Below are 56,182 nucleotides of genomic sequence, written 5' to 3'. Positions count from 1 at the left end.
ATGCCGACCTGCGTCACGGCTTCGCCGCGCGCGACATCTGGGGCGTGGTCGCCGGCATCGGCCGGCTTTCGCGGCAGCCGCCGGCCCAGCCTGCCGCCTATGTCCGGCGCGGCAAAGCCGGGATGACCGTGATCGCATGGCTGGCGGACGTCGCGGATGCGCTGGGCGGCGCGTCGCCGCTGCTGCGCACCGACAATCCGGTGATCGCCTCCGCCGCCGACTGGATCGAGGCGACGCTCAGCCTTGGCGAGAAACCCGACGGCCAGGTGTCTTCCGTCCCGGACGACGGCCGCGCCGTGCCGCCGGCCGCGCGCCCGGCCGCGCCGTCGAACCCGTGGGCGGCGCTCGGAAGCTGACATGGAACCGCGTCGCTCAGGCCGTCGCGAGACGGGCGGCAGAACCCGGGTGCCGACGGCGGCGGACGTGCCGTCGCCCGTCTGGCCGTGCTTCACGTGTTGCGGGACGCGGAATGCGCGATGCGCGGCGGAGCCGCCGAGATGATGGCAACCGCCCACCTCGTGCGTTCGCCGGTGCCGCGGCCCGACGTTCGCCACCGTGTCCGTGAACTGCTGTCCGCGCAGCAGGGCTTCGGCGCACTCGATCCGGCCATGCGCCGCGATCTCGCGTCCGGACTGGCACGGATCGGCTCGCTCGCGGTCGATCATGACGAACGCGCGGCGCGTCCCGATACCGCACTGGCCGTCGCGCAGGACGCGGGCTCGGCGTATTCGGGCACCGCCATCGACCGGATGGCCGGCACCACCCGGGCGGTGCTCAACGCGGTGTCGTTCCCGCGCTTCGTGACCGAGCTGATCACGGGTGTCTTCAAGGCGATGAACGATTCGAACCAGCAGCAGCTGACCGCGTTCGTCGACCTGATCCGCAATGTCGCGCAGACCACCGAAGGCTTCGCGGACAGCAACGTCGGCATCGCCGGCGCGCGGCAGTGGCTGGCCGAGCATTTTCCCACCGCCTACGAGGTCACCGGCGACGACGAGGCCGCTGACGACGCCGACGAACTGGCGGGCCTGCCGCCGGACGAGCGCCGCCAGCGCCAGCAGGAATTGCAGGCCGAGCGCGATGCGTCGACCCGGCTGGCGTTGCGCGCGGGCGCGACCCCGCCGGCGGAAGCGGCGCTGCGCACCGCGCTGGGATTGGGGCCGGGCGATGCGGTGACGGCCGCCGATCCCGAGCGTCTGGTGCCGCTCGCCCAGCAGGTGCTGGCCCGCAACCGCCAGCAGTTGCTCGCGACGATGGTGCAGATGGGTTTGCAGCGCATCGTCATCGAGAGCGGGCGGCTCAACGCCGCGATGAATTTCCATATCGACGCGAGCAGTGTCGCCGCCAACGACCGCGGCTCGCAGTTCGACACGCGCAACACGGTGGGCGTGAGCGGGGGCGCGCGCTTCGGGCCGTGGGGCGCGGAGGCCAATGTGCAGAGCACGATCGGCTACGTGTCGACCGACCGGACCCAGACGACCGAGAGCTCGCACGCCGACCTCAACCTGAGCAGCGGCGTCGAACTGGTGTTTCGGACGGATTACGTGCCGTTGAACCGGCTGGCGGGCGTGGGCGACGTCGAACGCATCCGCGTCAACACGATCAATCCGGATGCCGAAGCGGCGCGCCTGTCCACCGATCGCGCTGCCCAGCGCAGCGCCGAACAGGCCGACATGGCCGCTCGCCGGACCGCGCTGGACGGCGGGCTGCGCACGCCGCCGGCTGTTGGTCCGGCGGGTTCGGGGGCGGTGGGTTCGGGGTCGGCGGGTTCGGGAGCGGCGGGTTCGGGGTCGGCGGGATCGGGGTCGGCGGGATCGGGGTCGGCGGGTTCGGGGTCGGCGGGTTCGGGATCGGTGGGTTCGGGATCGGCGGGTTCGGGGTCGGCAGCTTCGGGATCAGCGGCGTCAGGCTCGGCAGGGCGTGCCCACGCGAGCCAACCCGCCTCGTCGCCGCCGAATCCGGCGCCTGCTTCTGCTTCTGCTTCCGCACCGCAGCCGCCTGCCGGGCCGGGCGCCGCGGCGTCCCCGTCGCCCGCGCACCCCGCGACGGCCGCACCTCGATCGCCCGCCGGCGCAACAGCAGCGGGACATCGCGCCGCATCATGAACGTGCGTACCGGCGGCCGTTCGCGAAACCCCGTGCCGCGCCGAATCCCGCCGATGACGACGTTCAGCCGCGCGAGCGAAGTGTCGAGTGCCAGGTGGCGCCGGGTGGTCGACAGGCCGTGCGAACCTGACGCGACGGCGTCGTCGGAAACACTTGACGGGTGTGCGAATCAGGCCAGCGGTGCGACCGACGCCCCGACGATGCCATGCCGCCGCAGTGACTCCGCGACGAAGCCGGACGCCTTCATTGCCTCGACGAATTCGCCGAGCACCGCCGCGGCCGCTTCGCCGCGGCTCTTCGGCACGCCCATCGCCTGGCGGATCACCATGAAGCGCTCGCCGAGCAGGCGCAGGCCCGGCGTCTTCGCCGCATCGGCTTCAAGCTGCAGCTTCACGCCGGCCGCGACTTCGAGCTGCTGCTCGACGAAGGTCGGCACGACGGCCGGCGACGTCGGCGCACGCACGATCTGTGCGGCCTTCAGCTCACGCGTGAGGAACAGGTCGTACGCGCTGCCCTTGCCGACTGCCACGCGGTTGTGCGGCTGGTCGACGTCCGCGTTGCCGCGGATCGGCGAAGCGTCGCGCACGAGATAGAAGCCTTCGATCAGCACATAGGGCTCGGTGAACGCGACCGTTTCGCCGCGCAGCGGATCGACCGCGAAGAAGCCGAAATCGGCGCGCTCCTCGGTCAGCGCCTGCACCGACTTGGCGGCCGTATCGAACACGACGAGTTCGAGCTCGGCCGACAGCCGCTCGGCGAACGCGCGCGCGAGGTCGATCGACACGCCGAACGGCTCGCCCGTCGCCGGGTCGCGGTTCGCGAGGATCGGGTTGCCGAGATTGATCGACGCGCGCAGCTTGCCGGTCGGCGTGAACGCGGAGAGGACGGAAGGGTCGACGGTCATGAAAGGGCTCGTTGGGAAGGCGGGTGCGCTGGCGCGGCGGACGGTCAGGGCGCCAACGCAGCGTCATCCGCGATGGATCGGTTGGCTCGTTGCGGCGGTTGCTTCACCGCGCTTACTTCACCGCAACTTCCGTATGCACGACTTGCGGCGGGCTCTTGAAGAACGGCCCGGCGAGCTGGCGCCACGCCTGGAAGTCGTCCGATTGCCGGAAATGCACCATGTGATCGTCGACGCTGTCCCATTTGACGACGAGCAGGTAGCCGCCGCTGCGCTCGATCACGCGATGCAGCTCGGCGCCGCCGCAGCCGCGCGCGCGGGCGAACAGCGGGAGGGCCTGGCGGACCGCCGCCTCGAATGGCTCGGCCTGCGACGGATCGATTTCGAGCGATGCCATTTCCAGAATCATGAATGCTCCTGTGGGGTGACTGAGGTGAACGGATCGCGATGCGACGGGGCGCCGCGATCGACGCGTCCCGCAACGATACCGGAAGTCGTGGTCGCGCGTTCCGGATGACCGGCTCGCGCGCTGCCGGTCGTGCGTCGCATGCCGCTTCGGTTCATACGAATCAGCGTTTTCCCCAATACGGAATACGCGGCACGCGCCGATGTCACAGAGGTGGTGAAGATAAACAATCCGAGGCCTGCCATGACGACATCCGCGACAAACGGAACGAACGTTACACCACCCGAATCGATCGCCGACGCCGCATCCGACACCCCCGCCGCCGCCCCATCGATCCTGCTGGTCGACGACGAGCCGAGCGTGCTGTCCGCGCTGCGGCGCGTGCTGCGGCCCGCGCGCTACCAAATCCTGACCGCCGAAAGCGGCGAAGCCGCGCTCGAGATCCTCGCGTCGACCGAAGTCGACCTGATCGTGTCCGACATGCGCATGCCGAACATGAGCGGCGCGGCGTTTCTCGCCCGCGCCCGCGCGCTGTATCCGGACACGATGCGCATCCTGCTGACCGGCTATTCCGACATCGCATCGATCGTGGCGGCCGTCAACGAAGGCGGCGTGTATCGCTACCTGAACAAGCCGTGGGACGATCACGATCTGCTGATGACCCTCGAGCAGGCGCTCGAGCAGCGGCGCCTGCGCGGCGAAGCCGCGCGGCTGGCCGCGCTGACCGAAGCGCAGAACGAAGCGCTGCGCCGCTTCAATACGGAACTCGAAACGCAGGTGCGCGCGCGCACCGAGGAACTCGGCCAAACCGTGCTGTTCCTCGAAGCCGCGCAGCACGACCTGAAAAGCAGTTTCACCGCGATGGTCCAGGTCTGCGCGAGCATGATCGAGATGCGCTGCGGATCGGCGAGCGGGCATGCGATGCGCGTCGGCGAAATCGCGCGCCGTCTCGCGCTGTCGGCCGGGATGAGCAGCCTGCACGCGCAGGACGTGTATTTCGCGGGACTGCTGCACGGCATCGGCAAGCTGTCGCTGCCCGACGAACTGCTGCACAAGCCGCTCGTCAAGATGACGACGGACGAACACAGCCTGTTCCAGCAGCATCCGCTGCGCGCGCAGATGGTGCTCACGCCGGTCGCGCAACTGCACAAGGTCGCATCGATCGTGCTGCACCAGTACGAGCGCTTCAACGGCCGCGGCACGCCCGACGGCCTGGCGGGCGACGCGATCCCGCCCGGCTCGCGGATCGTCGCGATCGCGCGCGATTTCGAGGGGTTGCGCAACGGCGAGATCGGTTCGCCGCATTCGGTCGAACAGGCGATCGACGTGCTGCATTCTCAGGCCGGCGTGCGTTACGACCCGCTGCTCGTCGCGCGCTTCATCGAGCTGATGCGGGATCCGGCGAGCCTGCGCATCGCCGCGTCCGTCGCGGAGATCCGGTCCGAACAACTGCGCGAAGGCATGCAGCTCGCCGACGATCTGCGCACGCATCGCGGCGTGCTGCTGATGACCAGGGGCAGCGTGATGTCGGCGCACCAGATCGAGCTCGTGCGGCGCTTCGAAGCACGCGAGGGCACGTCGTTCGACATTCTCGTGCTGACTGGCGCGGCCGCGTCGACGCAGGCGCCGGCCGGCACGCCGCCTGCCTGACATCACGCACGACCGCACGGCCGTGGCGCGCGACCGACCGCGCGCCGCGGCACCGCGTTCATTTCGACCGGGACGCCGATCATGCATGGCACCTATAACCTGCTGCTGGTCCTGCTGTCGCTCGTCATCGCGACACTGGCCTCCTATACGGCCCTCGACCTGGCCGCGTTCATTTCGCTGCTCGACAATGCGCGGCTCAAGCGCGCGTGGCTGGCCGGCGGCGCGGCCGCGATGGGCACCGGAATCTGGTCGATGCACTTTGTCGGGATGCTGGCGCTGTCGCTGCCGATTCCGCTCGGTTATGCGCTGTCGGATACCGGCGCGTCGCTCGCGATCGCGGTGCTCGTGTCGTATTTCGCGCTGAACGTCGTCACGCGCGCGCGGCTGAGCCGCCGGCGCCTGCTCGCGGGCGGCGCGTTGATGGGCGCCGGGATCGTCGGAATGCATTACACGGGGATGGCCGCGATGCGCATGGCGCCGGGCATTCGCTACGAGCCCGGGCTGTTCGCGGCATCGATCGGCGTGGCCGTGATCGCGTCGACCGCCGCGCTCCGGATGGCGCAGACGTTGCGCGCGCAACAGGCCCGCCACGCGACCGCGCAACGCATCGGCGCCGCGCTGATCATGGGCATCGCGATCACGGGCATGCACTACACGGCGATGGCGGCCGCGCATTTCGCGCCGGACGCGCGCTGCGGTGCCGCGAACGGCATCGATGCGCCGTGGCTCGCGACGACCATCGCGCTGTTCACGACGGCGACGCTGATCGTCACGCTGCTCGTCTGCCGCTTCGATGCACGCACGACCTTTCTGCGCGGCATGACGGACACGCTCGAACGGCTGGTGCGATTGCGCACCGCCGAACTCGAAACGGCGTTGCGGCGCTACGAGCAGACGACGGCGATGCTGCAACGCACGCGCGAGAACATGGCGAACGAGATCGACGAGCGCCGCGTGGCGCAGAGTCGGCTCGAGCAGGAGAAGGACGAACAGCGGCGCCTGCTGCGGGCGCTCGAAGAAACCCATGTGCAGCTGCTGCAATCGGAAAAACTCGCATCGATCGGCCAGCTCGCGGCCGGCGTCGCACACGAAATCAACAATCCGATCGGCTTCATCAGCGCGAACCTCAATACGCTGAGGACATGGGTGCGCAGCCTGCTGGACGTGATCGCCGCGCACGAAGCCGCGCTGCCGCAGCTGGAACCCGCGGCGCGCGACGCGCTGACGGCGCTGCGCGGCGCGGCCGACTTGGACTACGTGCGCGACGAGATCGTGACGCTGATCGACGAATCGATCGACGGCGCGGTGCGCGTGCGCCGGATCGTGCAGGACTTGCGCGATTTCTCGCGGCCGGGCAGCGGCGAGTGGAGCGTGGCCGATATCCACGCGGGCCTCGAGAGCACGCTCAACGTCGTCCACAACGAACTCAAGTACAAGGCCGACATCGTGCGCGAGTACGGCGACCTGCCGCAGGTCGAATGTCTTCCGTCGCAGCTGAACCAGGTGTTCATGAACCTGCTCGTCAACGCGGCGCATGCGATGCCGACGCGCGGCGTGATCACGATCCGCACGTCGAGCGACGGCGAGCAGGTGTCGATCGCGATCAGCGACACCGGAACCGGCATGACACCCGATATCGTCCGGCGGATCTTCGATCCGTTCTTCACGACGAAGCCGGTCGGGCAGGGAACGGGGCTGGGATTGTCGGTGTCGCACGGGATCGTCGAGCGTCATCGCGGCGCAATCGACGTGACGAGCGAGCCGGGGCGCGGCACGACGTTCTGCGTTCGACTGCCGATCCGGCGCGCGCAGGGCCACGCGGGCGCGGTGGTGGCGGCAGTCGGGCAACGCGCGTGAGCATGACGTGCGGGGGCGTCGTCGCGACCGCGTGCGCCGCCGCCTTTGCAGGCAGGTGCGGAACATCGCGGCAGCGTCGGGCCGCGCCGCGCGTTGCGGCGGTCAATCGTGCTTGATCGCGATGGTCTTGAGGGCGGTGAAGCCGAGCAACGCTTCAAAGCCCTTCTCGCGGCCGTATCCGCTGGCCTTCACGCCGCCGAACGGCAGTTCCACCCCGCCGCCGGCGCCATAGTTGTTGATGAACACCTGGCCGGCCTGCAACTTGCGCGCGAGCCGCAACCCGCGTGCGCCGTCCCGGGTCCACACGCCCGCGACGAGCCCGTACTGCGTGCCGTTCGCGAGCGCGACGGCCTCGGCTTCGTCCTCGAACGGCATGGCCGCGAGCACGGGGCCGAATACCTCTTCCTGCGCGAGTTGGCTGTCGGGCGGGACGTCGCGGAACAGGACCGCTTCCTGGTAGTAGCCGGCACGCGATGCGCCGGCCGCGATCGTGCCGCGCGCCGCCACGCGAATGCCGTCGGCTTCCGCATGCGCGACGATGGACCGAACCCGCGCATGCTGCTTCGCGTTGACGAGCGGCCCCATCTCGAGGTTCATCGACGGCGGCCCCGAACGCAGCGACGCAAACTGCTCGCCGAGACGATCCAGCACACGTTCGTAGATGCTGCGCTGGACGAGCAGGCGGCTGCCGGCCGAGCAGGTCTGGCCGGCATTCTGCACGATCGCGTTGACGATCACGGGCAGCGCCTGTTCGAGGTCGGCATCCTCGAACAGCAGTTGAGGCGACTTGCCGCCCAGCTCGAGTACCGCCGGACAGTGACGCTCGGCGGCGGCGCGGCCGACCAGCGCGCCGGTTCCGCTCGATCCGGTAAACGAGATGTGGCGAATGCCGGCATGGGCCGACAGGGCCGCGCCCGCTTCGGCGCCCAGCCCCGTGACGACGTTGACGGTGCCGGCCGGCAGCCCGGCTTCGGCCGCGATCTCCGCCAGGCGGAGGATCGACAGGCTCGCGTCCTCCGCCGGCTTGACCACGCACGCGTTGCCGGCAGCGAGCGACGCGCCGACGCTGCGGCCGTAGATCTGCATCGGGTAGTTCCACGGGATGATGTGCCCCGTCACGCCGATGGGCTCGCGCACCGTCAATACCGTGAACCCCGCGGTGTACGGCAGGGTGTCGCCATGCAGCTTGTCCACGCATCCGGCGTAGTACTGGAGATAGCGGGCCAGCACGGCGGCATCGGTGCGGGCCGTATTGAGCGCCTTGCCGGTGTCGCGTGCCTCGAGTCGTGCGAGTTCGTCCCCGTGCTTCAGGACGGCCGCGGCGTACGCGAACAGCAGGTTGCTGCGCTCAACCGGCGACAGCCTGGCCCACGGACCGTCGAGGGTCTCGCCCATCGCCCGCCGGGCAGCGGCAACGGCCTGCTGCACGTCCGTCGCGTCGCCGCGCGCGATCGTCGCGAACGGTTCGCCGGTGCTCGGGTCGATGACGTCGAGGTATGCGCCGCTGTTCGGCGCGACACGGGTGTTGTCGATGTAGTGTCCGGATTGCATGTCTCATTCCTCGATCGATGCGGGATTGGCGATGGTTTCGGCTATCGCGGCGCCCAGTTCCACGGTGGTTGCCGTGCCGCCCATGTCGGGGGTACGCGGGCCGGAAACGAGAACGGCTTCGATCGCGGTGACGATTTCGGCGGCCGCCGCTTCGTAGCGCGCGTCGCCGCGGCCGAGGTGCTGGAGCAGCAGCGCGGCCGACCAGATCTGCCCGATCGGATTGGCGATGCCGCGGCCGGCGATGTCGGGCGCCGAGCCATGCACCGGCTCGAACAGCGACGGAAACCGGCGCTCCGGATTCAGGTTGGCCGACGGGGCGATGCCGATCGTGCCGGTGCAGGCGGGCCCCAGGTCGGAGAGGATGTCGCCGAACAGGTTCGAGGCGACCACGACGTCGAAGCGATCCGGGTTCTGGACGAAGTGCGCGCAGAGAATGTCGATGTGATATTTGCGCGTTTCGATGTCCGGGAAGTGCGCGGCCATTTCGGCGAAGCGCTCGTCCCAGAACGGCATGGTGATCGAGATGCCGTTGGATTTCGTCGCGGCCGTCAACTGCTTGCGCGGGCGCGAACGCGCGAGCTCGAACGCGAACTTCAGCACCCGGTCGACGCCGACGCGCGAGAACACCGACTCCTGCACGGCGATCTCGCGCTCGGTGCCGGCGAACATCCGGCCGCCCACCGACGAATACTCGCCTTCCGTGTTCTCCCGAACGACGATGAAGTCGATGTCGCCGGGGTGGCGTCCGGCGAGCGGGGCGGGCACGCCCGGCATCAGGCGGACCGGGCGCAGGTTGACGTACTGGTCGAACTCGCGCCGGATCCTGATCAGCGATTCCCACACGGCGACGTGGTCCTGCACGATATCCGGCGCGCCGACCGCACCGAAGAAGATCGCGTCGTGCGCGCCGATCTGCCGCGCCCAGTCGACCGGCATCATCGTGCCGTGGCGAACGTAGTGATCGGTGCACCAGTCGCCGAACTCGTCGAATGCCAACGGAATGTCGAAGCGATGCGCGGCCGTGCGCAGCACGCGCATGCCTTCGGGCATCACCTCCTTGCCGATGCCGTCGCCGGCGATGACGGCGATGCGATGTGGGTTCTTCATGTGCGGGAAGCCTCCGTGACGAAGATGGCGCGCCGCAGGGAAGGGGGCATGGAGGAGGCGGACGGGCACGCGCCGGGCAGCGCGCGCGGAACGGCGACCCGGCCGCACGCGTGGCGCGATGCCTCGTACCCGACGCGCCACCCGATCGGAGCGAATGGCGCCGGTGCGTCTCCTGCGTCTCTTCCGTTGCGGTAACGGGCGGACGGTTGAATCTGTCCGTCGAATCTACCGTGTCGCAAACGCAGGAAGGAAGTGCGGATTCGTGAACGGGACCTTCGAAAATCTGCAAGATGCCGGCGCACCCGGCGCGTGGCGGCGGCGTCAGTCGTTCGACGGCTCGGCATCGCCCGCGACGAGCGAAGCCGGCGCGAAGGACGCCAGGAACTCGAACAGCTTGCGCGTCGGCTGCGGCACGGCCCCCGTGCGGATGCCGACCGACATGACCCGGTTCGCCCACGGATCGTTGAGGCGGATGAAGCGCAGGCGCATGGGTTCGCGAAAGAGCGCGACGGCGCGCTCCGGCAGGATGCCGATGCCCTGTCCCGCGGCAATCAGCCGGCACATGGCTTCGAAGCTCTGCACCTGGACGCGGAAGCGGACCGCCTTCCCGAGCAGCGCGGCTTCCCTGACGAGCGAACGCGTGAGCTCCGAGCGGTCGTCCAGCGCGACCAGGTCGTGCTCGAGCAACGCGCTGAAGTCGATCGAGTCGCCGGTCAGGCAGTAGTCTTCGGGCACGACCACGCTCGCCCGGTCCATGCAGTAGGGCGCGAGGTGAATCCCTTCGGTCGCGGTCCGGGACGTGACGATCCCGACGTCTGCCCGGCCTTCACGCAGCGCCTGCAGGATGTCGGCGCTTCTCAGCTCGCTGATCTGCAGCTTGATGTCGCGGTAGCGCTGCGAGAATTCGCGCAATTGATCGGGAAGGTCCTGGCTGATCGCCGAGATGTTCGCAAAGACCCGGACCCGGCCGATGGAGCCTTTCGTGTAGTCGGACAGCTCGCTGTAGATCGCATCCGTGCGCAGCAACAGGTCGGTCGCATGGCGCAACAGCGCCTCGCCGGCGGGGGTCGGCTCCACGCCGGCTACCGTGCGGTTCAGGAGCACCACGCGAAAGTGATGCTCGAGCAGCGCGATCCGGCGGCTGGCGGTGGACAGTGACATGTGAGACTGCTGTGCGGCGCGGGACAGGCTGCCCAGCTCGGATGCACGGACGAACAGGGCGAGTGACGTGAGATCGAACAAGCGCGGACTCCCATTGAAGCTGGGGGAAGTATGTCACTCCTCCAGGCCCGCCATGGCATCCGGCGCTTTGGGGCTAACCCTGACCGGCAGCCGATGCTGCGCCGCACACCGCGATGCGCGCGTCATGCCGGAACGAAAACGTCGGGCGCGCGGGCGGCGGCTAGAATGCTGCGTTTCGATGCTTGTGCATCGCACCGTGCCCCGGCCGGACGACGCGTGCATTCGAGATATTCGAAGTGCCGCTTGAAGGATTTCGCATATCGGCCGAATCCGGCAGCCGGTAGATTCGAACGGTCCCCGCTCGCACCCATCTATTTCAACAGCGAGCGCACGCGCCGCGAGGCGAGCATGCAGCGCCGGCGAGCGGGGCCAGCCATGAACATTCGGAGACAAACGTGGAAATCGACGCGACCTGCAATCCGGGCGGCATCGCTGCACCGGTATCGGTTCACAGCCCGGCGCACGAGGACCGGCTGTTTCGTCGGCTGGCGCTGCAAATCCTGCCGATCCTGATGTTCGCCTATGTCACTTCGTACATCGACCGCGTCAACGTCAGCTTCGCGAAACTGCAGATGAGCCAGCATCTGGGCTTCTCCGACGCCGTGTTCGGCTTCGGTGCCGGGATCTTCTTTCTCGGCTACGTGATCTTCGAGGTGCCCGGCAACATGCTGCTGGTGCGGGTCGGGCCGCGGCGCTGGATCACGCGGATCGTCGTGTCCTGGGGCATCGTGTCGGGGCTGACCGCTTTCGTCGCCACGCCGCTGCAGTTCTATGTGATGCGTTTCCTGCTCGGCGTCGCCGAGGCCGGATTCATCCCGGCCATCGTCCTTTACATGACCCGCTCGTTCCCGCGCCATCGCCGCGCGCGCATCCTGTCGCTGTTCTATGCCGCCCTCGCGCTGGCCGGATTGATCGGATCGCCGCTGACCGGTTTCATTCTGCAGTATTTCGACGGCGCGCTGCAGATTCCGGGCTGGAAGTGGATCTTCATCCTCGAGTCGCTGCCGGCATTCGTGGCCGCCCTTTACGTGTGGAACGGGCTCGACGACGACGTGACGCTCAGCGACCGCTATTCCGCGGCAGACCGCGCGATCCTGGCACGCGTGCTGTCGGACGATCGTGCGGCGACCGGGGCGGCGAATCACACGGGCCTCTTCTCGAACGGGCTGGTCTGGGCGTTCTGCGTGATCTACTTTCTCGATGTCTTCGCCATTTACGGTTACACGTTCTGGGCGCCGACGATGATCAAGCAGATGGGCATCGGGAGCGACTTCGTCATCGGCCTCTTGGCCGCGCTGCCCAATGCCGTGTCCGTGCTCGTGATGGTGCTGTTCGGCCGCAGCGCGGACCGTCGCGGCCACCGGCGCCTGCACGTTGCGGCGCTCCTCCTGATGGGCGCAACCGGGCTCGGGCTGTCGGTCATCTGGCGCGACCACCTGTGGCTCGGCATGTTCGCGCTCTGCATCGCGAACGCCGGACTCATCTCGTTTCCGCCGCTGTTCTGGAGCATGCCTACCACCGCACTCGGTACCGCATCGGTGTCGATGGGCATCGCCGTGATCAGTTCGTTCGGCAACCTCGGCGGCTTCTTCGGACCCTATGCGGTCGGCTATCTGAAGCAGGTGTCGGGCGGTCTTGCCGCGCCGCTGTTCCTGATGGTCGGCTGCCTGTTGCTCGGCCTGATTCTCACGATGTTCCTGCCGGCACGCCTGGTCGATCGATAAGGGCGGTCCGTTTCGCCGCGGCCGCTGCGCCGCGGTGCCATTCCTTTTTGACGGAAATCACATGAAACAACAGATTGGCCTGATCGGCGTCGGCTTGATGGGGCACGGCATCGCGCGCAACGTGCTGAAACACGGTTATCCGCTCACGGTCGTCGAGCATCCCGGCAACCAGCCGCTCGACGAGCTGCTGCGCGGCGGCGTGCGGACCGCGAGGACGGCGCGCGAGCTGGCGCTGGAAGCGGACGTCATCATTCTCTGCGTGACGGGTTCGCCGGAGGTGGAGGCGGTCCTCACCGGTGAGCAGGGCGTGTTGGCCGGGTTGAAGGACAACGCGATCGTCATCGATTGCTCGACTGCCGTGCCGGATTCGACCGTCAGGATGGCGCGGCTCGTCGAAGCAGCCGGCGGCCGGCTCGTCGACGCGCCGATGACGCGCGGCGCGAAAGAAGCGCACGAGGGGCGGCTCAATCTGCTGATCGGCGCGACGCCCGAGTTGTTCGCCGAGGTGCGTCCGGTGCTCGCGTGTTTCGCGGAAAACATCACGCGTGTCGGCGATCTCGGCGCCGGCCACAGCATGAAGCTGCTGCACAACTATGTGTCGCTCGGGACCATTGCATTGCTGTCGGAAGCCGTTGCCTGTGCGAAGCGATCGGGCGTGGACACGGCGGTGCTCGCCGACGTGCTCGCAAACGGCGGTGGCGGCGGGGCGGCATTGAACCGGCTACTGCCGTTCCTGCAGAGCGGCGACACGTCGAGCCTGCCGTTTCATATGGCGAACGCGTTCAAGGATCTGTCCTACTACTCGGCGATGGCGGAGGGCGTCGACGCGGCACATGCCATTGCGAGCGCGGTCACGGACACCTACCGGGACGCCGTTGCCAGCGCCGGTGCGCATTGCCCGGTTCTCAAACTGTCCGACGTGCTCGCGGCGACGGACGCGCGCGAGGAGGACGGCGCGCGGTAGCGCGGCGTCAGCCGTGTTGATGCAACGGTTGGGGCCTGCGCTCGAGCGTGGCTGTCGTCGCGGTTCGGCCAGGTGATGCAGCGCACGTCGGCTGGGCATCGGCGGGAGCATTTGTCTCGTCGTTCGCATCGATGCTGCGCATCGGCATCGACATCGGGATCGGCATCGATGCACCGATGCACCGATGCACCGATGCACCGATGCACCGATGCACCGATGCACCGATGCACCGATGCGTCTCGCGCAGAGGGTCGCGTCGAATGCGCATCTCCGCTACCGCTTGCGCCGCCGCCTTCGAAAGAAATTCCAGAACATCGCGGTTGCGTCCGGCCCGGTCGCGGAGTGGAATGCTTCGCGCGGATCGCCGCCGCTCCACGCGTGCGCCAGGCGGCGCACGATGCAGACCCGCACGATCAGCGTGCCGCCGCGCAGATAGTCGGTGTAATCCGCATCGTCGTGCGCGTACGTATGTTGCTTGCCGACGCGCAGCGCACCCTGTGCGTCGACGAGCCGATTGATCCGCGCGAACGCGACACCCAGCTGCAGCGCATTTTGCTCGGCGACGACCGTATCGAGTCCGCCGTGCACGACGAGTGCCGGCATGCCCGGATAAGCGTGCCCGTCGACGCAGGCATCGACGACGCGTATCGGATCGTCGCGCAGACCGCGGCGCATCAGGCTCATCGCGGCCATCGTCGACAACGGCGGTGCGATGGCCGGACCGGAGTGCAGGCCGACGGCCGCGAAGCGATCGGGAAATTCGAGCGCCAGACGCGCGGCCAGCCCGGCGCCGGCCGAGATGCCGGCCAGATAGACGCGGTCGCGATCGAACCCGCGCTCCCGCACGATCGCGTCGACGAGCGATGCGATCGCCGGGGCCTCCGACTGCGACGCATCGCCATGCCAGTTCCAGCAGCGATGGGCGTGGGCGGTCTTCGCCTGTTCGGGAAACAGCACGGCAAATCCGGCGCGCTCCGCGACACGGCAAATACGGGTGCCCGCGGCGAACGACTCGGCGGTCTGCTTGCAGCCGTGCAGCATGACGACGACGGGCAGGCCGTCGGTCGTCGCCGGTGCGGCGGGCAGGTACAGCGCGTACGCAAGATGGTTGACGAGCTGGCCGGCGGCGGGGCGCGCGGAATGAAACGAGCGTAGCCACGTGCCGGGTGCCTGGCGCGGCGCCGTGCGGGCGGCGGGCGCGGGCGCGGGCGCGCGGGCGTGACGCGTGGTGCGTGCGGTGGCGGGGCGCTTTGCCGATGGCGCCGGCTTGGCGGTCTTCCTTTTGGGCCGCGCGCGCGTCGCGGCGGTCAACAGGTCGAAAGGCCGTAGCCAGAGGCTGGATTTTTTCCTGGGCATGGACGGATCTCGTGCCGGCGGCGCGCGCGACAGCATGCGGCGAAGCCGGCCGTCGGGTGGAGGGCGAATGACGGCAGCGCACGATGCGTGCCGCGGGACGCGTCCGCGTCGACGTCCTCCTGCATGACCGGCACGGAGGCGACGGCGCGACCCGCGCCGCGCGACATGTTGCCGGTGGCATCGCGATTCGGACAGGCCACGCGCCATGCTAGCAGGCATCGCTCGCCTCGAGTGCGATGGTTCCGTGACGGATCGATGAATGCTTCGACCCTACCGCGGGCCGTCCCGAACGCCATGCTCGACATCGTCCATGCGCATCCGGCGACCGGCTTCGCGATGAACCGGGCCTTCTCCCCGACGACGCAATCCGATGCGGATGCGTTCGTCGCGATGCGTGGAATGGGGCGGCGATGCGACGACGGCATGCAGCCGGCCGCGCCGGCGGACCTTGTATCGATTGCTTGTATGCAATCGCCGCAATCGCATGTCGCAATGCCGGCGTGAAGGATTTACCGATACGTCCACACCCGGTGCAGCACGAACATCGTCGGCGGGATCAGCAGCGCGATCGCGACGATGGCCCAGCCGCGCGGTACGTCGAGCAGTTCGGCAGCGCGCGCGAGCCCCATCGTTTCGGCGAAGCCGGCCAGCGCCACGGTCAGATAGCGCACCAGGTTGCGCGAATGTACCGTCGACGAGAAGCTCCACAGCGTATTCGCGAGATACGAGAACACCGTCGCGCCGATGAACGCGACGGCGTTCGCGATCACTTGCGTCGCATCGAAGAGCGCGTACAGCGCGGACGCGATCAGCACGTGCAGCGCGGTCGAGCAGAGCCCGGACAGGCCGAAGCGCGCCAGCCGCACGCGCTCGGCGTAGAGCAGTGCGAACATCGCCGGCTCCGCCGCTCAGCGGGCGCCGACCCGCACGCGGGCCGGCTGGACGCGGCGGCGTGCGGTCGCGCGGCGCGCATCGCGCACGACCGGCAGCTCGATCACCTTGCCGTGTGCCTGGTAGCGGCGGCGAATCAGGTAGACGGGACGTTGCTTCGACTCGTCGTAGATGCGCCCGATGTACTCGCCGACCACGCCGATGCCGATGAGCTCGATGCCGCCGATGAACAGTATGACCGACAGCAGCGACGCGTAGCCGTGCACCGGATTGCCGAACAGCAGCGTGCGGCCCACGATGAACGCGCCGTACAGGAATGCGAGCGCGGCGATGCCGAGGCCGATGTAGGTCCAGCTACGCAGCGGCACGGTGCTGAAGCTCGTGATCCCTTCGATCGCGAAATTCCACAGCTTCCATCCGGAGAACTTCGAATGCCCGGCGCTGCGCGGATCGCGCTGGTACTCGACGATCACGGTCCGGTAGCCGACCCATGCGAACAGCCCCTTCATGAAGCGATGGCGCTCGGGCAGGCTGCGCAGCGCGTTCACGACCTTGCGGTCCATCAGCCGGAAGTCGCCGACGTTCTCCGGCAGCTTCACGTCCGACAGCACGTTGTGCACGCGATAGTAGATCGCGGCGGCGGTGCGCTTCGCGAACGAATCGCACGCGCGGTTGCTGCGCTTCGCGGCGACGACTTCCGCGCCGTCGCGCCAGTGCTCGAGCATCACCGGAATCAGGCTCGGCGGATCCTGCAGGTCGGCGTCGAGCGGGATCACCGCGTCGCCGTCGGCTTCGTCGAGGCCGGCGGTCAGCGCCGCTTCCTTGCCGAAGTTGCGGGTGAGATCGATGACGCGCACGCGGCGGTCGCCCATGCTGACCCGGATCAGGCGGTCGAGCGTGTCGTCGCGGCTGCCGTCGTTCACGCAGACGATCTCGAAGCGGATCGCGTCGAGGCCGGCCATCAGCGGGATCACGACGTCGAAGAAGCGTTCGACGGCTTCGCCTTCGTTGTAGAACGGTACGACCAGCGAGACGAGCGGTGTGTAGAGCGGTTCGCGCATGATGGGTTCCCCTGTGATGACGTGTCAGCGGCCGACGTCGAAGGTCGGGCGGCCGCTGCGGCGCAGTCCGTGCGCCGGGCGGTGGTGCGAGCGGACCGGATGCGGGAATCCGGTCTCGGTCGAGTTGTCGCGTGCGTCGGGCATCGACGGCACGTCGTGCCTTTCTTGTGCAATCCGGCTGACGAGCAGTGCCAGCGAGGCCAGCGTGACCAGCGGCATGAACTGGAACGACAGATGCGGGACCAGCACGAGGCCGGCGAGCGGTATCACCCACATCAGCAGCAGCCATTCGCGATCGAAGCGCCGCCAGCCGTGCGTCCACGCATAGCGTGCGTACCATGCGATCACGAGCCCGTACCAGGTCAGGTCGTAGTCGTACAGATAGGGGCTGACGATCAGGCAGGCGCAGGCGAGCGTCGCGGCACGCAGCGCGTACGAACACGCGCCGCGCCATGCGTACACGACGGCGATCGCGGCGGCCGCGGCCGACAGCAGCTGCAGGCCGCGCGCGACGTAGGCGGGCCAGCCGGCGAGGGTGGCGAGCGCGAAGACGGTCGGCATGCGCGCGAGCCGCGCGTGGCCGGCGCCGACGAGCTGCGCTGCGTCGTGAATTCCGTGTGCGAATGCGAACCACGCGCCGAGGCCGAACGCGAGCGTCGACAGCGCGAAGCCGCCGGCGATCGTTGCCGCCCACGCGGCCAGCGCGCGCCATTGAGCGGCGCACAGCAGCGCGATCGGGAACAGGATCGCCATTTGCGGCTTCATCGTCAGCAACCCGAAGCAGATGCCGGCGATGACGGGACGACGATTCAGCATCAGCATCCCGCAGCCGGCGAGTGTCGCGGTCAGGAGGCTCGTCTGCCCGACGATCACCGTGAGAAACGCGCCGGGGAAGGCGAGCGCGCAGAGCAGCGCCGCATCGCGCTGCACGGTCGCGCGGATCGTCACTGCGAACAGCATGTAGGTGACGCCGATCCACAGCACGAGCGCAAACATGTACGGCAGCCAGCCGAGCGGCAGCACGAACAGCAGCATGGTCGGCGGATAGAGCCACGGCAGCGAGCCGTCCGCGGCGTTCATCGTCGGAATCGCGAGTTTCTCGATCGCGAAGAGCGACGAGAAATGCCACGCGTCGATCGCATGGCCGTGCGCGGCGAGCCGTGCCGCGCTCCAGATCGGCGCGAGATCCTGCGCGAGCGGCCCGGGCACGGACGTATGCGACCCGTGCACGCGTGCGAGGTAGATGCAGAGGAACAGCAACTCGGTCAGCAGTACCGCTGCCGCATAGAGGCGTACCCGATCACGATTGAGCCAATGCGGGAACCGGCGCGGGCCGGCGATCGGCAGTTCAGGATGTGCGTCGAGCACCGAATCGACGTGCAAAAGGGAGCGCGGCGATCTCATCACGCATTCCCCGATGCAAGGGTCGAGCGCCGCACGACGACGAACAGGACGGCGAGCAGCACGACCGGGCCGATCTGCGGCAGCTTCGTGATCCGGTTGAATATCTCGAATATCGGCAGAAGCCATGCGAGCACGATCACGATCTGGTCTCCCGGCAGCCAGCCTTCGTCGAGCCCGTGGGCCATCACGCAGAAGAACGCGATGCCGAGCCACGCGAGTTCGTAATGCCACAGATAGGGGGTCGTCAACAGCGTGGCGATCACCAGCGCCGCGCCGCGCAGCCGAATGTCGGCCGTGCGACGCCAGACCTGGACGGCGGCGGCGATTGCGAGCAGCCCCACGGCGGCCTGGGCGGCGAGCGAGACCGGAATCGATGCGCCCGCGAGCCGCAGCGCCGCGAACGTCGTGGGCGAAACGAACCAGTAGGCAGGAAGGGTGAAATGCATGCCGCGCACGATCGACATCGCCTGAGCCAGGCCGTGCAGGGAGCTGGTGCCGGTCAGCGCAATGCCGGCCACGGTGAACAGCACCGTGGTGATCGCTGCCGACGCGAAGGTGCGCCACGAGCGGGTCGCGACCAGCACGAACGGAAACACTACCGCCAGTTGCGGCTTGATGGCGAGCAGCCCGATCAGCACGCCGGCGACGATCGGGCGTCGGCCGAGGAAATGCAGCGCGAATGCGGCGATGCCGGCGGTCAGGATGCTGTTCTGCCCGTACAGGACGGACGCGAACACGCCCGAGTAGGCGAGCACGACGAGCGCGGCGGCGCGCGGAACGGGCAGGTGCGCACGCAGACCCGACAGTCGCAGGACCGCGTACGCATAGCATAAAAGACTGCCCGCAAAAAAGAGGAAATACGCGGGCAGGAAAGGCACGAGGGCGACCGGCGCGATGAGCAGCAGCATCGTCGGCGGATATAGCCAGGGCAGCGACTGGTGACCTATATAGGCACCGAATTGCGCTACCTCGGCATGGGAGAAGAAGACCGGATCGTAGATCGCGGCGGCATGGCCTTGCAGCACGAGCTGCGACGCGGTCCAGAAGACGGAGAAGTCGACACCCGGTCGTGCGGTGGTCTGTGACGTGAAGGCATCCGTCACGAAGCCCCAGGTGATCAGGAATCCAACACACAGCATCAGCATGATGCAGCTGTACGGAATGATCCGGTCGGCTGTCAGCCATTGAGCACAGCGTTTGGCGCGATAGCGCACTCCACGATTGGCTGTGTACATGATGCCCCGTTTGCGGTGAAGGCTGCTTCTCTGCCGCAGCCTTTTTGTGTTGTCGTGTATCCGGATCGAATCGCATTCGATGGCGCTGTCCGGTGAATGCATTGTTGGAGAAAAAATCGCGTGACGCAAACCGCGGGCTGAATCGTGAGATATCGATTCGACAGCGACAGCGCGGAAAACCGGGTTTTCACGTCTGAGAAAACCGTACCGGCGCAAATGATGTTTCTCACTTGAAACATTCCGTGTTTTTCGCCGGTCCGGCGGTGTGCCGAATTCGCGTCGGGCGACGGGCTACATGGATTCGGGAAAATCCCGAGAAAATTTTTGGGTGCCCTTGCACAGCACGGCGGCGCCCCGCCGGCACCTCGGGCCGGCCTGCATGCGTATATCAAATCTGAAACATTTTGTGCAGCGCGCCGAAACCCGACTCACGGGTGACTCGCCGGAACCCTTGCTGCGTCTGGATTTTCCTCCGGCTGGCCTGCTCTTTGCGTCAAGGTCCGCACGACAGTCGACGACGTGATGAACGACCGGTTGAAGCAACAGGCTGACAAGACCGGACTCAATCACCTGCGGAAAGCAACGGATCGAGGGCGCGTCGGGGAATATGCCGCCCAGGCCATGAAAACCGCCGGAAACGTCGACCGAGCGAATAGACGACGGCATCGTCCGCGCAACAAGAATCACATGACAGCATTTGGGGAATAAAAATGAAAGACCAGAGCACGTCGCGGCTTGCATGCCGCGAAGCATATCCGCAGCAGCATCGACGCGCTTGCGTCATCCGTTCAATCCGTATTCATGCCCGGTACGGTCGTTACGCCGTTCTGCTCGATCGCGTCATTCGCCAGATCGCAGCGCGCATGCATATCGCACGCATCAGCCCACCGACAATCGTTCGCCCGGCCAGGCTCGTACCCTGCCGTGTCCGTCGCTGAGCGCCGCATCCGATTCCTTTTGTTGTGCCGTTGTGCCGGTAGTACCCGCTCCCCGCGTCGATTCCCGACAACGGGATTCCAATAGTAATGCGAAAGGAGAGTAGCCATGTCCACGTTCATCCAGAAAGTCCGCGGTTTCGTCCAAGACGAGCAAGGTGTGACGGCCATCGAATACGGCCTGATCGCCGCGCTGATCGCAGTCGGCCTCGTTGCAGCACTGACGCTGGTCGGAAACGATCTCAAGACCGTGTTCAACACGATCGCAGACGACCTCAACGCGGCGATCTGAATGGCGGGGCGGCGAACGGCGGGTCCGGCCCGTTCGTCGTCATCCCGTCGCTCGAGCGGGGCCGGACACCCAACCCACAGATGTCGAATGGATCGAACGGCGGATGACTCGGCCGGTGCACTGCTCGAGTCTCCCCCGCTCTCTTGATCAACCGAATCGGAGGCCGTCATGCGGACCAGGGGATGTGCGGTAGCGGTATCGCGATGGATCGCCGACGAGCAGGGGGTGACGTCGATCGAATATGCGCTGATCGCGGCAGTGTTCGCCACCATCGTGCTGGGAAGCGTGGTCGTACTGAAGGGTTCGCTTGAAGACATGTACAACGCGATCGCGTCGATCGTGACCGCGGCGGTCAATACCGCACTCGGTCAGTGATCCTGACCATTAAATCCCGTCGAGGTTCGCCATGTTGCCTGCCGCGCTGCCTTACCCGGTTCCGTTGTGCGTGACGCTGCTAGTCGTCGTCGCGGCCAGCACGGACATCACGAGCCGGCGCATCCCGAACCGGCTCGTCGCGGTCGGGCTGGCCGGTGCGCTGATTGCCCAGTGCGCGCTGCACGGCATCGAGGCGGGCGCGCTCGCATGGCTTGCCGGCGCTGCGACCGGCTTCGGCCTGCTGCTGCCGTTCTATCTGTTGCGCGGGATGGCTGCAGGCGACGTGAAGCTGATGCTCGCGATCGGCGCGTGGGTCGGCGCACAGATGACGTTCTACATCGTGCTGGCCGCCTTTCTGGCCGGCGGGATCGGCGCGATCGGTTTCGCGCTGCTGCGCGGACGCATGCGCCAGATGTGGGCGAACGTCGCGGCGCTGATCGCGCGTCGCGCGTCCGGGGCGCGTGCAGGGGCAACCGACGGCCCCGTGGAGTTCGCGTCGGTCGGTGCGTTGCCGTATGGCGTGGCGATTGCCGCCGGCACGCTGGGCATGCTGTTCGTATCGTGCGCGTAGCGCGCCGAACCTGCAACGAGGATGGACCGAACATGAACACGAACTCCACCGAACCGAGACGCGACGCGCAGGTTGCACACCTGCCGCTTCCGTCGCCCATGCGGGAGGCGCACGCGAAGCCGGGCGCGCAACTGCCGGCGGCACCGCGCTCGCTCGAGGAAACCGGACTGAGCCAGGCGTTCATCGCCGGGCTCGTGCTGAAGTCGACGCTGGTGCTCGGCCGCCCGTCCTACGGCGACCTGATCGAGCGTCACTGCCTGCCGCTCGCCGTGCTCGACGACATCTTCGCGTTCCTGGTGCGCGAGCATCTGGTCGAACTGACCCATCGCGGCAAGACGGACCTCGACGTGACGTTCCGTCTGACCGAGGCGGGCCGCGTGGCCGCGCTCGAAGAGCGCACGCGCAACAGCTACAGCGGGCCAGCGCCGGTGACGCTCGACGCGTATCTCGACTGCGTGTCCGCCCATTCGGTGCGCAAGTTGCGCGTGGCCCAGAACGACGTGTGGGCCATCTTCGAAGGCGTCGTCATGGATACGGCGATCCTCGATTCGGCGGCCGCCTCGCTGAACTCCGGCCGTCCGCTTCTGATCTACGGCCCGGCCGGCAGCGGCAAGACTTTCCTCGCGGAGCGGCTCGGCGCGCTGATGGGCGGCCACGTGCCGGTTCCCTATGCCATTTGCGCTGCCGGCGAAGTGATCCAGATCTACGACCCGCTCGTGCATGTCGATGCGGCAGCGCAGGCGGACGGCCAATCGGTCGATCGCCGCTGGCGCCTGTGCGAGCGGCCGGTCGTGATGTCCGGCGGCGAGCTGACGCTCGACGAGCTCGACCTGCGCCGCGATGACGCGGCGGGCTTCTACCAGGCGCCGCCGCACATGAAGGCGAACATGGGCATGTACATCATCGACGATCTCGGCCGCCAGCGTGTCGAGCCGCGCGACCTGCTCAACCGCTGGCTGCGCCCGCTGGATCGCGGCGTCGATTTCCTGACGCTCGAGTCCGGCAACCGCTTCGTGCTGCCGTTCGACGTCTGGCCGGTGTTCTCGAGCAACCTGGCCCCGGAGCAGTTCGCCGACGACGCGTTCCTGCGCCGGCTCGGTTCCAAGCTTCACGTCGGCGCGTTGTCGATCGACCACTATCGCGCGGTGTTCGACGCCGCATGCGCGTCGCTCGGCCTGGTATCGACGCAGGACGCATTCGACTATCTGCTGCACCGGCTGCACCTGCCGACCGGCAAGGCCTATCTCGCATGCTTCCCGATGGATCTGCTGCGCCTCGTCGCCGCCGGCGCGCGGTATCGCGGCGATCCGCTCGAAGTGACGCACGACGCGCTGCACGACGCATGGGCCAGCTATTTCGGCACGGCGCCCGAGCGCGACGGCGTGTATCTGCCGCCTGTCGACCACGGCGGTCGCACGCACGTAACCGGTTGAGCCGTTTCTTTCACGATTCGTTGAGGAGCATTGCCATGAAAAACAGTCGAGCGCTCATGATGCTGATCGTCGCGATGGTCGCGGGGCTTGCCGCGGTCGTGTTCGCGTCCCGCTGGTTGATGAATACCTCCACCAGCTCGATCACGTCGGTCGCGGTGGCGACCACCGACCTGAACCTGGGCGAGCCGCTCGGGCCGAACCAGATCCACATGGTGAGCTGGCCGTCGGGCAGCGTGCCGACCGGCGCGTTCACCGACACGAAGGAACTCGAAGGGCGCGTCGTGCGAACGAGCCTCGCCCGCGGCGAGCCGGTGATCGAGTCGAAGCTCGCGCCGGTCGGCACGAAGGGCGGGCTGTCCGCGGTGATCGCCGACGGCAGCCGCGCGATTACCGTGCGGGTGAACGACGTGGTCGGCGTCGCGGGCTTCGCGCTGCCGGGCAACTACGTCGACGTGATCGTCAACACGCAGGAACAGCAAGGCAAGACCGACGGGCAGAGCATCTCCAAGATCGTGCTCGAGCACATCCTCGTGCTGGCCGTCGCGCAGCAGGTCAGCCGCGACGACACCGCACCGAAGGTCGTCAACGCGGTGACGCTCGAAGTCACGCCCGACCAGGCCGAACGTCTCGACCTCGCACGCAGCGTCGGCACGCTGTCACTCGTGCTGCGCAACCAGGTCGACCAGAAGACGCTGACCACCGACGGCGCGACCAAGATCACGCTGCTCGGCAAGGCGCCGGTACCCGAAGTGCCCGCCCCCGCGCCGGTGAAGACCGTGCGCGTGCGTGTCGCATCCCATGCGGCACCGGGAGCACGCCGCGATTGCGTCGGCGTGCTGACCGGGGTACACGGCAGCGTCGAATGTTTCTGAAACGGCAGAACACACATCCAGATAAACAGATTAACCAGATCGGCCGCCGTCAGGGCACGGCGGCCTTGAAAGTCGACAACCGGCGTCTCGCCGGTCACTCGGGGGATCAGACGAAATGAAGATCAATCCGCAAGATTCAGGTACCGGCCCGGTGCGCACGCGTATCGCACGGGGCGCGATGATGGCCGCGATCCTCTGTGCCGGAACGCTGACCGTATACAGCGCACTGGCCCAGGAAGGCGCCGAATCGGCCGCGCTGATGAAGGGCGGCGCCGCCGCGCCGGCGGCCGCCGCCAAGGGGCCGATGCAGATGACGATCAGCATGACGCCGACACCGGCTGCCGCGCCCGCGGCGGCGGCGGGGCCGCTGCGCGGGCCGAACTGCGTGGGCGCGGTACGCGAGTCGACCAGCGTCAGCGTGCCGCTCGGCAAGTCGCTGCTGGTGCCGATGCCGGAGCCGGTCCGCAACCGGACCATCGGCAACCCGGCCGTCGCGCAGGCGACGATGGTGTCGCCGCAGACGCTGTACATCCTCGGGCTGTCGGTCGGCACGACCAACATGATCGTGCAGGGTCGCAGCGGTGCGTGCCGCGTGATCGACGTGGCGGTCGGCGCGGACGCCGGCGGCCTGCAGGCGTCGCTGATGCAGCTGATGCCGAACGAGCACGACATTCACGTATCGACCGCCGCCGGCACGATCGTGCTGGCGGGCAACGTATCGAACTCGCAGGCCGCGCAGCAGGCGGTGCAGATCGCCCGTGCGTACAGCGACAGCGCCGGCGACGGCAGCGGCAAGGGCGCCGGCGTGCTGAACATGCTGGCCGTCACGTCGCCGCAGCAGGTGATGCTCGAGGTGAAGGTCGCCGAAGTGTCGAAGACGCTGATCAACCAGATGGGCAGCGCGTTCAACATCCAGGGCGGCTTCGGCTCGTGGAGCGGCGCGCTCGTCAGCAACCTGCTCGCGGGCGTCGCAAGCGGCGCGGTGTTCAACAAGGCGAACAACAGGCCGTTCAGCATCGCGGCCGACGTGCAGAACACCGACAACCTCGTCAAGATCCTCGCGGAGCCGAATCTCGTGACGATCAGCGGCCAGGAGGCGACGTTCCTCGCCGGCGGCAAGATCTTCATCCCGGTGCCGCAGAGCAGCGGCAACGGCACGTCGTCGATCACGCTGCAGGAAGAGGAGTTCGGCGTCGCGCTGAAGTTCACGCCGACGGTGCTCGGGAACGGCCGGATCAGCCTGAAGGTCGCGCCGGAAGTGTCGGAACTGTCGCAGACGGGCGTGACGCTGAGCGCGTCCAACATCGGCGGCACGTCGATCCTGCCGCTGATCACGACGCGGCGCGCGTCGACGACGGTCCAGATGGGAGACGGCGAGTCGTTCGCGATCGGCGGGCTGATCAAGGACAACGCGAGCGGCGCACTGAAGGCGATCCCCGGCGTCGGCGAGGTGCCGGTGCTCGGCGCGCTGTTCCGCAGCACGTCGTTCCAGCAGGACCGCACCGAGCTGATCTTCGTGATCACGCCGCACCTGGTGAGGCCGCTGCAGACGGCCGACGTGCCGCTGCCGACCGACAGCTTCTCGAAGCCGAACGAAGCCGACGTGTATGCGACCGGCAACATGGAAGGCCGCAAGGGTGTCCGCCGGGCGGGCGCACAACCGGCGAGCGGCTCGATGGATGCACCGCAGACGCCGGCTCCCGCACCTGCTCCGGCGCCGCAATCGGCTGAGCCGGCCGCACCGGCCGCCGCATTGCCCGCACCGCGTGCGCCGCAGCCCGCCGATGCACCGGCGCCGGTGCCGGCGGAGCCGGAGAAGGCCGCGGCGGCCGACGCGGCAGGGGCGGTGAGCGCCGAACCGACGCCGGCCGCGCAGCCGCAAGAGCAACCGCAGTCGCAGCCGCAACAGCAGTCGCAGCCGCAGGCCGATGCGGCCGCCGCGGTCACCGCGGCGCGGATCGCGCGCATCGAAGCGGCTGCCGCGCGTCTCGCGGCCGCCGGCTCCGCCGCGCCGGCAAAACCTGCGCCGCGTTCGAAGCACAGCTTGCCGGCCGCCGCGCACGCGCAGATCGCGCGGGCGGGCACGGAACCCCAGTCCACCGATCATTGAAGCCAGTCAAGGGGAAGCTCATGAAATCCGCCTACCTCGTATTCGTGCGCCGCGCGGCGCTCGCCGTCCCGCTCGCGTTCGCGCTCGCCGGCTGCATGTCGTCGACGCCGGTGTGGGACACCCGCTTCGGCGACTCGGTCCGCGCCGTCACGCAAGCCCAGATCATCGATCCGCATGCCGCCGAACACGCGGCATCGAACCCGGGGGTCAACGGCAGCGCCGCCGCGTCCGCGCTCGACAACTACGACAAGTCGTTCAAGCAGCCCGAACCGAAAGCCAATGCATTCGTGATCGGGATCGGCAAGTCGGCGCAGTAACACACAGGCAAGCTCAGGGAGAACGCCATGTCCAGCGCAGCTCGTCATCCGAAGCTCACGCGTCGCGGTATGCATCGCCAGCGAGGCGCCGTCGCGATCATCGTCGGTCTCGCACTGGCGGTGATGATCGGGTTCGTCGGTCTCGCGCTGGACCTCGGCAAGCTGTACGTCACGCGCAGCGAACTGCAGAACAGCGCCGACGCATGCGCGCTGTCCGCTGCGCGCGACCTTACGTCGGCCATCAGCCTGCAGGTCTCGGAAGCGGACGGCATCGCCGCCGGCCACTCGAATTACGCGTTCTTTCAGCAGAACGCGGTGCAGATGCAGACGGATTCGAACGTCACGTTCAGCGATTCGCTGACCAATCCGTTCCTGACCAAGACGGCGGTCGCCACGCCGGCGAACATCAAGTACGTGAAGTGCACCGCGCAGTTGAGCAACATCGCGCACTGGTTCATCGAGGTGCTCAACACGATTCCCGGCGTGCAGGTCGCGAATGCGGCCCAGGTCGCGGCGAGCGCGATCGCGACGGTCGGCGCCGGGCAGACGGCCTGCGCGATTCCGGTGTTCGTGTGTCGTGCGTCTGCCGCCGCGCCGTACAAGGTCGGCGACTGGATTGCGTCGCCGTCCGGCTCGTCGTCGACTTACGGGCCCGGCAACTTCGGCTGGGCGGCGCTCGACGGTTCGACGAACGAGACGACCATCGCCAGCGAACTGTCCGGCAATAGCTGCAACATCACGTCGCCGCCCGACCTCGGGTCGACGGGCCTGAAGTCCGCGTCGCTGCGTGCCTGGAACACCCGCTTCGGCATCTACACGAACGGCGCCAACGGCTCGAGCGGCCAGCCGGACTTTACCGGCTACGCGTACGTCGGCCCCAACTACGGGCCGCCGGGAACCGCGGGCATCGTCGGCGACGCATACACGCAGTTCGTGCTCGACCGCGCCAGCTTCAAGTCCTACCAGGGCGACGGCGCAGCGCCCACCGGCAGCGGCATCGCGACCAACGGGACGGCAACGGCAAGCAACTACCAGACGTTCGGCGGCGACCGCCGGCTCGCGCTCGCACCGGAAGGCGACTGCTCGACGTTGTCGGGCAGCAGCAGCAAGCTTCACGTCACGCAGTGGGACTGCGTGCTGATGCTCGATCCGCTGCCGTTCAGCCCGGGCGCCGGCGGGGTGACGGCGCACCTCGAATACCTCGGCACGACGGCATCCGGCACGACGCCCTGCGCGACGCACGGCTTGCCGGGTACCGGAAGTTCGGCCGGCATCAAGGTTCCGATGCTCGTTCAATAGTGGAGACGCGATCATGAAAAGGCTCCCGATTCGCCGGTCACGCATGCGCGGTGTCGCCGCGGTCGAATTCGCGCTCGTACTGATGCCGATGATCGTGCTCGCGACCGGCGTGGCCGAGTTCGGCCGCGCGATCTATCAGTACGAGACCCTCACCAAGGCGACGCGCAACGCGGCGCGCTACCTGTCGGTCTTTCTGCCGACCGACAGCGCGTATCCGCTCGCGGAGGCGCAGTGCCTCGTCGTGTACGGCAGCACCACGTGCGGCTCCGCCGGCACCGAGCTGGTGCCGGGGCTCACGACGTCGATGGTGATCGTCTGCGACGCCGCGCATTCGACCGATTGCGCCGATGCATCCGACCCGCCGCAGTTCGCGAACCTGCCGACGTACGACTCGACCAACAATGCGGCAAGCGGCACGGCGACCGGCAGCATCAACGTCGTCGAGGTGAAGGTGAAGGGCTACCAGTACCAGCCGATTCCGGCCTACCCGGGGCTGTCCTCGATCACCTTCGGCAACATCGTCACCGTGATGAGGCAAGTGTCATGAACGCGCGTCCCTTTCCGCTGTTGCGCCGGCGCGCCCAACGCGGCGCGACGATCGTCGAGTTCGCGCTGATCGCATCGATCCTGATCATGCTGCTGATCGGCGTCTTCGAATTCGGGCGCGTGCTGTTCTACTGGAACACCGCGACCGAGGCGATCCGGCTCGGCGCACGCACGGCGATCGTCTGCGACGTGAACGCCGCCGGCGTCGTGAAGCGCGTGAAGTCGCTGATGCCGATGCTGTCGAACGCGAACGTGTCGGTGAGCTACACGCCGTCGGGCTGCGACGTGAGCTCCTGTTCGTTCGTGACGGTCAGCATCACCAACGTGACGGTCAGGACGATGATTCCGATCGCGAACGTCGCGATCACGATGCCGTCGTTCACCACGACGCTGTCGCGGGAAAGCCTGAATTCGTCGACGGGCGGCACCGCCTGTCAATAATCGAACCGACGAGGCACAGTCATGATCAATATCCTCGTAGCTGCCGACGATACCGCCCGGCTCACGCAGATCGCGCGCCTGGTCACCGAGAGCGGACACTATCGCGTGACGCGCGCGCACGGACGGCCGTCCCAGATCGAGCATCGAACCGACGGGCTCGATTCGTTCGACATCCTGTTGATCGACGGCGCGACGTCCGACGCGGCCGAGCTGTCGGCGATCGAGCGGATCTGCCGGCTGCACCCGGGCCTGACCGGCATCCTGGTGACCGCGGATGCGGCGCCGCACGTGCTGCTGGACGCGATGCGCGCCGGCGCGCGCGACGTGCTGCAGTGGCCGATCGACCCCGCGGCGCTCGCCCGCGCGCTCGAACGCGCGGCCGCGCAAAGCACGCGGCGCGACAGCGACGATACGCGCTTCGTGTCGTTCATGTCGTGCAAGGGCGGCGCGGGCACGAGCTTCGCCGCGAGCAACGTCGCGTACGAAATCGCCGAAGGCCACAAGCGCCGCGTGCTGCTGGTCGATCTGAACCAGCAGTTCGCGGATGCCGCGTTCCTCGTCAGCGACGAGACGCCGCCGTCGACGCTGCCGCAGCTGTGCGCGCAGATCGAACGGCTCGACGGCGCGTTTCTCGACGCGAGCGTCGCGCACGTGACGTCGACGTTTCACGTGCTCGCCGGCGCGGGCGACCCGGTCAAGGCCGCGGAGATGCGCGAGGATGCGCTCGAATGGATCCTCGGCGTCGCGGCGCCGCGTTACGACTTCGTGATCTTCGACATCGGCGTCAGCATCAATCCGCTGTCGATGATCGCGCTGGATCGCAGCGACCAGATCCAGCTCGTTCTGCAGCCCGCGATGCCACACGTGCGCGCGGGCCGCCGGCTGCTGGAGATTCTCGTGTCGCTGGGCTATCCGACGGACCAGTTGCGGCTGGTGGTGAACCGGATGACGCGCGCGAGCGAGCGGTCTCGCGCCGCGCTCGAGGAAGTGCTCGGCCTGCACGCCAGCAGCACGATACCCGACGACGCCGACACCGTGCGCGAAGCACTCGACCAGGGGCATCCGGCCTCGCGCGTCGCACGCGGCGCGGCGGTCACGCGTGCGTTGCAGGCCTGTGCGAAGCAGATCGTCGAAGGGGACGTGCGCACCAGGCACGGCACGTCCAGCAGCGAACCGTTGATGTCCCGGCTGTTCGGCCGCAAGGCCACGCCGAAGCTCAAGTCCATGTGAATCTTTCGGGGAAACCATCATGTCATTGCGCGAACAGATGTCCTTGTACCGGACGCAGCCGCAGGCGGCGGGCACCGAACCGGCAGGTGCGCCGCATTCGTCGGTACGCAACGCCTACCAGAAGATGCGCCGCGAAATTCACATGGCAGTGCTCGAACGCGTCGAGCTGGAGCGTCTGTCGCGCCTGCCGCAGGAACAGGTCCGGCAGGAGATCTCGGCGCTGATCTCGCGCATCCTCGACGAGGAGCGCCTGCCCGCGAACGACATCGAGCGGCGCCAGCTCGCGATCGACGTGTACGACGAGATGTTTGGTTTCGGCCCGCTCGAGGCGCTGCTGCGCGACCCCGGCATTTCCGACATCCTCGTGAATACGTACCGGCAGGTCTACGTCGAGCGAGCCGGCCAGCTCGAGCTGACCGACGTGACCTTCTACGACGACGCGCACCTGATGAAGGTGATCGAGAAGATCGTGTCGCGGGTCGGACGCCGCATCGACGAATCGACCCCGATGGTCGATGCGCGTCTGCCGGACGGTTCGCGCGTGAACGCGATCATTCCGCCGTCGGCGATCGACGGGCCGCTGATGTCGATCCGGCGCTTCGCGGTCAACCCGCTGAAGATGGACGACCTCGTGAGTTACCAGAGCCTCACGCCGCCGATGGCGGAACTGCTCGATGCGCTGGCCCAGGCGAAAGTGAACGTGCTCGTGTCGGGCGGCACCGGCAGCGGCAAGACGACGCTGCTCAACATCCTGTCGGGCTTCATTCCGCGATTCGAACGGATCGTGACGATCGAGGATGCGGCCGAGCTGCAACTGCAGCAGCCGCACGTGCTGCGGCTCGAAACGCGGCCGCCGAACATCGAGGGCAAGGGCGAGATCACGCAACGCACGCTCGTGCGCAACGCGCTGCGGATGCGGCCGGACCGGATCATTCTCGGCGAAGTGCGCGGCGCGGAAGCGCTCGACATGCTCAATGCGATGAACACCGGCCACGAAGGCTCGCTCGCGACGATCCACGCCAACACGCCGCGCGATGCACTCACCCGGCTCGAGAACATGATCAGCGTCGGCGGCCTGACGCTGCCGCCGAAGACGATGCGCCAGCAGATCGCGTCGGCGATCTCGGTGGTGGTTCAGGCCACGCGGCTCACCGACGGCAAGCGGAAGATCGTCAGCATCCAGGAGCTGACCGGGATGGAGGGCGACATCATCAACATGCAGGAGATCTTCACGTTCAAGCGCACCGGCATGGATCGCGACGGCACGGTGCGCGGACACTTCTGCGCGACCGGCGTGCGGCCGAAGTTCGCCGAGCGGCTGCAGGCGTTCGGCATCAACCTGCCGGATTCGCTGTACGACCCGGCGCAGCGTTACGAGACGAAGTGACGACGCGCGCTCGTCTGATTCCGGGGAGGCCTCATGGACTCGATCTTTTACGGTTTTGTGATTCTCACCTTCGTCGCGGTCGTGCTCGCGATCGAGGGCGTCTATCAATGGTGGAACACGCGCCACGGTGCCGCGGCGCGCCGGATCGAGTCGCGCCTGCGCGCGATGTCGGCCGGCGGCGGCGTGCAGCAGGAGCGGCTGTCGATTCTCAAGAAGCGGATGCTCGACGAGTCGAAACCGTTCGACCGGCTGTTGTTGCGCATGCCGCGCGTGCAGTCGCTGGACCTCCTGCTGCAGCAGTCCGGGCTCGACTGGACGGTCGCGAAACTGGTCACGCTCTGCGCCGTATTCCCGGTGGCGACGATACTGGCCCTGGCCCTGACCGCGTTGCCGCTGATCATCGTGGTGCCGATTGCGCTGCTGACCGCATGCATACCGGCAATGTACGTGATGCGGCATCGCAACCGGCGGATGCTCAAGCTCGAGCGCCAGCTGCCGGATGTCTGCGACATGATCGCGCGCGCGCTACGCTCCGGCCACTCGTTTACGAGCGCGCTCGGGATGGTCGGCGAGGAGTTTCCCGATCCGATGGGCGGTGAATTCCGGATCACGTTCGACGAGATCAACTACGGCGTATCGCTGCACGATGCGCTGGTGAACCTCGCCACGCGCGTGCCGGCCCACGACCTGCGCTACTTCGTGATCGCGGTGCTGATCCAGCGCGAGACCGGCGGCAACCTGGCCGAACTGCTCGACAGCATCGCATCGCTGGTGCGCGAACGCTTCAAGCTGTTCGACAAGGTCCGCGTGCTGTCCGCGGAAGGGCGGCTGTCGGCCTGGATCCTCGGCCTGTTGCCGTTCGGTACCGCGGGCATGATGGCGGTGTTGAACCGGGAGTTCCTGTCGGTGCTATGGCAGGATCCGGCCGGCATCAAGATGGTTGGCGTGATGCTCGGGTCGATGGCGTTCGGCCTGCTGTGGATTCGCCGCATCATCCGCATTCGCGTCTGACGCGTGTCCCGGGCTTCACGAACCGAATCGAGGCTGTCATGCAAAACCTGAGCGTAGTACATACCGTGATGCTGGCCGGCTTGTTCCTTTTCGTCGCCGGCGGCGTGCTGGTCGCGATGCTGCTGTTTGCGCCGCGCAACATGGAGCGCCGGATCCAGCAGGCGAGCGGAGCAAGCGTGGGCATCGGCACCGGTGCGAACGACGGCGGCGGGCAAACATCGCACTGGGTCGCGAAACTCGTCGAGCTGTCGAAACCGATTTCCCGGCTGTCGCTACCGCAGGAGGGCTGGGAGAACTCGCCGCTGCGGATCCGGCTGATGAATGCCGGCTGGCGCGATGCGAACGCGGGCGCGCTTTACTTCGCGGCGAAGACGGTACTCGCGCTGGCGCTGCCGGGCGCTGCGCTGCTGGCGCTCGCCACGACCCGCCTCGCGGGTCAACGCATGCTGCTGTCGTTCATCCTCGTGGCGCTCGCCGGGATCGGCTACTACGTGCCGAACGTGATCCTCCGGCGCCGGATCGCGAAGCGTCAGCAGGTGATCTTCGAGGACTTCCCGGATGCGCTCGACTTGTTGACCGTATGCGTCGAAGCAGGGCTCGGACTCGATGCGGCGCTGATGAGGGTGAGCGAGGAGCTGCGCTTTCGCAGCGAAGTGGTCGCGGGCGAACTCGACTTGCTGCTGCTCGAGATGCGTTCCGGGTTCACGAAGGATACCGCGCTGCGCAATCTGGCGCTGCGGACCGGCGTCGAGGATATCGAATCGTTCTGCGCGATGCTGATCCAGGCCGATCGCTTCGGCACGAGCATCGCGGAATCGCTGCGCGTGCTCTCGGACATGCTGCGCACGCGGCGGCGGATGCGCGCCGAGGAGCGGGCTGCGAAGATTGCGTTGAAGCTGTTGTTCCCGCTGATCTTCTGCATCTTCCCGGCACTGATGTGCGTGTTGCTTGGGCCGGCGATGATTCACGTGTATCGCGTGCTGCTGCCGACCTTCACCAGCATCGGGCAGTAAGCGGCGGCGGGGGTGCCGCGCGAATCGGATGTGCGTGCCGGCCCGGCATCGCCGGCCGGCACGGTCACCGTCTTCATGGGAGGCTCCTTCTCCCCCGGGCGGCGCCGCGAGACAGGTCGATCATAGCGGTGTCAACGCAACCCGGACCCATGGTCGACCCTGGACGCAGCCGTAGTCCACTGCCCGCGCGGGTGGCCCCCTACGGCTGACCCTCAAGGCCGCCCCTCGCTCGGCACGTCCGCTGCCTTGCTGAGTTCGGCCATGATGATCCGTGCGATCTCGTTGGCCGGTGCGCGTCCGTCCGGGCCGGACGCCGTGTTCGCCCACGTGACGATCGTCGTCTTCGTGACCGGATCGTAGCCCGCGAACGTATTGAAACCCGGTATTTCCCCGGTGTGCCCGTAGAACGTGCCGAACTTCGCGAGCCCCATGCAGTAGCTCGCCGACGCCGGATTCGACGGATCGATCGGCGTGCAGCTCGCGAGGCGTTGCGCCTGCAGGTCCGCATTCAGGTAGCCACCGCCGACCATCCGCTGCACGTACGCACCCAGTTCGGCCGCGGTCGAGATGCCGGAGCCGGCCGTCCATGCCCACGACGTATTGACCGTCGTCACGTCGGTTGGCTGCAGCGTGCCGTTCTTCGCGGCGGCCTGGCGCGCGGGAGACAGCGCGTCGCCGTCGATCGTCTCCACGTTGGTGCCCCATTGATAACCGCGCGGCGCCGGCGCGGGCAGCGCCGTGTTGTTCTGCGGCGGCAGCGAGGTCCCGGTCAGCCCGAGCGGCGCGAACAGCCGCGTCCGGATCGCATCGGCGGCGCTCATGCCGGTGCGCTGCTCGATGATCAGGCCGAGCAGCACCGTATTGGTGTTCGAGTAGCGAAAATCCGCGCCCGGCGCGAAATAGACGGGCTGGTTCTCCGCGATGCCCAACAGTTCGTCGATGGTCCACACCTTGTCCGGCTGCGCGTCGAGCGAGTGGTTGAACGCAAGGCTGGTCGAGTAGTTGTAGAGACCGCTGCGCATCGTCAGCAACTGCTCGATCGTGATCGTGTCGCCGTTCGGCACGTTCGCGACGTACTGGCTGACATGATCGGTCAGGCGCAGGCTGCCTTCCTGCACGAGTTGCAGGATCACGGTGCCCGTCCACGTCTTCGTCACGCTGCCGATGCGAAAGTGCGCGTTCGTCGGGATCGGCGAGTTCGCGCCGCGCACGGCCGTGCCGAACGACGCGAGCCAGTTGCCTTGCGGCGACTGCACGTAGACGACCGCGCCGGGCGTCATCGTGCTCGCGAGCAGCGCATTGATCTGCGGGCGCGCCTGGGTGGCGTAGGCAGGCTCGTCGCTGTTCAGCGAGCTGTCGCCGCCGCAGGCGGAAACGGCGATGCCGACGGCCAGCGCCGGTGCGACCGCCGCCAGGTGACGCAGCAGTCGCTTCGCGGCGCGCGGGAAAAGCCGGGGAGGAGCAGAGGTCGCCATCGCGTGTTCCCTTCCTTGTTGTGTTTCAGTGGTCTCCTTGCCATCCCCGAAACTATAGGACACGCATCCGGGCACCGAAGGTGCGCGATGCATTCGTCATACGATATCGGCCGGCAAGGCCGGCCGGGTTTTGCGCGTCACTGAAAATGATGCACGTACCTCAACACCATCCGCGAACCCTGCGGCCGGTTGCGCGCATGCACCGCGAAGTACGCGTTGAACAGCAGGTGATCCTGCGGCGAGAAACTGACGATCGAACGGCTCGCCGAACTCGCAGGCGTCAGCCCGAGCACGCTGTTCGCCGGTTCCGCAATCGTCACGGCATCACGCCGATGGCATTCGTGCGCCAGTTGCGGATGCAACATGTGCGCGACGAACTGCTCGACGATGCGACACCGGGGCTCGCGTCGGTGACGGACATCGCGCTGAAATGGGGCTTCGCGCACCTCGGACGGTTCGCGATCGAGTACAAGCGCGCGTTCGGGGAATCGCCGTCGGCCACGCTCCGGATGCGGCGCGTGCGGTGCTGACGGGGCAGCCGCGACACCGGCTCGAGGTCGAAGCCGAGTCGCGCGCCGGGCGACGGATCACGCAACGGTGATCGTCACCGGCTGGACAGAGGATGGGGTTCGGAGCATGCGTCGTGCCGGCCAAGCGTCGCGGCTTGCCGGCGCCCTCGCGCAACGGGCCGGTTGCGGCAACCGGCCTCCTCGCGCGTGGTTCAGAAATGCACGACGGTCCGGATGGACTTGCCTTCGTGCATCAGGTCGAACGCTTCGTTGATGCCGGTGAGCGGCTTCGTGTGCGTGACGAACGGTGCCAGCTGGATCGTGCCGGCCATCGCTTCCTCGACCATGCCCGGCAGTTCGGAGCGGCCCTTGACGCCGCCGAATGCGGTGCCCAGCCAGCGGCGACCGGTGACAAGCTGGAACGGGCGCGTCGAGATTTCCTGGCCGGCGCCGGCGACGCCGATGACCACCGACTGGCCCCAGCCGCGGTGCGCGCATTCGAGCGCGGCGCGCATCACGTTGACGTTGCCGATGCACTCGAAGCTGTGGTCGACGCCCCAGCCGGTCATTTCGACGATTACCTGCTGGATGGGCTTTTCGTGATCCTTCGGGTTCACGCAGTCGGTGGCGCCGAACACGCGCGCGAGGTCGAACTTGCCGGGGTTGGTGTCGATCGCGATGATGCGGCCGGCCTTCGCGAGCTTGGCGCCCTGGATCACCGCGAGGCCGATGCCGCCGAGGCCGAACACGGCCACGGTGTCGCCTTCCTGCACCTTGGCCGTGTTCTTCACCGCGCCGAGGCCCGTCGTGACGCCGCAGCCCAGCAGGCAGACCTGCTCGGGGTTCGCGTCCGGGTTGATCTTCGCGAGCGACACTTCGGCGACGACGGTGTATTCGCTGAACGTCGAGCAGCCCATGTAGTGATAGATCGGCTGGCCGTTGTAGCTGAACCGCGTGGTGCCGTCGGGCATCACGCCCTTGCCCTGGGTGGCGCGCACCGACACGCACAGGTTGGTCTTGCCGCTCTTGCAGAACAGGCACTCGCCGCATTCGGCGGTGTAGAGCGGAATGACGTGGTCGCCGGGTTTGACGCTCGTCACGCCTTCGCCGACTTCCACCACGATGCCGGCGCCTTCATGACCCAGCACGGCGGGGAAGAGGCCTTCGGGATCATCGCCCGACAGCGTGAAGGCGTCGGTGTGACAGACACCGGTATGGGTGATCTTGACGAGCACTTCGCCCTTGCGGGGCGGTTCGACGTCGATTTCGACGATCTGGAGCGGCTTACCCGCTTCAAACGCAACTGCGGCACGTGATTTCATGACAATCCTGTTGAAAAAATCATCGAATGGAGCGGGGCGTCGACGATCCTGCACCGGTCAGCGCAGGTAGGACCGGACGAGGGTCACGATATCGTCGATCGATTCGGAAGCAGGCCGCGGGGCATCCGCGAGCTGGGTAAATTCCTCGCGCAGATGGCTTTCGAGCACGCCGGCCATCACGCCGTTGATCGCGCCGCGGATCGCCGCCAGCTGCTGCAGTACCGGACCACAGTCGGCGCCTTCCTCGAGCGCCTGCTCGAGCGCATTCAGCTGCCCGCGAACACGGCGCACGCGGGTCAGGACGCGTTTCTTTTCTTCGGGGGAATGCGGCATGGGATCGTGGTTTCCTGATACTGGGGGGCAGTATAGAACATGCGGTGCCGGAGGTATACCCGGTCGTGCCCGGATGCCGCAGGGCCGGCGGCGCCGGCTGGGTTCCCGATGCAGGTGCGCAATCGGCGTCAGATCAACAGCGAAAGCGTGCGGAACAGCGCGAGATCGTCCTTGCGCGCCGAGCGCGCATGCCGCCGGATCACCTGCAGCAGGCAGTCGATGAAGCAGCGCGCGGCGTCGCTCAGCGTGCTGCTGCGGCGCGTGACGACGCCGAGTTCGCTCGGCTCGAAGGTCTCCTTCAGCGACAGCACGCGCATCCGCTCGCCGAACGGCGGCACCGCCGCGAGGATCGTCGGGCACCACGTGCACATGCCGGCCTGCTCGAGCATCGTCTGCAGCATCGCGACCGACTGCGCGCGCACGATGCGCCGTTCGTCGATCTGCGCGCCGTGCCGCGTGAACAGGTAGTCGACGAGCGCGGCCTGGCCGTCGGCCGACGAATTCAGCACCCAGTCGCAATCGAGCAGGTCGTGCACCGATTTCGCGCGTTCGTGCGGATGCCCGGCGCGCACCATCACCGACGTCTCGTAGCGCAGCAGCGGCTCGAATGCGAACTCCTGCGCGCCGCTGCCGGCCTGCACGTGGCCGAGCGCGAAATCCATGCTGCCGTCGCGCAGCAGCGGTTGCGCGACGGCCATCAGCGCTTCGTACAGTTCGAGGCGCACGTCGGGCATCCGCTCGCGAAACTGCAGCACGGTTTCCGCGAGGAAGGTCATCGTCAGCCACGGCGTGACGCCGACGCTCAGCCGCCCCTCGACACGCCCGCGCATCCGTTCGAGATCGCTCTGCGCATGCTCGAGCTGCTTGAGCACGAGCTTCGCGTGCGTGAGCAGGGTCTTCCCGTATTCGGTGAAGCCGATGCCTTCCGGCGCGCGCACCAGCAGCGGCAGGCGCTCGCTGGCCTCCAGCTCGCGCAACGCACGCGTGACGGCCGCCTGCGACAGCCCGAGCGTGCGCGCCGCGCCGCGGATGCTCCCGGCCTCCGCGCTCGCGACGAGCGCCTGCAACTGATGTAGCTTGATCGTGCTCATGGTGCGAAAGGGTGCGAGAGGGTGTGATAGCCGACAACGAAAGGTTGTCATCATAACGAAACTGCGACTGTTCGCCGACTTTTTCGCTGCCTACGATCTCGCCCACGACCTGCCATTCCGGCAGTCGCCACGCGGCACCTTGAGAGGAGTAACGGGGTTGGATCGAGCACGCATTCCGCCTGAAATGGCGGCCATCGAGACGGAGATGATCGCGCTGCGCCACCGGCTGCACGCCCATCCGGAACTCGGTTTCGAGGAACACGCGACGAGCGGGCTCGTCGCCGATTGCCTGACAACATGGGGTTATCGGGTCACGCGCGGCCTCGGCTGCACCGGCGTGGTCGGCACGCTCACGCGCGGCGCCGGGAAGCGGCTCGGGCTGCGCGCCGACATGGATGCGCTGCCAATCCGCGAGACGACCGGGCTGCCGCATGCGAGCCGGCACGACGGCGTGATGCACGCGTGCGGCCACGACGGCCATACGGCGATGCTGCTCGCGGCCGCCCGTTGCATCGCGCAGCGCGGGCGCTTCAGCGGCACGCTGAACCTGATTTTCCAGCCGGCGGAGGAAGGGCTCGGCGGTGCGAAGCGGATGCTCGACGACGGGCTGTTTACGCAGTTCCCGTGCGACGCCGTGTTCGCGATGCATAACGTGCCGGGCCTGCCGGCCGGCGTGCTCGGCTTCTGCGACGGCCCGGCGATGGCGTCGGCCGACGAGGTGCGCGTGCGCGTGACCGGGCGCGGCGGCCACGGCGCGGCGCCGCACACGACGATCGATCCGGTGGTCGTCTGCGCGTCGATCGTGATGGCGCTGCAGACGGTCGTGTCGCGCAACGTGAATCCGCAGGAACTGGCGATCGTCACGACCGGCTCGATCCACGCGGGCACCGCATCGAACGTGATTCCGCCGCATGCGGATCTCGAGCTGAGCGTGCGGGCGCTGTCACCGGACGTGCGCGCGCTGCTCGAACGGCGCATTCGCGCGATCGTGCACGGCCAGGCCGACAGCTATGGCGCGACGGCCGAGATCGACTATCGCCGCGGCTATCCCGTGCTAGTCAATCATGCGGCGCAAACCGCGTTTGCCCGCGATGTCGCGCGCGAATGGGGCGGTGATGACGCGCTGATTCCGCATCTGCGGCCGATCGCGGCGAGCGAGGATTTCGCGTTCATGCTCGACGCGTGCCCGGGCAGCTACCTGTCGATCGGCAACGGCGACGGCGCGGCCGGCTGCGGCCTGCACAACCCCGGCTACGATTTCAACGATGCGTGCCTCGCGACGGGCGCGAGCTACTGGATCGCGCTCGCCGAGCGCTACCTCGCGTGATGCGGCCGGACCGATTCGATTCACCTTCAACGACGGCAACAAGGAGACTGGCAATGAAACAATGGATGGCGGCGCTCGCGGTGGCGCTGACGGCAACGACGGTGGCAGGCGCCGCGCATGCCGGCGACTGGACCGGCAAGGAGATCCGCCTCGCGGTCGATCCCACCTATCCGCCGCTCGAATACAAGCAGCCCGACGGCACGCTGACCGGCTTCGGGATCGACATCACGAACGCGTTGTGCGCGGAGCTGCATGCGCGCTGCGTGTGGGTCGAGTCGAGTTTCGACGGGATGATTCCGGGGTTGCTCGCGCGCAAGTTCGACGTGATCGCGTCGTCGATGACGATCACGCCGAAGCGGATGCAGCAGATCGCGTTCACGAACCGGATCTCGAACGCGCCGGCGCGGCTGGTCGCGCGCAAGGGTTCGCCGCTGCTGCCGACGGCCGCGTCGCTGAAGGGCAAGCGGGTCGGCGTCGAGCAGGGTTCCGCGCAGGCCGACTATGCGATCGCGAACTGGCAGCCGGCCGGCGTGCAGATCGAGTCGTACCAGAACCAGGACCAGGTCTATGCCGATCTCGTGACCGGGCGGCTCGACGCGGCGTTCCAGGCGTCGATCGCGGCGAGCGACGGCTTCCTGAAGAAGCCGCAGGGCAAGGACTTCATGTTCGTCGGCGCGGCGATCGACGACGCGAAGTACTTCGGGCAGGGCGACGGCCTTGGGCTGCGCAAGCAGGACACCGAGCTGCGCGACGCGTTCAACCGCGCGCTGGCGACGATCCTCGCGAACGGCACGTATCAGCGGATCAATCGCAAGTACTTCGACTTCGACATCTACGGCACGAAGTAAGCGGAACCGCAGCGTAGCGAGCGAGTGGGAATCATCAAATCAATAAGGAAAACGAATGAACTGGAGATTGTTTTTCGTCGCGATGCCGGCACTGTGCGCGGCACCGGCGTTTGCGCAAAGCAGCGTCACGTTGTATGGGTTGATCGATGCGGGCATCGACTATACGAACAACGTCGGCGGCCACAGTGATTGGCAGATGGCGAGCGGCTTCGCGCAGGGCAGCCGCTGGGGGCTGAAGGGCACCGAGGATCTCGGCGGCGGCTACAGCGCGCTGTTCCAGATCGAGAGCGGCTTCAACGTGAACAGCGGCACGCTCGCACAGGGCGGCCGCATGTTCGGGCGGCAGGCTTACGTCGGGCTCGGCAGCACGCGCTTCGGCACGCTCACGCTCGGCCGGCAATACGACTCGGTCGTCGACTATCTCGCGCCGACGACCGCGAACGGCAGCTGGGGCACCTATCCGTTCTCGCATCCGCTCGACAACGACAACACCGGCAACACTTTCCGCGTGAACAACACGGTCAAGTATGCGAGCCCGGATTTTGCCGGCTTCTCGTTCGGCGGCACGTACAGCTTCAGCAACGACACCGGGTTCGCAAACAACCGGCAGTGGAGCGTCGGTGCGCAGTACGAGCAGGGCGGCCTGCTCGTCGGCGCGGCGTTCCTGAATGCGGACAACCCGGGCGCGACGGCCGGCGGCGCGATCGCGGGTTCGGGGTCGGTCGGCGCGGATGCGAACTTCGCGTCGGCGCGGCTGCGGATTTTCGGGGCGGGCGTCAATTACACGGCAGGGCCCGCGACGGTCGGGTTCGCGTATACCAACAGCAACGTCACGCGGCCGACCGCGAACGTCGGCTACCTGTTCGGCGACGAGACGATCGAACCCGTCACCGGGCCGCTCGCGGGCGGCACGGTCACGGCGATCAAGTACCAGAACTTTGAAGTGAACGGTAAATACCAGTTCACGCCGGCGTTCTTCGTGGGCGCGCAGTATGTGTATACGACCGTGCGTTACGAAGCGACCACCGGCAGCGCGAAACCGAAGATCCATTCGATCGGGCTGATGGCCGACTACAACCTGTCGAAGCGCACCGACGTCTATCTGATGGGCGCGTACCAGCGGGTTGCCGGCGACGCGACCGGCTCGTCGCTCGATCAGGCGGTGATCCCGGGGGCGGCCGATTTGTCGTCGACGTCGAAGCAGTTGATGGTGCATGCGGGGATCCGGCACAAGTTCTGACTGGATCGGGATCGAGGGATCGAAGGGCGGGAAGGGCGGGAAGGGCGGCCGGCCGGCCTGGCGTCGCCCGCCCTCACAATCGGCGCGTTCCGGCAAGGACCCGCCGCGCCATTCGTGAACCGGCCGGGGGGCATCCCCGTCTCATCGCCCACGTCACCGTTCCGTTTTTTCAGCTTATCGATACACGGAATCCTTGCGCGTCGTTTCGGCCGCTTGCGACGCGGTATTCGTGAGCGGCCGCCGCTGGCCTGCTTCGCCGAGATCCCAGAACAGTCCCGCCATGATTTGCAGGCCCTCGCGGGCGACGCTGCCGAGCAGATGTTCGTTCGGCGCGTGCTGCGAACAGGCCGGGTACGAGTGCGGCACCCACAGCGTCGGCAGGCCCAGAATGTCGGCGAACACGTCGTTGGGCAGCGAGCCGCCGAGATTCGGCAGTAGCGCAGGCGCCACGCCGAGCGTCGCGGCGATCGAGCGCACGCCCCATTCGACCCACGGGTCGTCCGGATCGAGGCGCGTCGCCGCCATGAAGCTCGTGTACGGTGACACCTGCACGTCGGTAAAGCCGTTCGCATCCAGATGGGCGCGCAAGTGAGCGAGAAAATGGGCGGCATCGCTGCCGACCACGAAACGCAACTGGCAATGCGCGTATGCGTGTCCGGGGATCGCGTTGGCTGGACTTTCCGGGTTGCCGGTCTTGAACGCCAATACCTCGAAGCTGTTCCAGCCGAATACCCGCTCGACCGGCGTGAGGCTTTCCTCGCCCCAGTCGGGGTCGATGGTCGGATCGTTTGAACCGCCGCCGACGGACAGCGACGCGAGTGCGGCGCGCACGCTCGGCGGAATCGGCGGTGGACGCAGGCCGTCGACACGAATCTGCCCACGCGCGTCGACGATCGACGCCAGCGCGTTCGCGAGTCGGATCCCGGGACTGCGCAGCAGCCCGCCCCAGTTGCCGGAGTGATGTGCTCCGTCGCGCAATTCCACCGACAGCGTGAAGTTCGCGCTGCCGCGCGAACCCATGAAGAGCGTCGGGCGCGCGGCGCTGACGCGCGGCCCGTCGGACGCGATGAACAGGTCGGCGCGTAACGCATCGCGATTGATTTCGCACATCCGGGCCAAGCCCGGCGATCCAGCTTCCTCGCCCATCTCGATGATCGCCTTCACGTTGTAGCCGAGTTTGCCGCCACGCGCGCGCAACACCTGCGCCAGCGCGGCAAGATTGATCGTGTGCTGTCCCTTGTTGTCGGCAGTCCCCCGGCCATACCAGCGATCGCCATCGACGCTCAGTCGCCACGGCGCGAGGCCGGCCTGCCACTGGGCGTCGTAGCCGTGGACGACGTCGCCGTGCCCATACGTGAGCAGCGTGAGGGCGGTCGGATCCTCGATTCGCTCGGCAAGCAGGAACGGGCCGCATCCCGGCACCGGGTTGGCGACGCAGCGGCACGTGAAACCAAGCGCTTCGAATGCGGGAATCAGATTCTCGTCAAGATAGGCCTGCAGCGCGGGCAGGCTGTTTTTCGACTGGCTTTCGGTTCGGTGCGCGACGCGTTCGCTCAAAACTTGCCGGAAACTGCCGTCGTCGAAATACCCCGTTGCGTATGCAATGGCTTGCTCGCGGCTCATGAAGAAAATCCTCGGTCAGTTCGTGGGAAGAAGGGGCGCAAAGTTCGGAATCCCGAGGCCGGGCTCGGGCGTGAGCGCCGACGACAACAGTCGGCGCGTGTACGGGTGAGCGGGGCGTTCGAAAATCGTCTCCCGATCTGAGAGCTCGACGATTTGTCCGCGATACATCACCGCGACGCGGTCCGCGAGATGCTCGACGACGCCGAGGTCGTGGCTGATGAACAGATAGCTGAGCCCGAATTCCGCCTTCAGGTCGAGCAGTAGATTCAGGATCTGCGCCTGGACCGACACGTCCAGCGCGGAAGTCGGTTCGTCGCAGATCAGGATGTCCGGGCGCAGGATCAGTGCGCGCGCAATCGCCACGCGCTGCCGCTGGCCACCGGACAACTGGCTTGGATACTGGCCGTGCGTGCGCTCCGGCATCCCGACGAGATCGAGCATCCTGCGGACTTCGGCGTGCTGCGTGGCGGCATCGCCTTCGCCGTGCAGCTTCAGCGGCAGGCCGACGATTTGCTCGACCGTCTTGCGCGGGTTCAATGACGAGTACGGATCCTGGAAGATCGGCTGGATCCGGCGAGCCATCGCGCGCCGTTCGCGCGGATCGATTTCCCTGCCGCCGATCAACACGTTGCCGCCCGTCGGCTCGAGCAGGCCGAGCAGCATCTTGGCGAGCGTGCTCTTGCCGCAACCCGATTCGCCGACCAGTCCGAGCGTTTCACCGCGATATAGCCGCAGCGACACGTCGTCGACCGCACGCAACTCGGTGGCCGGGCCGAACCAGCCGCGCCGCAGCGTGAACGTGCGCGCGAGCGAGCAGAGTTCGAGGGCGATTTCGTCGTTCATTGCGGCACCTCCGCCGGCATCGGCGCGGGCTCGGCGGCGAGCAGGCAGCGCACTCGATGGCCGGCCCCGGTTTCGAGGTAAGGGGGCGTTTGCGAGCACGCATCGCATGCATGTGCGCAGCGGTTCGCAAACGCGCAGCCCGCCAGCTCGCCGAGCAGCGAAGGCACGACGCCCGGGATCGCGCTCAGGTGCGTGCCCGGCTGCTGCCGGCCGCGCACCGGAATGCAGTTCAGCAGTCCGCGCGTATACGGATGAGCCGGCCGCGCGAACAAGGTTCCGACCGGCGCGGTCTCGACGATCTGCCCCGCGTACATCACGGCGACCCGGTCGGCGATGCGCGCGACGACGCCGAGGTCGTGCGTGATGAACAGCACGGCGGTGCCGAACTCTTGCTGCAATTCGCGCAGCATGATGAGTATCTGCGCCTGGATCGTCACGTCGAGCGCGGTGGTCGGCTCGTCAGCGATGATCAGATCGGGCTCGCACATCAGCGCCATCGCAATCATCACGCGCTGCCGCAGGCCGCCGGAAAGCTGGTGGGGATATTGGCCGAGCCGTTGCGCGGCGTGCGTCATGCCGGTCCGTTCGAGCAGATAGACAGCGCGGTCGCGGGCCTCGCCGGCCGTTACCCGGTGATGTTGGCGCAGCGCCTCGACGAGCTGGCTGCCGAGCGTATGCGACGGGTTCAGCGAGGTCATCGGCTCCTGGAAGATCATGGCGATCCGGTTGCCGCGCAGCCTGGCCATGTCGCGGTCCGAAAGCGCGCCCAGATCCTCGCCGGCAAGCCGCAGCCGCTGCGCGGTGCGGCGAGCGCGGCGCGGCAGCAGTCCCATCAGCGCGAGCGAGGTCATCGACTTGCCGCAGCCGGATTCGCCGACCAGGCACAGCATCTCGCCGCGCGCGATCTCGAGGTCGATACCGCGCACCGCGCGCAGCGGACCGTTCGGCGTGGGCAGTTCCACCTGTAGCTGTTGCACTTCGAGCAGCGCACTCATCGCCCGTTTCCTCCATGATGGCGGCCGTCGGGGGCGTTCAGATCGCGCAGGCCGTCGCCGACGAGATTGATCGCGAGCACGAGCACCGCGAGCGCGACGCCCGGAATGACGATGACCCACGGCTGGAAAAACATGTACGTCTTGCCCTCCGAGATCATCAGCCCCCACGATGGAAGCGGCGGCGGCACGCCGAGACCGAGAAACGACAGCGCGGCCTCGAGCAGGATCGCGTGGGCCATTTCGAGTGTCAGCACGACGATCAGTGCGTTCGCGATGTTGGGCAGCAGCTCGCGCAGCAGGATGTACGGCGTCGACGCGCCGACGGCCTTCGCAGCCGCGATGAATTCAGCGTCGCGCAGTTGCTGGGTGACCGAGCGCGATACGACCGCGAAGCGATCCCAGATCAGAAAACCGAGCAGGAGGATCACGGTTCTCAGCGACGTGCCGAGCAGCGACGACAGCGCGAGCGCCACCAGGATCACCGGCATCGCGAGGCGCGTCGTGAGCACGTAGCTGATCACGCTGTCGACGCGGCCGCCAAAGTAGCCGGCGAGTACGCCGAGCGTCGTACCGATCAGGCCGGACAGCGCGGCGGCCGCGACACCGATCGTCAGCGACACGCGCGCGCCGTACAGTAGTCGACTCAGGTAATCGCGCCCGAGCTTGTCGGTGCCGAGCGGGTGCTGCCAATCGCCGTTCGTGTGCCAGACCGGTGGAATCAGCCGGCTGCCGAGGTCCTGCGCATACGGATCGTGCGGCGCCAGCCACGGCGCCAGCAGCGCGGCGAGCACGATCACGCCGAGCAGCGCCGCGCCGATCGAGAGGCCGCGATGGCCGACGATGCGCTGCAGCACCCGATGCCATGCGGGTGCCGGCATGCACAGGTTGACAGCGGTTGCGTCACTGCGTGACGGAGAGTGTCCTGTCATCATCAGTTGGGTCCTCGGGTTAGCCCGCGCGCAGGCGCGGATCGAGCGCGGCGTTCGCGACGTCGGCGAGAAAGGTGAGGCCGATATAGAACATCGCGATCAGCAGCACCACTGCCTGCACGACCGGGAAGTCGCTGCGCGCGATCGCGTCCCACGCGAGCTGACCAAGGCCTTGCAGCGAGAACACCGATTCGATCACGACCGAGCCGCCGAGCATGAAGCCCAACTCGACGGCCGCGAGCGCGACCACCGGGATCAGTGCGTTGCGCAGCGCGTGGCGGAAGATCACGCGCGCGGGAGAGAGCCCTTTTGCGCGCGCGGTGCGGATGTAGTCGGCGCCGAGCACGTCGAGCATCCCGGCGCGCGTGAGGCGCATCATCGATGGCGTCGCGTAATAGCCGAGCGCGATCGCGGGCAGCACGAAGTTCTGCCACTGTGCGTTGCCCGCGACCGGCAGCCAGCGCAGCCAGATCGAGAACACGAGAATCAGCGCGAGGCCGAACCAGAAGCTCGGCATCGCCTGCCCGACGACCGCGACGAACAGCGACAGGCGATCGATCCACGTGTCGCGGAAGATCGCCGCGAGCACGCCCAGCGGAATCGCGATCGCCACCGCCAGCGCGAGCGACACCGCGCCGAGCTTCAGCGTGATCGGCAGGCGTTGTCCGATCAGGTCCATCACCGTGTCCTGAAAGAAGAACGAGCGGCCGAAATCCAGGTGAACCGCCCGCCACAACCAGTCGAGATATTGCGCCGGGAGCGGTCGGTTGAGCCCGTACTGCGCGCGGATTTCCGCGACTTGCTGCGCGGACGCCTCGGGCCCCGCGATCGAGGTGGCCAGATCGCCGGACAAGTGCAGCAGCGCGAAGCTGACGAGCGACACCGTGAAGGCCACCGCGAGCGCGAGCGCGAAGCGGCGTGCGACGTAGGAGAGCATGACGGGCTCCGTGACGTGAAGGGGCGGGGCCCGGTTATTTCCAGCTCGCCTGCGAGAAACGCGGCAGTTCGTCGGGCCAAGGCTGGAATTTCAGGTCCGACGTGAATGCGTAATTCGTCGAGTACGAGAACAGCGGCGCCCAGTACGCCTGCTCGCTGATGCGCTTGAGCGCGGTGGCGTAGCGGGCCTTGCGCTCGGCCGGATCGTTCGATGCGTCCGCGATGCCGATGTCCTTCATCACGCCCGGATCCTTCGCGGAGTCGTCGGGGCCACCCTTGAAGAACGCGCCGAGCGACGCGGACGCGTCGTTGACCGAATACGACCCCCAAGCCTGGAAGGTCATCGGTGTCTTGCCGGCGCGATACGCGGTGCGCAGCGCCGCATATTGGAGGTAGTGCAGGTGAGCGACGATCCCGACCTTGCGAAGGTCGCCGATGAGGGCTTCCGCGTAGTCGCGCTCGCGATATGCATACAAGTCGGTCTCGAAGCCATTCGGGTAGCCGGCATCCTTCAACAGCGCACGCGCCTTCGCCGGATCGTAGTTATATTTGACCGCGACGCTCGCGTCGCAGCCGAACTGTGTGCGAAAGCACGGCGCATGGATTGGCTGACTGCCGCCGCGCACGAGGTCCTTCGCGAGTGCGGCGCGGTTGACCGCGTGGTTGACGGCTTCGCGTACGCGCACGTCCTTGAACGGCGAGTTCGGCGCCGAGCTTCCCTGGGCGTCCATCGTCAGGAAGCCAATGCGCATCGTTTCGCCGCCGACCACCGTCAGATTCGGTATGGCCTTCAACGACTGGGCCTGATCGGCCGGCACGCGCCAGATCCAGTCGACCGCGCCGGTCATCAGTTGCGCGGCACGGGTTTCCGGATCAGGGATTACGACGAAGCGCAGCGTGCCGATCTTCGGCTGGCCGAGCGGACTGCCGCTGAAATAGGCCGCATTCTTCGCGAGTGTCACACCGACGCCGGGCTGGATCGACGTGACGCGATACGGTCCGGTGCCGATCGGCGCCTTGCTGAAGCCTTCCAGGCCGACCCTGTTGAAATAGGCTTCCGGGTAGATCGGCAGTGGGCCGGCCAGATATTCGAGCGCGGCGGGGAAGGGCGCCTTCAGCACAATGCGCACCTGATAATCGCCAACCTTCTCGGCACGCTTGATCCAGTCGACGTTTTGCCGGGTCACGACCTTCGAGTTCGGCGAACTCATGTAGTTGAAGGTGAATGCGACGTCGGCGGCGCTGAAAGGATCGCCGTTCTGAAACTTCACATCGTGGCGCAAATCGACCAGCAGCGAGGTCGGCGATTCCCATTTCCACGACGTGGCCAGCTCGGGCTTGAGTTGGCCGGTAGTGGGATCCTCGTAGATCAGGTTGTCCCAGATCAGGTGAGCGAGAATCACGCCTTCGCGTAAATTGTTGTGATACGCGGAAATATTTTCAACTTCGCTATCCGACGCATACACGAGTGTATCGTTCGCTTTGCCCGCAACCGCGTGCGCGGCACAGAGCAGTGCGGACACGCATACGAATGCACGCCTTGCGTTGCGGATCAGACCAGCATGAAGCTTCATGAATCGCCCCCCGGAACAGGACTTCGCTGTTGAACATCGGATGCTGGTAGCGAGACTATCGGGAGATTTTTGCCGAGACTATTATTGAATAAATAACTTCGCGTTGCCGAATCGGCAAAACGGCGGTTCGAGCCCCCGGTACGTGGCGCGCAGCGAGGTGGTCGTCGCACGAGTTCGGCCGACGCCGAAAGTGCCATGCCGGCAAGGATCGGGAATGAAACAGCATCATCTGCAGGAAACCGCGTTGCGCTACTTCCTCGACGTCGTGCGTACCGGGTCGATCAGCGAGTCGTCGGTGCGGCTGAACGTGGCGGCGTCGGCGATCAGCCGGCAGATCGCCGGACTCGAGAGCGCGCTGGACACGCCGCTGTTCGAGCGCCGGCCGCGCGGGATGGTCGCGACCGCGGCGGGCGAATTGCTCGCCGCCTATGCATCGCGGCTGGCGCTGGAGGCGGATCGGATCGTGCAGGACATCGACGCGTTGCAGGGCGTGCGCCGCGGCAAGATCCGGATCGCGTCGTCGGACGGCGGCGCGATCGAGTTCCTGCCACAGGCGATGGCGGCATTCCGGACGGACTATCCCGGCATTCACTTTCACCTCATGGTCAGCGCTCCGGCGGAGGTGATGCGGCGCGTGCGCGAAGGGGAAGTCGACATCGGGCTGACCTTCAGCCGGACCACGCACGGCGACATCAAGGTCGTGCATCGCAGCCCGGCACCGGTCGTGGCGGTGATGCGCCGCGCGCATCCGCTTGCGCGTTTCGAGCGCGTGAGCCTCGCGCAGCTGCGCGAGTATCCGCTGGCGCTGTCGGATACGCACACGACGATCAGGCAATTGTTCGACATCGTCGCGAGCCAGCAGCGTCTCGTGTTCGAACCAGTGATGGTCAGCAATTATGCGGAGTCGCTGCACAATTTCGTCGCGGCGTCGGACGCGGTGTCGATCGCGGCCGAGGTCACGATCCGGCATCGCGCCGCGCGTGGCGAGATTGCCGCGGTGCCGATCCGCGATCCCGGGCTCGGCGAGCGCCATATCGAGGTGCAGACGCTCGTCGGGCGCACGCTGCCAAAAAACGTGCAACTGTTCGTGGAGTTCCTCTGCAGGCTCCTGTGACTTCCGGTCGATTCTTTTCCGGGGCCCCGCGCGGCGCCGCTCTTGCATTCAGACCGGCAGTTCGGTGGCCGTCAGGATTTCTCGCAGCACGATAAAGGTTCGGATTTGCCGCACGCCCGGCAGATACAGCAGCTTTTCCGCGTGCAGCCGGTTGAAGCTGTCGCTGTCGCGCGTGCGGATCAGCATGAAATAGTCGAATTCGCCGGTCACCACATGGCACTCCATGCAGCCGGGCACTTTCTGCGCAGCTTTTTCGAACGCGGTGAACGACTCCGGCGTCGAGCGGTCGAGCATCACGCCGATCAGCACCAACATGCCCGCGTCGATCTTCTTCGGATCGAGCAGTGCGACCGTCGAGCGGATCAGGACGGCCTCCTTGAGCCGCTCGACGCGGCGCAGGCACGCCGGTGCGCTCAAGTTGACCTTCGCCGCCAGCGCGACGTTCGTGATCGATGCATCGCGTTGCAGTTGCCGCAGGATCGCGCGATCCACGCGGTCGGTCTGGACGTCCGGCTGGTGTGGATTCGTGGCAGCAGTGGTTTTTTTCATTGCGTCGGAGTGCGATCAGAAGAAATATGAATGGCTTGAAGCGGAGCTTCGTTTCATGACGTTATGCGTAAGCATTTTTTTTCGCAATCCGTCCGAGTGAGGGATTCTCTATGATGGTTCAGACCTGATGCGACGAGCGCGTAGCGATGTCCGACCACATATCGAGAAGAATCTCCACCATGACCCTGCAACGCTTCGCCCGCTATCCGCTCACGTTTGGCCCGACGCCGATCCAGCCGATGAAGCGTTTGAGCGCCCATCTCGGCAGCAAGGTCGATCTGTACGCGAAACGGGAGGACTGCAACAGCGGGCTCGCGATCGGCGGCAACAAGACCCGCAAGCTCGAATACCTGATTCCCGAAGCGCTCGCGCAAGGGTGTGACACGCTCGTGTCGATCGGCGGCATCCAGTCGAACCAGACGCGCCAGGTGGCCGCCGTTGCCGCGCATCTCGGGATGAAGTGCGTGCTGGTGCAAGAGAACTGGGTCAACTATTCGGATGCTGTGTATGACCGCGTCGGAAATATCCAGTTATCCAGAATGATGGGTGCCGACGTGCGGCTCGTGGCCGACGGCTTCGCTAGCGATGCTCGTCGTGTTTATCGGGCCGGTGGCCACCTGCATCTGCTTTGTGATTTCGGCAGAAGTCGGGCGGCGCATTCCGCCAGTCACGATGTCGCTGGCAACGCTCGGCGTGCCGATCACGGGGCTCGTCGGAACGGTCGTGCTGCTTGATGAGATGCCGAGCGCGGACCTGCTGGCCGGCTTCGTGCTGATCGTCGGCAGTCTGGCCTGCGTGCTGACCGGAAGCCGACGCGAGCGGAGCGGGCAATGAGCAACGCCGGTCGCGCGCGGGCATTCTACGACTGGTTGTCGAGCGGTGCCGGATCGACGCATGTCTGTGTCGTCGTCGACGGGCACATACCGCCGAAGGCCGTCGAGATGCTGGCGCAGCGGATCGGCGGCATACCCGAGGTGGCGGTCCTGCGGATCGCGGATCCGATAGCCGCGCATCGCGCGTGGTGCGAATCGATGGCGAGCGACATGCCGGGCAGCCCGCATGTTTTACCGGCACTTCGGCTCATGCCGCGTAGCGCGCGCCTGCTGATATGGTCCGGGAACGTCGAGGAATTGGACTGGCTCGGCGGCGTGGAAGGACAACGGGTTCTCTCGCTGCGCTACTGGAATGACGTGAACCCGGCAATCCAGGCCGGACGCGTGGTCGAGCGGGTGTTCGCGGTGCTTCGTCTGGTCGTCCACGAAAATCTGGTGGCGGGTTATTAAGGGTTGGCTAGACTAAACAGCGCGCGCTCACCAGTTGATCATAGCGGGTGAACTGCACCGGATTGTGTGGAGGCTCGAACTCTTGAGAGAATCGAGCCGTGAACAAGAAGCCAAGCAAGTTTTCCCCGGAAGTCCGGGAGCACGCAGTGCGTCTGGTACGCGAGCAACGTAGCGAACACCCGTCGATGTGGGCAGTAGTCGAATCAATTGCACCGATGATCGGCTGCACGCCGCAGACGTTGCAGGATTGGATCAAGCGCGACGAGGTCGAGCGTGGAGAGCGCGATAGTGTGAGCACGGTCGAGCGTGAACGCATCAAGGCTCTGGAGCGCGAGGTCAAGGAGCTGTGCCGGACCAACGAGATTCTCAAGCTGGTGAGTGCGTTTTTCGCCCGGGCGGAGCTCGACCGCCGATTCAAGTCCTGAAGGCCTTCGTCGATCAGCATCGCGACCCCTTCGGGGGCGAGCCGATCTGCAAGGTTTTGCGGATTGCCCCGTCGGGCTACCGACGCCATGCTGCGCAGCTTCGCGATCCGTCCAAACGCTGCGTCCGCGCCAAACGCGACGAGACTCTGCAACCGGAGACCAGGCGTGTCTGGCGGGCCAACATGCGGGTCTACGGCGTGCCGAAGGTCTGGAAGCAGATGAACCGGGAGGGCATTGCAGTGGCACGCTGCACGGTCGAACGGTTGACGAAGCTGCAGGGCTTGCACGGCGCAGTTCGCGGCAAGCGAGTCCGCACAACCATTCCCGATGTGACTGCGCCGCGCCCGTCGGACCGAGTCAACCGGCAGTTCAAGGCCGGCCGACCGAATCAGATCTGGGTGTCGGATTTTACGTATGTCTCGACATGGCAAGGCTGGCTGTACGTGGCATTCATGATCGACGTGTTCGCCCGTTACATCGTTGGCTGGCGCGTCAGTTCGTCGATGACCACGGACTTTGTACTCGATGCACTTGAACAGGCGTTGTACGCTCGCAAACCGGGTGACGACGGGAGCTTGATACATCACTCCGGTAGGGGGTCCCAATACGTCAGCATTCTGTACAGCGAACGATTGGCCGAGGCGGGTATCGAGCCGTCCGTCGGCAGCCGTGGCGACAGCTACGATAACGCGCTGGCTGAAACGATCAACGGTTTGTAAGACGGAACTGATTCATCGGCGCGCCCCGTGGAAAACGCGAGAATCCGTTGAACTGGCGACGCGGGAATGGGTGGCCTGGTACAACCATCATCGGCTGATGGAACCGCTCGGCTATATTCCGCCCGCTGAAGCTGAGGCAAACTACTACAGGCAACTCAGAAATGCTGCTGACGTGCCTGCATTGACTTAAACCAACCGGCCTCCACGATTTCCGGTGCGGTTCAGTCGACCTGTGCGGCGAGCGCACGGGCGCGTCGGGCCGCTTGAGCGATCTGTCCGCGTATCGGCTGCCGGATGAAGCCTTGCTCGACCGGTAATCATGTCATCCTCCTATCCCGAACATCTCGCGGGATTTCGCTTAATGAGAGAACCTTCAAATGACCGGTTTCAAGGAGCCTGAATTCAATGTGGTGACCTGCACCTCCGGTGCGCGCACCTTTCTCACCAACGCGTTCCTGGTCGAACTGCCGAACGGTGTCGTGGCCATCGACGCCATGATGACCGTATCGGATGCGCGCCAGGTGCGTGACCGGCTAGATGCGCTGCGCAAACCCTTGCTCGCGGTGCTGATCACGCACGGGCATCCCGATCACTACAACGGTGTTGGCGAGCTGATCCGTGGTCTCGACGACGTGCCGATCATCGCCACGCAGGGCGTCGACGAGGCGATGCGCCGTACCGACGATGCCAAGGCCGTCAAGTGGCAGCCGGTATTCGGCGACGATTGGCCGGCACGACGCACGTTCCCGAATCGCCTCGTGCACGATGGCGACGTGCTGCATTTCGATGGCGTGCCGTTCGAGGTCAGGGAGTTCGGCCCGGGCGAATCGAACTGGGATCTCGTCTGGACCGTGGGACGCCACCCGCGTGTCGCCTTCGTTGGCGACATGGTTTTCAACGGCGTCCATTCCTTCATGAACGACGGCCATACGGCGGACTGGCTGCGCAGCCTCGACGCGCTCGAACGTCTGTCCGGCGACATCGCACTGTTCTACACGGGGCACGGGCAGGCGGGCAAGCCGCTCGACATGATTGCAGCGCAGCGTGCCTATATCGGGTGCTATCGCGCGGCGCTGGCCCGGCTCGCCAACGGCAATCGCAGCCTGGACGATGCAGGGAAGGCCGAGCTGGAGGCCATCATGAAGCGCTTCCTGCCCACGTCTGACCTCGACGTCTTCATCAAGGCCGGGGCTGATGCCGTAGCTGCCGAACTGGCGTTGCAGGTATCGGACCAGGCCATTTCCGCCGGCCAGCAGGCTCACTTCGAAGCGAGATGAGGCAACCATGACAGATAACGCTTACTACTTTGCGCAACCGAGTATTTCGCACGCGCGCGCCGCTGGACACGCCGCTGATGCAGGGCTTCGTCGCGCAATTGAAGGACATCAATGCACTGGCCGAGCGCTCGTGGGGCTTCGTCTGGCGGTTGCAGACATCCAAGGGCTATGCCACCGGAATTCGCGGGTTCGATGATCCGTTGATGCTATTGAATATGTCGTTGTGGGAATCGGTCGATAGTCTGCGGCCTATTCAGCGTCATGGGCCGACGCCGGTGGCGTTCGGCTTCAGGGATCGTTTCGTTAGTGAGGGGGCGCATCGGCTCGATAGCAACTGGTTCGTCGCTGCATCGCGCGTAAATGCCTGGGCAGTACCGAAGTGCAGGTTGATTCGCGGCACTATCGGATAGGCTCGACGCGAGCAGTAGGCGACAGCGACGGCGCCACGTTCCACGGAAGCAGTTCGTCGACGCGGATGGTCGGCGATGCGCTCGAGAACGTAGGCGAGATACGCCTCGGGATCGAGGCCGTTCAGGCGTGCCGTGCCGATCAGGCTGTACATCGCGGCGGCACGTTCGCCGCCGGAGTCGGCGTCGGCGAACAGATAGTTCCGCCGTTCGAATCGAACCATCACCCCCGCGCCACCCCCGTCGACTCCCGCACGACAAGCTCCGGCGCCCCGATCGTATGCACGGCCGCGGCCGGTTCGATCCCGTCGATCATGTCGAGCGTCAGCGCGATCGCCCGCGCGGCGATCTGCGACGTCGGGAACCGCACCGTCGTCAGCGCGGGGCGGAACTGGTGCGCGAGCTGGATATCGGTCATGCCGACCACCGACAGATCGGCCGGCACGCGCAGGCCGAGATCGGCTGCCGCCTGCATCGCGCCGATCGCCATCAGGTCGTTGGTCGCGAACAGCGCGGTGAGCCCGGGCTGCGCCCTCAGTAACGCAGCCGCCGCTTCGTAGCCGCCTTCGATCGAGTCGTGCGCCGACACGGTCGTCAACGCATCCGCCGGATGGCCGCGCGCTGCGAGTGCGTCGGCGAAGCCGCGCAGCCGCACCGATTGCGGGCCGCCCGATCCCCTGCCGACGAGCGCGCCGAACGCGCGGTGCCGCAACCCGGACAGATGCGCGGCCGCCAGTGCGCCCGCCGCCGCGAAATCGACGGTCACGCACGGCAGCGTGCGCGATGCATGCACGTGCTCCCACATGCACAGCACGATCGACGCGCCGTGTCGCGCGATGTCGGCGAGTTCGGCTTCGGCGAGATCGGTGTTCATCACGATCGCGCCGGCAGCAAGCGTGCCCGCGATCCGTTCGAGGTAATTGCGCGTGATCGCCGGATCGTCGTCGGTATTCGACACGAGCAGGTAATGGCCGCGCTTGCGCGCCTCGCGCTCGGCGGCCAGCACGAACTCCGGATAAAACGGGTTGGTGATGTTCGACAGCATCAGCGCGAGCGTCGACGTGCGGCCCTCGGCGAGCGCGCGCGCGGTCAGGTTCGGCCGATAGCCGAGTTCGCGGATCGCGGCCATCACGCGCTCGACGGTCGCCGGCTTCACCTTCTGCGGATTGCGCAGCACGTTCGAGACGGTCGCCGCGGTGACGTTCGCGCGCTGCGCGACTTGCGCGAGCGTCACCATGCGCGGCCTCCGGCCGGCCGGGCTGCGCTGCGCGAAGGACGTGAAGCGGGGAAGTGTCTGCTCATATTCTGGGAGTGCGTCCCACAAGTTGCACAGGGACAGGCGATACGCTAATTTCTCGACACATCAACAAGGAGACGACATGGTACGGCGAACCGGGCGAACTGCACCACCAAAATTTAAGCGATTAAATTTTTCGATCCGAAGCGCCTGACCGGGAGAGGAGAGCGCGATGACCGCCATTTCATTGAAGGACGTCTCGAAGCGCTACGGCGACCATGCGCCGGTGTTGCGCGACGTGAACCTCGAGATCGCGTCGCACGAGTTTTGCGTGTTTCTCGGTCCGTCGGGCTGCGGCAAGTCCACGCTGTTGCGGATGATCGCCGGGCTCGAGGACGTCACCGAAGGCGAGCTGCGGATCGGCGGCGCGCGGATGAACGACACGCCGCCCGCCGAGCGCGGCGTCGCGATGGTGTTCCAGAGCTACGCGCTGTTCCCGCACATGACCGTGTTCGACAACATCGGCTTCGGCCTGCGCATCGCCGGCACGCCGAAGGACGAGATCCGCCGCCGCGTGACCGAAGCCGCGCGCGTGCTGCAGCTCGACGCGCTGCTCGATCGCAAGCCGAAGGCGTTGTCGGGCGGCCAGCGGCAGCGCGTCGCGATCGGCCGCGCGATCGTGCGCGAGCCGCGCGTGTTTCTGTTCGACGAGCCGTTGTCGAATCTCGACGCGACGCTGCGCGGCCAGACACGCGTCGAGATCGCCCGCCTGCATGCGCGCTTCACGCAATCGAGCTCCGTCTACGTGACGCACGACCAGATCGAGGCGATGACGCTGGC

Annotated in this window: 52 protein-coding genes, 5 pseudogenes and 1 other annotated feature (2 of these 58 cut by a window edge); of the genes and pseudogenes, 32 read left to right on the top strand and 25 right to left on the bottom strand. The window is 66.8% G+C overall.

Translation table 11 applies throughout. From position 1 onward, the window contains the following. Both U4Y91_RS26265 and U4Y91_RS26260 read left to right on the top strand, forming a co-directional pair. A protein-coding gene (locus tag U4Y91_RS26265; RefSeq protein ID WP_321807530.1) for a hypothetical protein crosses the window boundary here: on the top strand, positions 1-356 show its 3' end. The gene continues 640 nt to the left of window position 1, outside the view; 356 of the gene's 996 nt are visible here — the last part of the coding sequence; the start codon falls outside the window, past its left edge; the stop codon is at positions 354-356. Between the two features lie 141 nt (positions 357-497). After that, entirely contained in the window at positions 498-2,105 is a 1,608-nt protein-coding gene (locus U4Y91_RS26260) for a hypothetical protein (RefSeq protein WP_321807529.1), read from the top strand. A gap of 169 nt (positions 2,106-2,274) precedes the next feature. Here the strand turns inward: U4Y91_RS26260 and U4Y91_RS26255 are convergent, their stop codons facing one another. The 3 genes from U4Y91_RS26255 to U4Y91_RS26245 all read right to left on the bottom strand — a co-directional run bounded on the left by U4Y91_RS26255 (position 2,275) and on the right by U4Y91_RS26245 (position 3,657). Next, a complete protein-coding gene (locus U4Y91_RS26255; protein ID WP_321807528.1) occupies positions 2,275-3,009 on the bottom strand; it encodes an ABC transporter substrate-binding protein in 735 nt (244 codons plus the stop codon). A gap of 112 nt (positions 3,010-3,121) precedes the next feature. After that, complete coding sequence (locus tag U4Y91_RS26250) at positions 3,122-3,415, bottom strand: antibiotic biosynthesis monooxygenase family protein (protein ID WP_044844322.1); 294 nt, start codon at positions 3,413-3,415, stop codon at positions 3,122-3,124. After that, entirely contained in the window at positions 3,412-3,657 is a 246-nt protein-coding gene (locus U4Y91_RS26245; RefSeq protein WP_321807527.1) for a hypothetical protein, read from the bottom strand. The genes U4Y91_RS26250 and U4Y91_RS26245 overlap by 4 nt, the downstream gene beginning before the upstream one ends. On the opposite strand from U4Y91_RS26245, the gene U4Y91_RS26240 reads away from it, so the two are divergent. Both U4Y91_RS26240 and U4Y91_RS26235 read left to right on the top strand, forming a co-directional pair. After that, complete coding sequence (locus U4Y91_RS26240; protein WP_321807526.1) at positions 3,656-5,062, top strand: HD domain-containing phosphohydrolase; 1,407 nt, start codon at positions 3,656-3,658, stop codon at positions 5,060-5,062. The genes U4Y91_RS26245 and U4Y91_RS26240 overlap by 2 nt on opposite strands. Positions 5,063-5,143: 81 nt before the next feature. Continuing rightward, positions 5,144-6,919: a histidine kinase gene (locus tag U4Y91_RS26235; protein WP_321807525.1), complete on the top strand. Its 1,776-nt coding sequence runs from the start codon at positions 5,144-5,146 to the stop codon at positions 6,917-6,919. Between the two features lie 102 nt (positions 6,920-7,021). Here U4Y91_RS26235 and U4Y91_RS26230 read toward each other — a convergent pair whose 3' ends face one another. The 3 genes from U4Y91_RS26230 to U4Y91_RS26220 form a co-directional block, all read right to left on the bottom strand. Continuing rightward, positions 7,022-8,470 carry an aldehyde dehydrogenase family protein gene (locus tag U4Y91_RS26230; RefSeq protein WP_321807524.1) on the bottom strand — a complete coding sequence of 483 codons (1,449 nt, stop codon included), beginning with the start codon at positions 8,468-8,470 and terminating at the stop codon, positions 7,022-7,024. A gap of 3 nt (positions 8,471-8,473) precedes the next feature. Beyond that, positions 8,474-9,577: a tartrate dehydrogenase gene (locus U4Y91_RS26225; RefSeq protein ID WP_321807523.1), complete on the bottom strand. Its 1,104-nt coding sequence runs from the start codon at positions 9,575-9,577 to the stop codon at positions 8,474-8,476. A 321-nt stretch (positions 9,578-9,898) separates the two neighbouring features. Beyond that, a complete protein-coding gene (locus U4Y91_RS26220) occupies positions 9,899-10,819 on the bottom strand; it encodes a LysR family transcriptional regulator (protein WP_321807522.1) in 921 nt (306 codons plus the stop codon). A gap of 395 nt (positions 10,820-11,214) precedes the next feature. Between U4Y91_RS26220 and U4Y91_RS26215 the strand changes: the two genes are divergently transcribed. Further along, positions 11,215-12,543 carry an MFS transporter gene (locus U4Y91_RS26215; RefSeq protein WP_321807521.1) on the top strand — a complete coding sequence of 443 codons (1,329 nt, stop codon included), beginning with the start codon at positions 11,215-11,217 and terminating at the stop codon, positions 12,541-12,543. Positions 12,544-12,604: 61 nt separating this feature from the next. Beyond that, positions 12,605-13,507 (top strand): NAD(P)-dependent oxidoreductase, encoded by a 903-nt coding sequence (locus U4Y91_RS26210; RefSeq protein WP_321807520.1) that lies wholly within the window; start codon positions 12,605-12,607, stop codon positions 13,505-13,507. Positions 13,508-13,780: 273 nt separating this feature from the next. Here U4Y91_RS26210 and U4Y91_RS26205 read toward each other — a convergent pair whose 3' ends face one another. Then, positions 13,781-14,863 (bottom strand): PHB depolymerase family esterase, encoded by a 1,083-nt coding sequence (locus U4Y91_RS26205; RefSeq protein ID WP_321807519.1) that lies wholly within the window; start codon positions 14,861-14,863, stop codon positions 13,781-13,783. A 294-nt stretch (positions 14,864-15,157) separates the two neighbouring features. Between U4Y91_RS26205 and U4Y91_RS26200 the strand changes: the two genes are divergently transcribed. Next, positions 15,158-15,367, top strand: coding sequence for a hypothetical protein (locus U4Y91_RS26200; protein WP_321807518.1), 210 nt, complete (start codon positions 15,158-15,160; stop codon positions 15,365-15,367). Between the two features lie 5 nt (positions 15,368-15,372). Here the strand turns inward: U4Y91_RS26200 and U4Y91_RS26195 are convergent, their stop codons facing one another. The 4 genes from U4Y91_RS26195 to U4Y91_RS26180 are packed head-to-tail and all read right to left on the bottom strand — an operon-like array spanning position 15,373 to position 19,454. Beyond that, a complete protein-coding gene (locus tag U4Y91_RS26195) occupies positions 15,373-15,756 on the bottom strand; it encodes a GtrA family protein (RefSeq protein WP_321807517.1) in 384 nt (127 codons plus the stop codon). Positions 15,757-15,771: 15 nt separating this feature from the next. Continuing rightward, positions 15,772-16,815, bottom strand: a complete 1,044-nt coding sequence (locus U4Y91_RS26190; RefSeq protein WP_321807516.1) for a glycosyltransferase family 2 protein — start codon at positions 16,813-16,815, stop codon at positions 15,772-15,774. A gap of 24 nt (positions 16,816-16,839) precedes the next feature. Further along, positions 16,840-18,219, bottom strand: coding sequence for a glycosyltransferase family 87 protein (locus U4Y91_RS26185; protein ID WP_321807515.1), 1,380 nt, complete (start codon positions 18,217-18,219; stop codon positions 16,840-16,842). Further along, entirely contained in the window at positions 18,219-19,454 is a 1,236-nt protein-coding gene (locus U4Y91_RS26180) for a glycosyltransferase family 87 protein (protein WP_321807583.1), read from the bottom strand. The genes U4Y91_RS26185 and U4Y91_RS26180 overlap by 1 nt, the downstream gene beginning before the upstream one ends. 1,044 nt (positions 19,455-20,498) lie before the next feature. Between U4Y91_RS26180 and U4Y91_RS26175 the strand changes: the two genes are divergently transcribed. The 14 genes from U4Y91_RS26175 (at position 20,499) to U4Y91_RS26110 (ending at position 33,286) form a co-directional block, all read left to right on the top strand. After that, a complete protein-coding gene (locus U4Y91_RS26175) occupies positions 20,499-20,681 on the top strand; it encodes a Flp family type IVb pilin (RefSeq protein ID WP_011880534.1) in 183 nt (60 codons plus the stop codon). 168 nt (positions 20,682-20,849) lie between these two features. Next, positions 20,850-21,056 (top strand): Flp family type IVb pilin, encoded by a 207-nt coding sequence (locus U4Y91_RS26170; protein WP_044844309.1) that lies wholly within the window; start codon positions 20,850-20,852, stop codon positions 21,054-21,056. A 31-nt stretch (positions 21,057-21,087) separates the two neighbouring features. Then, positions 21,088-21,627, top strand: coding sequence for a prepilin peptidase (locus U4Y91_RS26165; protein WP_321807514.1), 540 nt, complete (start codon positions 21,088-21,090; stop codon positions 21,625-21,627). Between the two features lie 32 nt (positions 21,628-21,659). After that, positions 21,660-23,060: an ATP-binding protein gene (locus tag U4Y91_RS26160; RefSeq protein ID WP_321807513.1), complete on the top strand. Its 1,401-nt coding sequence runs from the start codon at positions 21,660-21,662 to the stop codon at positions 23,058-23,060. A 35-nt stretch (positions 23,061-23,095) separates the two neighbouring features. Next, positions 23,096-23,932, top strand: a complete 837-nt coding sequence (gene cpaB / locus U4Y91_RS26155; protein WP_321807512.1) for a Flp pilus assembly protein CpaB — start codon at positions 23,096-23,098, stop codon at positions 23,930-23,932. A gap of 115 nt (positions 23,933-24,047) precedes the next feature. Continuing rightward, complete coding sequence (locus U4Y91_RS26150; protein ID WP_321807511.1) at positions 24,048-26,042, top strand: type II and III secretion system protein family protein; 1,995 nt, start codon at positions 24,048-24,050, stop codon at positions 26,040-26,042. Positions 26,043-26,062: 20 nt separating this feature from the next. Further along, complete coding sequence (locus U4Y91_RS26145; protein WP_124487329.1) at positions 26,063-26,359, top strand: hypothetical protein; 297 nt, start codon at positions 26,063-26,065, stop codon at positions 26,357-26,359. 27 nt (positions 26,360-26,386) lie between these two features. Next, a complete protein-coding gene (locus U4Y91_RS26140) occupies positions 26,387-27,658 on the top strand; it encodes a pilus assembly protein TadG-related protein (RefSeq protein ID WP_321807510.1) in 1,272 nt (423 codons plus the stop codon). Positions 27,659-27,671: 13 nt separating this feature from the next. Next, a complete protein-coding gene (locus U4Y91_RS26135; protein ID WP_124487327.1) occupies positions 27,672-28,205 on the top strand; it encodes a TadE/TadG family type IV pilus assembly protein in 534 nt (177 codons plus the stop codon). Beyond that, on the top strand, positions 28,202-28,645 hold the full coding sequence (locus U4Y91_RS26130) for a TadE/TadG family type IV pilus assembly protein (protein ID WP_321807509.1): 444 nt from the start codon (positions 28,202-28,204) through the stop codon (positions 28,643-28,645). Before U4Y91_RS26135 ends, U4Y91_RS26130 begins: the two co-directional genes overlap by 4 nt. 21 nt (positions 28,646-28,666) lie before the next feature. Further along, the gene (locus U4Y91_RS26125; protein WP_321807508.1) at positions 28,667-29,875 is read left to right on the top strand and encodes an AAA family ATPase; all 1,209 of its coding nucleotides are present in this window, start codon (positions 28,667-28,669) and stop codon (positions 29,873-29,875) included. Positions 29,876-29,894: 19 nt separating this feature from the next. Further along, positions 29,895-31,262, top strand: coding sequence for a CpaF family protein (locus U4Y91_RS26120; protein WP_321807507.1), 1,368 nt, complete (start codon positions 29,895-29,897; stop codon positions 31,260-31,262). Positions 31,263-31,295: 33 nt separating this feature from the next. Continuing rightward, entirely contained in the window at positions 31,296-32,273 is a 978-nt protein-coding gene (locus U4Y91_RS26115; protein ID WP_321807506.1) for a type II secretion system F family protein, read from the top strand. A 38-nt stretch (positions 32,274-32,311) separates the two neighbouring features. Further along, positions 32,312-33,286: a type II secretion system F family protein gene (locus U4Y91_RS26110; RefSeq protein WP_257774248.1), complete on the top strand. Its 975-nt coding sequence runs from the start codon at positions 32,312-32,314 to the stop codon at positions 33,284-33,286. Between the two features lie 212 nt (positions 33,287-33,498). Here the strand turns inward: U4Y91_RS26110 and U4Y91_RS26105 are convergent, their stop codons facing one another. Together U4Y91_RS26105 and U4Y91_RS26100 are read right to left on the bottom strand one after the other, a co-directional pair. After that, on the bottom strand, positions 33,499-34,761 hold the full coding sequence (locus U4Y91_RS26105; RefSeq protein ID WP_321807505.1) for a serine hydrolase domain-containing protein: 1,263 nt from the start codon (positions 34,759-34,761) through the stop codon (positions 33,499-33,501). Between the two features lie 137 nt (positions 34,762-34,898). After that, positions 34,899-35,018 (bottom strand): annotated as a pseudogene (locus U4Y91_RS26100) (phenol degradation protein meta); the annotation flags it as partial. Here U4Y91_RS26100 and U4Y91_RS26095 point away from each other — a divergent pair. Further along, positions 35,002-35,291, top strand: a pseudogene (locus tag U4Y91_RS26095) (helix-turn-helix transcriptional regulator); the annotation flags it as partial. The pseudogenes U4Y91_RS26100 and U4Y91_RS26095 sit on opposite strands and share 17 nt — an antisense overlap. A gap of 191 nt (positions 35,292-35,482) precedes the next feature. Here the strand turns inward: U4Y91_RS26095 and U4Y91_RS26090 are convergent. From U4Y91_RS26090 to U4Y91_RS26080, 3 genes are all read right to left on the bottom strand, one after another. Beyond that, positions 35,483-36,592 carry an S-(hydroxymethyl)glutathione dehydrogenase/class III alcohol dehydrogenase gene (locus U4Y91_RS26090; protein WP_257774256.1) on the bottom strand — a complete coding sequence of 370 codons (1,110 nt, stop codon included), beginning with the start codon at positions 36,590-36,592 and terminating at the stop codon, positions 35,483-35,485. Positions 36,593-36,649: 57 nt separating this feature from the next. Further along, the gene (gene frmR / locus U4Y91_RS26085) at positions 36,650-36,925 is read right to left on the bottom strand and encodes a formaldehyde-responsive transcriptional repressor FrmR (RefSeq protein WP_321807504.1); all 276 of its coding nucleotides are present in this window, start codon (positions 36,923-36,925) and stop codon (positions 36,650-36,652) included. 128 nt (positions 36,926-37,053) lie between these two features. Then, a complete protein-coding gene (locus tag U4Y91_RS26080) occupies positions 37,054-38,016 on the bottom strand; it encodes a LysR substrate-binding domain-containing protein (RefSeq protein WP_321807503.1) in 963 nt (320 codons plus the stop codon). Between the two features lie 157 nt (positions 38,017-38,173). Here U4Y91_RS26080 and U4Y91_RS26075 point away from each other — a divergent pair, with 157 nt between their 5' ends. Genes U4Y91_RS26075 through U4Y91_RS26065 form a run of 3 tightly spaced genes read left to right on the top strand, consistent with a single transcriptional unit; the run spans position 38,174 to position 41,431 of the window. Further along, the gene (locus U4Y91_RS26075) at positions 38,174-39,343 is read left to right on the top strand and encodes a M20 aminoacylase family protein (protein WP_321807502.1); all 1,170 of its coding nucleotides are present in this window, start codon (positions 38,174-38,176) and stop codon (positions 39,341-39,343) included. 53 nt (positions 39,344-39,396) lie between these two features. Further along, a complete protein-coding gene (locus tag U4Y91_RS26070; protein ID WP_321807501.1) occupies positions 39,397-40,191 on the top strand; it encodes an ABC transporter substrate-binding protein in 795 nt (264 codons plus the stop codon). Between the two features lie 55 nt (positions 40,192-40,246). Next, complete coding sequence (locus U4Y91_RS26065) at positions 40,247-41,431, top strand: porin (protein ID WP_321807500.1); 1,185 nt, start codon at positions 40,247-40,249, stop codon at positions 41,429-41,431. Between the two features lie 174 nt (positions 41,432-41,605). Here the strand turns inward: U4Y91_RS26065 and U4Y91_RS26060 are convergent, their stop codons facing one another. From U4Y91_RS26060 to U4Y91_RS26035, 6 genes are read right to left on the bottom strand one after another with little or no spacing between them, the layout of a single operon-like run. Further along, entirely contained in the window at positions 41,606-43,054 is a 1,449-nt protein-coding gene (locus U4Y91_RS26060; protein WP_321807499.1) for a M20 family metallopeptidase, read from the bottom strand. Between the two features lie 15 nt (positions 43,055-43,069). Then, on the bottom strand, positions 43,070-43,897 hold the full coding sequence (locus U4Y91_RS26055) for an ATP-binding cassette domain-containing protein (protein ID WP_321807498.1): 828 nt from the start codon (positions 43,895-43,897) through the stop codon (positions 43,070-43,072). Then, positions 43,894-44,892: an ABC transporter ATP-binding protein gene (locus U4Y91_RS26050; protein ID WP_321807497.1), complete on the bottom strand. Its 999-nt coding sequence runs from the start codon at positions 44,890-44,892 to the stop codon at positions 43,894-43,896. Before U4Y91_RS26050 ends, U4Y91_RS26055 begins: the two co-directional genes overlap by 4 nt. Further along, on the bottom strand, positions 44,889-45,821 hold the full coding sequence (locus tag U4Y91_RS26045) for an ABC transporter permease (protein WP_321807582.1): 933 nt from the start codon (positions 45,819-45,821) through the stop codon (positions 44,889-44,891). The genes U4Y91_RS26050 and U4Y91_RS26045 overlap by 4 nt, the downstream gene beginning before the upstream one ends. Positions 45,822-45,840: 19 nt before the next feature. Continuing rightward, positions 45,841-46,758: an ABC transporter permease gene (locus tag U4Y91_RS26040; protein WP_321807496.1), complete on the bottom strand. Its 918-nt coding sequence runs from the start codon at positions 46,756-46,758 to the stop codon at positions 45,841-45,843. A 34-nt stretch (positions 46,759-46,792) separates the two neighbouring features. After that, the gene (locus U4Y91_RS26035; RefSeq protein ID WP_321807495.1) at positions 46,793-48,331 is read right to left on the bottom strand and encodes an ABC transporter substrate-binding protein; all 1,539 of its coding nucleotides are present in this window, start codon (positions 48,329-48,331) and stop codon (positions 46,793-46,795) included. A 214-nt stretch (positions 48,332-48,545) separates the two neighbouring features. Here U4Y91_RS26035 and U4Y91_RS26030 point away from each other — a divergent pair, with 214 nt between their 5' ends. Beyond that, positions 48,546-49,445: a LysR family transcriptional regulator gene (locus U4Y91_RS26030; RefSeq protein WP_321807494.1), complete on the top strand. Its 900-nt coding sequence runs from the start codon at positions 48,546-48,548 to the stop codon at positions 49,443-49,445. Between the two features lie 48 nt (positions 49,446-49,493). Here U4Y91_RS26030 and U4Y91_RS26025 read toward each other — a convergent pair whose 3' ends face one another. Then, positions 49,494-49,994: an Lrp/AsnC family transcriptional regulator gene (locus U4Y91_RS26025; RefSeq protein WP_321807493.1), complete on the bottom strand. Its 501-nt coding sequence runs from the start codon at positions 49,992-49,994 to the stop codon at positions 49,494-49,496. Positions 49,995-50,173: 179 nt separating this feature from the next. On the opposite strand from U4Y91_RS26025, the pseudogene U4Y91_RS26020 reads away from it, so the two are divergent. From U4Y91_RS26020 to U4Y91_RS26000, 5 genes and pseudogenes are all read left to right on the top strand, one after another. Next, a pseudogene (locus tag U4Y91_RS26020) lies at positions 50,174-50,590 on the top strand (pyridoxal-phosphate dependent enzyme); the annotation flags it as partial. Between the two features lie 234 nt (positions 50,591-50,824). After that, complete coding sequence (locus U4Y91_RS26015) at positions 50,825-51,277, top strand: hypothetical protein (protein ID WP_321807492.1); 453 nt, start codon at positions 50,825-50,827, stop codon at positions 51,275-51,277. 98 nt (positions 51,278-51,375) lie between these two features. After that, a pseudogene (locus U4Y91_RS26010) lies at positions 51,376-52,611 on the top strand (IS3 family transposase). Next, positions 51,657-51,773, top strand: a sequence feature (AL1L pseudoknot). Its footprint overlaps the pseudogene before it by 117 nt. Positions 52,612-52,798: 187 nt before the next feature. Next, on the top strand, positions 52,799-53,698 hold the full coding sequence (locus tag U4Y91_RS26005; RefSeq protein WP_321807491.1) for an MBL fold metallo-hydrolase: 900 nt from the start codon (positions 52,799-52,801) through the stop codon (positions 53,696-53,698). A gap of 29 nt (positions 53,699-53,727) precedes the next feature. Continuing rightward, positions 53,728-54,108: a DUF3291 domain-containing protein gene (locus U4Y91_RS26000; protein ID WP_415750498.1), complete on the top strand. Its 381-nt coding sequence runs from the start codon at positions 53,728-53,730 to the stop codon at positions 54,106-54,108. On the opposite strand, the pseudogene U4Y91_RS25995 reads toward U4Y91_RS26000, so the two are convergent. Both U4Y91_RS25995 and U4Y91_RS25990 read right to left on the bottom strand, forming a co-directional pair. After that, a pseudogene (locus tag U4Y91_RS25995) lies at positions 54,098-54,326 on the bottom strand (transposase domain-containing protein); the annotation flags it as partial. The gene U4Y91_RS26000 and the pseudogene U4Y91_RS25995 overlap by 11 nt on opposite strands. A gap of 2 nt (positions 54,327-54,328) precedes the next feature. Then, positions 54,329-55,342, bottom strand: coding sequence for a LacI family DNA-binding transcriptional regulator (locus U4Y91_RS25990; RefSeq protein ID WP_321807489.1), 1,014 nt, complete (start codon positions 55,340-55,342; stop codon positions 54,329-54,331). A gap of 232 nt (positions 55,343-55,574) precedes the next feature. On the opposite strand from U4Y91_RS25990, the gene U4Y91_RS25985 reads away from it, so the two are divergent. Continuing rightward, positions 55,575-56,182: the 5' portion of a sn-glycerol-3-phosphate ABC transporter ATP-binding protein UgpC gene (locus tag U4Y91_RS25985; protein WP_321807488.1), read on the top strand. The gene runs 547 nt beyond the window's last position; only the first 608 of its 1,155 coding nucleotides appear in the window; its start codon is at positions 55,575-55,577; its stop codon lies off the right edge, out of view.

Source organism: Burkholderia sp. BCC1993 (assembly GCF_905339865.1).
Classification (GTDB): Bacteria; Pseudomonadota; Gammaproteobacteria; order Burkholderiales; family Burkholderiaceae; genus Burkholderia.
The sequence above is the reverse complement of the archived record's forward strand: the minus strand, read 5'-3'. Positions and strand labels throughout refer to the sequence as shown.

Bases quoted from the DNA above. Each gene is read 5' to 3' on its own strand.
- U4Y91_RS26260 (WP_321807529.1), top strand. From the start codon at position 498: ATGATGGCAACCGCCCACCTCGTGCGTTCGCCGGTGCCGCGGCCCGAC.
- U4Y91_RS26255 (WP_321807528.1), bottom strand. From the start codon at position 3,009: ATGACCGTCGACCCTTCCGTCCTCTCCGCGTTCACGCCGACCGGCAAG.
- U4Y91_RS26250 (WP_044844322.1), bottom strand. From the start codon at position 3,415: ATGATTCTGGAAATGGCATCGCTCGAAATCGATCCGTCGCAGGCCGAG.
- U4Y91_RS26240 (WP_321807526.1), top strand. From the start codon at position 3,656: ATGACGACATCCGCGACAAACGGAACGAACGTTACACCACCCGAATCG.
- U4Y91_RS26245 (WP_321807527.1), bottom strand. From the start codon at position 3,657: ATGGCAGGCCTCGGATTGTTTATCTTCACCACCTCTGTGACATCGGCG.
- U4Y91_RS26235 (WP_321807525.1), top strand. From the start codon at position 5,144: ATGCATGGCACCTATAACCTGCTGCTGGTCCTGCTGTCGCTCGTCATC.
- U4Y91_RS26230 (WP_321807524.1), bottom strand. From the start codon at position 8,470: ATGCAATCCGGACACTACATCGACAACACCCGTGTCGCGCCGAACAGC.
- U4Y91_RS26225 (WP_321807523.1), bottom strand. From the start codon at position 9,577: ATGAAGAACCCACATCGCATCGCCGTCATCGCCGGCGACGGCATCGGC.
- U4Y91_RS26210 (WP_321807520.1), top strand. From the start codon at position 12,605: ATGAAACAACAGATTGGCCTGATCGGCGTCGGCTTGATGGGGCACGGC.
- U4Y91_RS26205 (WP_321807519.1), bottom strand. From the start codon at position 14,863: ATGCCCAGGAAAAAATCCAGCCTCTGGCTACGGCCTTTCGACCTGTTG.
- U4Y91_RS26200 (WP_321807518.1), top strand. From the start codon at position 15,158: ATGCTCGACATCGTCCATGCGCATCCGGCGACCGGCTTCGCGATGAAC.
- U4Y91_RS26195 (WP_321807517.1), bottom strand. From the start codon at position 15,756: ATGTTCGCACTGCTCTACGCCGAGCGCGTGCGGCTGGCGCGCTTCGGC.
- U4Y91_RS26190 (WP_321807516.1), bottom strand. From the start codon at position 16,815: ATGCGCGAACCGCTCTACACACCGCTCGTCTCGCTGGTCGTACCGTTC.
- U4Y91_RS26185 (WP_321807515.1), bottom strand. From the start codon at position 18,219: ATGAGATCGCCGCGCTCCCTTTTGCACGTCGATTCGGTGCTCGACGCA.
- U4Y91_RS26180 (WP_321807583.1), bottom strand. From the start codon at position 19,454: ATGTACACAGCCAATCGTGGAGTGCGCTATCGCGCCAAACGCTGTGCT.
- U4Y91_RS26175 (WP_011880534.1), top strand. From the start codon at position 20,499: ATGTCCACGTTCATCCAGAAAGTCCGCGGTTTCGTCCAAGACGAGCAA.
- U4Y91_RS26170 (WP_044844309.1), top strand. From the start codon at position 20,850: ATGCGGACCAGGGGATGTGCGGTAGCGGTATCGCGATGGATCGCCGAC.
- U4Y91_RS26165 (WP_321807514.1), top strand. From the start codon at position 21,088: ATGTTGCCTGCCGCGCTGCCTTACCCGGTTCCGTTGTGCGTGACGCTG.
- U4Y91_RS26160 (WP_321807513.1), top strand. From the start codon at position 21,660: ATGAACACGAACTCCACCGAACCGAGACGCGACGCGCAGGTTGCACAC.
- cpaB (WP_321807512.1), top strand. From the start codon at position 23,096: ATGAAAAACAGTCGAGCGCTCATGATGCTGATCGTCGCGATGGTCGCG.
- U4Y91_RS26150 (WP_321807511.1), top strand. From the start codon at position 24,048: ATGAAGATCAATCCGCAAGATTCAGGTACCGGCCCGGTGCGCACGCGT.
- U4Y91_RS26145 (WP_124487329.1), top strand. From the start codon at position 26,063: ATGAAATCCGCCTACCTCGTATTCGTGCGCCGCGCGGCGCTCGCCGTC.
- U4Y91_RS26140 (WP_321807510.1), top strand. From the start codon at position 26,387: ATGTCCAGCGCAGCTCGTCATCCGAAGCTCACGCGTCGCGGTATGCAT.
- U4Y91_RS26135 (WP_124487327.1), top strand. From the start codon at position 27,672: ATGAAAAGGCTCCCGATTCGCCGGTCACGCATGCGCGGTGTCGCCGCG.
- U4Y91_RS26130 (WP_321807509.1), top strand. From the start codon at position 28,202: ATGAACGCGCGTCCCTTTCCGCTGTTGCGCCGGCGCGCCCAACGCGGC.
- U4Y91_RS26125 (WP_321807508.1), top strand. From the start codon at position 28,667: ATGATCAATATCCTCGTAGCTGCCGACGATACCGCCCGGCTCACGCAG.
- U4Y91_RS26120 (WP_321807507.1), top strand. From the start codon at position 29,895: ATGTCATTGCGCGAACAGATGTCCTTGTACCGGACGCAGCCGCAGGCG.
- U4Y91_RS26115 (WP_321807506.1), top strand. From the start codon at position 31,296: ATGGACTCGATCTTTTACGGTTTTGTGATTCTCACCTTCGTCGCGGTC.
- U4Y91_RS26110 (WP_257774248.1), top strand. From the start codon at position 32,312: ATGCAAAACCTGAGCGTAGTACATACCGTGATGCTGGCCGGCTTGTTC.
- U4Y91_RS26105 (WP_321807505.1), bottom strand. From the start codon at position 34,761: ATGGCGACCTCTGCTCCTCCCCGGCTTTTCCCGCGCGCCGCGAAGCGA.
- U4Y91_RS26090 (WP_257774256.1), bottom strand. From the start codon at position 36,592: ATGAAATCACGTGCCGCAGTTGCGTTTGAAGCGGGTAAGCCGCTCCAG.
- frmR (WP_321807504.1), bottom strand. From the start codon at position 36,925: ATGCCGCATTCCCCCGAAGAAAAGAAACGCGTCCTGACCCGCGTGCGC.
- U4Y91_RS26080 (WP_321807503.1), bottom strand. From the start codon at position 38,016: ATGAGCACGATCAAGCTACATCAGTTGCAGGCGCTCGTCGCGAGCGCG.
- U4Y91_RS26070 (WP_321807501.1), top strand. From the start codon at position 39,397: ATGAAACAATGGATGGCGGCGCTCGCGGTGGCGCTGACGGCAACGACG.
- U4Y91_RS26065 (WP_321807500.1), top strand. From the start codon at position 40,247: ATGAACTGGAGATTGTTTTTCGTCGCGATGCCGGCACTGTGCGCGGCA.
- U4Y91_RS26060 (WP_321807499.1), bottom strand. From the start codon at position 43,054: ATGAGCCGCGAGCAAGCCATTGCATACGCAACGGGGTATTTCGACGAC.
- U4Y91_RS26055 (WP_321807498.1), bottom strand. From the start codon at position 43,897: ATGAACGACGAAATCGCCCTCGAACTCTGCTCGCTCGCGCGCACGTTC.
- U4Y91_RS26050 (WP_321807497.1), bottom strand. From the start codon at position 44,892: ATGAGTGCGCTGCTCGAAGTGCAACAGCTACAGGTGGAACTGCCCACG.
- U4Y91_RS26045 (WP_321807582.1), bottom strand. From the start codon at position 45,821: ATGACAGGACACTCTCCGTCACGCAGTGACGCAACCGCTGTCAACCTG.
- U4Y91_RS26040 (WP_321807496.1), bottom strand. From the start codon at position 46,758: ATGCTCTCCTACGTCGCACGCCGCTTCGCGCTCGCGCTCGCGGTGGCC.
- U4Y91_RS26035 (WP_321807495.1), bottom strand. From the start codon at position 48,331: ATGAAGCTTCATGCTGGTCTGATCCGCAACGCAAGGCGTGCATTCGTA.
- U4Y91_RS26030 (WP_321807494.1), top strand. From the start codon at position 48,546: ATGAAACAGCATCATCTGCAGGAAACCGCGTTGCGCTACTTCCTCGAC.
- U4Y91_RS26025 (WP_321807493.1), bottom strand. From the start codon at position 49,994: ATGAAAAAAACCACTGCTGCCACGAATCCACACCAGCCGGACGTCCAG.
- U4Y91_RS26015 (WP_321807492.1), top strand. From the start codon at position 50,825: ATGAGCAACGCCGGTCGCGCGCGGGCATTCTACGACTGGTTGTCGAGC.
- U4Y91_RS26005 (WP_321807491.1), top strand. From the start codon at position 52,799: ATGACCGGTTTCAAGGAGCCTGAATTCAATGTGGTGACCTGCACCTCC.
- U4Y91_RS25990 (WP_321807489.1), bottom strand. From the start codon at position 55,342: ATGGTGACGCTCGCGCAAGTCGCGCAGCGCGCGAACGTCACCGCGGCG.